The following is a 57,192-nucleotide window of genomic DNA, read 5'->3' as shown; positions in this document are numbered from 1 at the left end:
GGCCGCGCCCGGAAGTTCTCCTCGCCGCCGGCGATCGCATAGAGCATTTCCAGCGCCGGCTTGACGTTCTCGCGCACCGTGAACGAGGTGCCGACATGCTTGGACGTCCCCATCACGCAGGCGTAGAGCGTGTTGAAGTCCATCTCGAGCGGATCGGGGATGTCGCGCGGCACCATGGTGCGCTGGAAGAAATGGATGTTGTCGAGCCCGTCGACGAGGCGGGCGGCGTCGTAGATGTCCTGCAGTTGCGATTCGCGATATTCGCGCTTCTCGACGTCGACGAGATGCACGGCCGCACCGGCCGTGCCGTAATGCACGCGCTTGCCCTGGATCACCATGTCATGCTTGGGGTCTTGGCCATGCAGCGTGAAGTGGCGCGCCGCCTTTTTGATCGTGTCGAGCACCAACGCGCGCGGCAGGCGGACGCGGCCGTCATCGCCATAGGTCGCGCCGACCCGGATCAGCGCCTCGATGCAGGAGGGGATGGCGTTGGCAAAGCCCACCGTCTCCAGAAGCGTCAGCACCGCCTCGTGGATGCGCTCCTGGTCGTTCCGGCTCAATGGTCCGTAGCTGCCGCCTTCGAGGCCGGGCCGCACCGGACGGATGTCGTCCGCGAGCGGCGCCGCCCGCATCGCCCGGCGCGCTTCGCGCCCGCCGGACCGCCGCGAACGCTGGTCCGACGACGCTTCCTGCTTCTCGAGAGCCACTGACATGAAAAGCACTCCACCTTTGGTTTTTCAGGAGCAGGGTGCGTGGCGGTTGGTCCACCATCGGCCTGCCTCGTCCCCTTTGTGCCTCGACTATGCCGCCGGCATTGGTACAGCCTATGAGCCAGCCAATCCCGTCGAATATGCCAGATTGCTAAAGCGATGAGGCGTGCCAAAACAAAAAGAGCCGGCGAAGCGCCGGCTCTCTCTTGGACGTCGATGGCGATCAGGCCGCAGCGGGCCGGCGGCCGGCTGCCGTGGCGAGCTCGCGGATACCCGGCTCGATATGCTGCAGCGAGATCGAGGAGATGCCCAAGCGCATGAAACGCGAGGGCTTTTCGCTGCGGTCGAAGAAGCGGTCGCCAGGTTCGATGATGACGCTGCGCGAGGCGGCCGCCTCGGCGAGGCCGCGTGAATCCGTGCCACGCGGCCCCTCCAGCCAGAGCGATGTGCCGCCTGCCGAGTCGGTCGAACGCCACTCTGGCAGGAAAGCGGAAATCGCATGGACCAGACGCTTGCGCCGCTCGTCGAAGGCGGCGGAGAGCCTGCGCACCAGCGCCTCGTGATGGCCGAGCGACAAAAACAGCGCGACGGCGCGCTGGTTGTTCGCCGGCGGGTGCCTGAGCATGAAGCGGCGCAGCGCGCGAAGCTCGGCGATCAGCCCGGCCGATGCGACGATGTAGCCAAGCCTCAAGCCCGGAGCCAGCGTCTTCGACATCGAGCCGACATAGATGACGCGGCCGGAGCGGTCGAGGCTCTTCAGCGCCTGCTGCGGCGCCTCGTCGAGAAGCTGGCTGTCATAGCCGTCCTCGATGATGATCTGGTTGTTGCGGTTGGCCCGCGCCAACAGATCCTGCCGCCGCTCGGCCGACAGCGGCACCATTGTCGGGCAATGGTGGCTGGGGGTGACGAAGACGAAGCCGGAATCGCTGGGGATCGCCGAGGTGACGATGCCGGACTGGTCGACAGGAACCGGCTGGATATCGGCGCCCGCCAGCCGGAAGATCGAGCGGGCGTCCGGATAGCCCGGATCTTCCATCGCCACCTTCGAGCCCTTGGTCATCAGCAGCGAGGCGAGCATATAGAGTGCGTTCTGCGCGCCCAGCGTCACGATGATCTCGTCCGGATTGGCGAAGATGCCGCGGCGCGGCAAAAGCCGGGCCTGGATCTGCTCGATCAGCAGCGGATCGTCGCGGTCGACCATGTCGGACGCCCAGTTGCGGATCTCCAGAACGGCCAGCGCCATGCGGTTGCATTCGCGCCATTCGGCGGTCGGGAACAGCGCCGGATCGAACTGGCCGTAGACGAACGGGTAGGAGGACTTGATCCAGTTGTCGTGCTTGGCCGGCGGCGGCATGTCGCTGGCCGCGATCTGCCGGCGCGCCTTCCAGTCGATCTCGTTCTGCTGGTCAGGCGCTTTCTGGTGCGGCTTGGCGGGTGTGGCCAGCACGTCCGGGTTGACGAAATGGCCGCGCCGCTCGCGCGCCACCAGGAAGCCCTGGTCGACCAGCTGCTGGAACGCAAGCACCACAGTGCCGCGGGCAACCCCAAGTTTTTCCGCCAGAATCCGGCAGGACGGCAGCGGCATCGAAGCGGCGATCTGTCGGTCGAGGATGGCTGCGACGATCGCCTGGCGGATCTGTGCCTGGAGGGTTTGTCCGGATTCGGCCGAAATCCGGAACAGGCCGGACCATATGGCCGTGTCATTGCGCTGTGGCATGGGAGATCTTCCTCGGATGGCCAGCTGTTTTCACTTGGCTGGACCAGTCGAGTGTAGGGGTGGCACAAGGGGTTGCGCCAATCAATTTTTCTGATCGCTGGGATTTATGCCAGTGATCTATAGGCGCGACGCGCAGCGTCGTCGCCGCGCGATACGCAGCACCCAGGCGCGATGCGCAGCATCGTCGCGGCACCATCCCAAGCGCGACGCGCAGCGTCGTCGCCGCGCGATACGCACCACCCCAAGCGCGATGCGCAGCATCGTCGCCCATACCGCGCAGCATCGTCGCGGTGAAATTCTCGGATACTCACCGTCCAATACCGCGCATCATAAAAGCGTGACGCACTTGCGTCATCGCCGCGCTTGAATGAAATGGAAATAGGCTAAATAGAATGACGCGCCGACATGCGCCGGAAACAACCGGCTTGTTAAAATGGTCTAAAAACCCGCCAGGAGCCCGCCATTGGATCAGTCAGCCTTCGACAAGCAGGTCACCGCTCTGCGCGATCAGCGCGCGGCAGCCAAGGGCACCATGCGCCAGGCGTTCGCTGCCGATCCCAAGCGCTTCGAGAAGTTCTCTGCCACCGATGGCGACCTTCTGCTCGACTGGTCGAAATGCGCGGTCGACGCCGACACGATGGCGATGCTGGAGAAGCTCGCCGGCGCCGCCGATCTCGCGGGACGCCGCGCCGCCATGTTCGAAGGCAAGAAGATCAACATCACCGAGAACCGCGCCGTGCTGCACACGGCGTTGCGCAACCTCACTGGTAAGGGCGTCGTGGTCGATGGCCAGGACACGAAGGCCGATGTGATTGCCGTGCTCGACGCCATGGGCGCCTTCGCCGACGCCATCCGCTCCGGCAAAGCCGCCGGCGCCACCGGCAAGAAGATCACAGACATCGTCAATATCGGCATCGGCGGCTCGGATCTCGGTCCGGCCATGGTCACGCTGGCGCTGGCGCCCTATCATGACGGCCCGCGCGCGCACTATGTCTCCAATGTCGACGGCGCGCATATCCACGACACGCTGAAAGGCCTGTCCCCCGAAACGACACTGTTCATCGTCGCCTCAAAGACCTTCACCACGGTCGAGACGATGACCAACGCCGAGACGGCGCGCAAATGGGTGGAGAAGGCGCTGGGCAAGGAAGCGATCGGCAAGCATTTCGCCGCCGTCTCGACCGCGCTCGATCTGGTGGCGAAGTTCGGCATCGCCTCGGACCGCGTCTTCGGCTTCTGGGATTGGGTCGGCGGCCGCTACTCGGTCTGGAGCGCCATCGGCCTGCCGGTGATGATCGCCGTCGGTCCGCGCAACTTCCGCGCCTTCCTCGACGGCGCGCACGAGATGGACGAGCATTTCCGCTCGGCACCGCTGCAAAGGAACCTGCCTGCTTTGCTGGGACTGATCGGCTGGTGGCACCGGGTCGTCTGCAAATATCCGGCCCGCGCCGTCATTCCCTATGACCAGCGCCTGTCGCGCCTGCCGGCCTATCTGCAGCAACTCGATATGGAGTCGAACGGCAAGAGCGTCACGCTGGACGGCGGTGCGGTCACCACGCCGACCGGCCCGCTGGTCTGGGGCGAGCCCGGCACCAATGGCCAGCATGCTTTCTTCCAGCTCTTGCACCAGGGCACCGATTTCATCCCGGTCGAGTTCCTCGCCGCGGCGATAGGCCATGAGCCGGAGCTGAAGCACCAGCACGATCTGCTGCTCGCCAACTGCCTGGCGCAGTCGGAAGCCTTCATGAAGGGCCGCACGCTTGAGGAAGCGCGCGCGCAGATGCTGGCCAAGGGCATGAAGCCCGCCGATGTCGACCGCATCGCGCCGCACCGCGTGTTCTCGGGCAACCGCCCGTCGCTGACGATCCTCTACAGGAAGCTCGATCCGCGCACGCTCGGCCGGCTGATCGCGCTCTACGAGCACCGCGTCTTCGTCGAGGGCACGCTGTTCAACATCAACTCGTTCGACCAGTGGGGTGTCGAACTGGGCAAGGAATTGGCGACGGGCCTGCTGCCTGTCGTGGAAGGCAAGGAGACTGCCGCAAAACGCGACGCCTCGACTGCCGGACTGGTGGCTCATATCCACCAATTGCGCGGCGCGGAGTGACAGGTTTGGCGGACATCAAGGGCATTCTCTTCGACAAGGACGGCACGCTTGTCGATTTCAACGCAACCTGGCTCGGCATTGCCGATTTCATGGCCATGGACGCCGCCGAGGGCGATCGCTGGAAGGCCGACCGGCTGCTCGCCGCGGCCGGCTTCGATTTCGTCAGCAAGCGCTTCAAGCCCGATTCGATCTTCGCCTCCGGCTCGAACATGGATGTCGTCGAGCTGTGGTTCCCACGTCTGTCCGACGAGGACCAGATGCTGGCCGTCTCCCGCTTCAACGAGATCACCTCGGTGCAGGGCTCGTCGATGGCGGTAGCACTTCCCGGTATCATCGAATCGCTGCGGATGCTGCACAAGCGGTCCTACCGCATGGGCGTCGCCACCAACGATTCCACCAGTGGCGCCGAGAAGACGCTCGCCACGCTGGGTGTCGCGCAGCTCTTCGACGCCGCCTTCGGCTATGATGCCGTGGCCAACCCCAAGCCTGCGCCCGATACGGTCGTCGCCTTCTGCGATCTGACCGGACTGAAGCCCAGTGAGATCGCCATGGTCGGCGACAACCGTCACGATCTCGAAATGGCGCGCGCCGGCGGCTGCGGGCTGGCGGTGGGCGTTCTTTCCGGCACCGGCACGCGCGACTCGCTGTCGCCGATGGCTGACGTCATCTTGGATTCGGTCGCCGACCTGCCGGATTTCCTTTCGGCGCGGGTAAGCGTAGCGGCGAGTTAATCAGCGTCTGCCACGACGAAAGCAAACACTCCGCTCGGCTTCGGCGCGCCGCCGCCGTTTCCGCCGACATCGGGCACCTGATACTCAGCCAACGGACAAAGCCGCCGCCTGGGCAGCCAGGCGCGGCCCGGATCGCCGACCAGCACCTCGATGCCGGCGGCAAGGCACCGGTCGAGGAACGGCACCATGCGCTGCCCTACCTCCTGCGCGTAGAAGACGTCGCCGGCGAGCACCAGATCGACGCCGGGCGGCGGACCGGCAGTGATGTCCTCGCCGAATATGGTCATGGCGACGCCGTTGGCCGCGGCGTTGAGGCCAAGCGCGACAATGCCGTTGCGGTCGATTTCCGCCGCGACCACCTCGCTCGCCCCGGCCTTCGCCGCGGCGATGCCGACAAGGCCGGAGCCGGCGCCAAGGTCGAGCACGCGGCGGCCCGCGACGGTCGAGGGCCGGTCGAGAATATAGCGCGCCAGCACCGTGCCGCCCGCCCAGGCATAGGCCCAGTAGGGCGGTTGCGGCTCGACAACGCTTTCATCGGCGTCACCATCCGGCTCTAGCAGCCGCCGCAGCCCGCTGCCGGGATGGGCCATGTAGAGGCGGATTTCGTGAAGCGACGGCACCGGCAAAAGCCGCATGTTCGCCGTGATGAATTCCGCCGGATCGAGCCTTTCGATTGGTTCGCGCGATGCGCTGGCAGCGTGGTCGGCCAAGTCTACTCCCGCAATGCGCGCCGCAGGATCTTGCCGACCGGCGTCTTCGGCAGCTCGGTGCGGAATTCGATGTATCTCGGCCGCTTGTAGCCGGTCAGGTTCTCGCGGCAATAGGCGGTCAGCGCCTCGATGGTCAGCGCAGCGTCCTTCCTGACCACGAACAGCTTCGGCACCTCGCCGGAATGCTCGTCCGGCACGCCGATCGCCGCCACCTCGAGCACGCCGGGATGCTGCGCCACGACCTCTTCCAGCTCGTTCGGATAGACGTTGAAGCCGGAGACCAGGATCATGTCCTTCTTGCGGTCGACGATCTTGGTGTAGCCGCGCTCGTCCATGAAGCCCATGTCGCCCGACTTGAAGAAGCCGTCCTTGGTCATCACCTTGGCGGTCTCGTCCGGCCGGTTCCAGTAGCCGGCCATCACCTGCGGCCCGCGGATGCAGATTTCGCCGACTTCGCCGAGCGGCACGTTGTTGCCGTCGTCGTCGCGGATGGCGATCTCGGTCGAAGGGAGCGGCAGGCCGATCGTGCCGGTGAACTCGCTGGAACTGAACTTGTTGGAGGTGGCCACCGGCGAGGTTTCGGAAAGCCCGTAGCCTTCGCTCACCGGACAGCCGGTCAGCGCCTTCCAGCGTTCGGCCACGCCCTTCTGGACCGCCATGCCGCCGCCAAGCGTCAGGATCAGCGGCCTGAAGTCGAGCTTGCGGAAATCCTCATTGTTGAGCAGCGCGTTGAACAGCGTGTTGAGGCCGGGGAAGATGTGGACCGGGTATTTCTGCAGTTCCTTGACGAAGCCCGGAATGTCGCGCGGGTTCGGAATGAGCACGTTCTGCGCGCCCTGCTGCATGCCCATCAGCGCGTTCACCGTCAGCGCGAAGATGTGGTAGAGCGGCAGCGCGCAGACGAAGTTGAGATGCGCGGGCTTCGGCTTGACCGTATAGGCATCCTCCACCCAGAGCGAATTCTGCGCCACGTTGGACAAGACGTTCCGGTGCAGCAGCGTCGCGCCCTTCGAAATGCCGGTCGTGCCGCCCGTATATTGCAGGAAGGCGATATCGTCGGCCCAGACGGCCGTCGACTTGAAGGCGCTTGCCGAGCCGGCCTTGAGCGCGGCATTGAACTTGACATGGCTGGGCAGCGACCAGGCGGGAACCATCTTCTTCACCCGCCGCACGACGAGATTGACGATCATGCCTTTGAGGCCGCCCAGCATGTCGCCCATCGCCGCGACCACCACATGCTTGACCGGCGTCCGCGCGATCACCGCCTGCAGCGTGTTGGCGAAGTTTTCCAGGATGACGATGGCCTGCGCGCCGGAATCCTTGAGCTGATGCTCCAGCTCGCGCGGCGTGTAGAGCGGGTTGATATTCACCACCGTGAAGCCGGCGCGAAGCACCGCCATCATCGCCACCGGATACTGCAGCACGTTCGGCATCATCAGCGCCACGCGCGCGCCCTTCTCCAGCCCCTTCGACTGCAGATAGGCGGCGAAGGCGGCCGAAAGCCGCTCTAGCTCCGCATAGGAAATCGACTTGCCCATGCACACGAATGCCGGCCGGTTGGCGAACTGCCTGCAGGCGCCGACGAGGAAGTCGCCGATCGAGTTGTGAGGCAGGGGGCCGATCTCGGCCGGCATGTTCTTCGGATAGTTTTTGAGCCACGGCTTTTCCGGCAGCCCGGCGGTGAGTTCCGTGATCGCCTTCGGCAGATGCTTGGCCGGAGCGGATGCCGGCTTTGCGGCGCCCGCTGCCTTTGTGGCGGCGGGCTTGCCGGCAGGCTTGTCGGTTTTTGCGGTTGCAGCCTTGGTGGCGGACTTGGAGCTCGTCTTCGCGTGAGCAGCAGCTGGCTTGGCCTTCGGCTTGGCGGCGGCCTTGGCCGGTGGCGCGGTCTTGGCAGGTGAAGCTGTCTTGGAAGGTGAAGCCTTGGGCGCGCCGGCATCGCCAGTCGCGGCCTTGGCTTTTGCCTTCGCCGGGGGCGTCGTCTTTGCTGCTTTTGCCACCAAATCCCTCCCTGGTGTCCTGGTCGTGCTGCCGCGCGCCGCATTCGCTTCCGATACCGGAAACGTCCTCCGCCGCCGCCGATCGCGGATTCCCCAAGAAATCCCGCATGGCGTCTATGTATTGCCTCTATCGGCGGCCGTGCAAGTCTTGCCCCAGCGGCAGCGGCGGAAAGATTTGCCGCCGAAATCTCTTCGCCCGACCGTTCCGCGAAAGGTGTGCCGACAAGGAGCAGGGTCGCAAGCGGTGAGCTTCCGGGCTGATTTCGGGAGGCAGCCAATCAATAAAAAAATGCAGTCGTTAACAATGTCGTGAGCGAAAAATTCTGCTCATATTTTCCATCATTTGAGGAAAATATGGATTCTTTTCCTGCTTACCGTGGGGTACGCAAACGGGGTGTTCCAAAGCCCCAAAAACGGTGCTTATATGCGCGCTTCGCGAGCCTGATAGAGGGGCTTGGAAGAACATCAGGGAGTGCTCAATGAAAAAGACAATGACTTTTGCAGCCGCGTTGCTGGCTGCAAGCGTCCTCGGCGGGATGGCCAATGCAAAGACGCTTGTCTATTGCTCGGAAGCGTCGCCGGCCAATTTCGATCCGGGTACGACGACGGGCGGCAACGACTTCGACGCCTCGTCGCGCACCGTCTATTCGCGCCTGGTCGAATTCAAGCATGGCGGCACCGAGATCGAGCCCGGCCTCGCCAACAAATGGGAGATCTCCGACGACGGCCTGGTCTATACCTTCCACCTCCATCCGGGCGTGAAGTTCCAGACCACCGACTATTTCAAGCCGACGCGCGACCTCAATGCCGACGACGTGGTCTTCTCCTTCGACCGTCAGTTCAACAAGCAGAATCCGTGGAACGGCGAAAAATATCTGCCGAACCTGACCTGGGACTACTACACCGGCATGGACATGCCGAAATACGTCGCCAAGTGGGAGAAGGTCGACGACCTCACCGTCAAGCTGACGCTGACCGAGCCGAACGCGCCGATGCTGGCCAATCTCGGCATGGACTTCGCCTCGATCGTCTCGAAGGAATATGCCGACCAGCTCGAGAAGGACGGCAAGATGGCCGACTTCTCGACCAAGCCGATCGGCACCGGGCCGTTCCAGTTCGTCGACTACCAGCTGGACTCGGTCATCCGCTATGCGGCGAATCCCGACTACTTCAAGGGCAAGGAGAAGATTGACGATCTGGTCTTCGCCATCACGCCCGACGCCACCGCCCGCATCCAGAAGGTGCTGGCCGGCGAATGCGACGTCGCGCCCTATCCGAACCCAGCCGACATCGGCACGATCAAGGCCAACCAGGACGTCAACCTGCTCGACCAGGCCGGCCTGAACATCGGCTATATGAGCTACAACACGACGATCCCGCCGCTGGACAAGCCCGAGGTTCGTCATGCGCTCAACCAGGCGATCGACCGGGAAGCGTTGATCAAGTCGCTGTTCCAGGACGCCGGCGCGACGCCGGCTCAGAACCTGATCCCGCCGACCATGTGGTCGTGGAACAAGGATGTGAAGTTCGATTCCTACGATCCGGAAGCGGCCAAGAAGGTGCTGGCCGATGCCGGTCTGAAGGAAATCCAGCTCTGGGCTTCCGACCGCGTTCGTCCTTATAACCCGAACTTCCAGCGCGCGGCCGAGCTGATCCAGGCCGACTGGGCCAAGGTCGGCGTCAAGGCTGAGATCGTCAACTACGAGTGGACGAAGTACCGCGAGGAAGGCAAGAAGAAGGAGCGTCCCGGCGCCTTCCAGATCGGCTGGACCGGCGACAATGGCGATCCGGACAACTTCTTCGCAACCCTCTTCGCCTGCTCGGCCATCGGTGTGTCGAACTACTCCAGCTGGTGCGACAAGGACTTCGAGGACCTGATCCAGAAGGCCAAGAAGACCAGCGACCAGGGCGAGCGCACCAAGCTCTATGAGCAGGCGCAGGAAATCTTCGCCAAGCAAGCGCCCGCCTTCCTGCTGGCGCACAGCCAGGTCTATGCCGTCGTTCGCAAGAACGTCAGCGGCTTCATGATGGATCCGCTCGGCATTCATCGCTTCGACGGCGTCGACAAGGCCGAATAAAACCTCTAGGGCGGGCGGCGCGATGATGCGCCGCCCCCTTGTTCAAGATGCTCCGATATCTCCTCAACAAAATCGCCCTGGTCATCCCGACGCTCGTCGGCATCACCATCTGTGCCTTCGCCTTTGTTCGGCTGCTGCCCGGCGATCCGATCCTGGCCATGGCCGGCGAGCATGGCGTCACCCCCGCGCGCTACGAAGAGCTCAAGGAACAGTTCGGCTACAACCTGCCGATCTGGGAGCAGTATGCGCGCTATGTCGGCGAAGTCGCCACCGGCGACTTCGGCGTCTCGATTTCATCCAAGCGCCCGGTTCTCCAGGAGTTCAAGACGCTCTTCCCGGCGACGCTGGAGCTCTCCTTCTTCGCCATGATCTTCGCCATGGTGATCGGCATCCCTGCCGGCATATTCGCGGCCGTCAAGCGCGGCTCATGGTTCGACCAGTCGTTGATGGGCACCGCGCTCGTCGGCTATTCCATGCCGATCTTCTGGTGGGGCCTTTTGCTCATCATCTTCTTCTCCGGCTATCTCGGCTGGACGCCGGTTTCCGGCCGCATGGGCCTGCAGTTCTTCCTGAAGCCGATCACCGGCTTCATGACCATCGACAGCATCCTCTACGGCAAGTGGGACGCGCTGCGCTCAGCGTTCAGCCATCTCGTCCTGCCCGCGATCGTGCTCGGCACCATTCCGCTGGCAGTCATCGCGCGCCAGACGCGCTCGGCCATGCTCGAGGTGCTGGGCGAGGATTATGTCCGCACCGCGCGCGCCAAGGGCCTGTCATCGGCGCGTGTCATCGGTGTGCATGCCTTGCGCAACGCGCTGATCCCGGTGGTCACCACTATCGGCCTGCAGGTCGGCACGCTGCTTGCCGGCGCCATTCTCACTGAAACCATCTTCGCCTGGCCGGGCATCGGCAAGTGGATGGTCGATTCCATCTTCAAGCGCGACTATGTCGTCGTGCAGTCAGGTCTGCTTTTGATCGCGCTCATCGTCATGGCCGTGAACCTCATCGTCGACGTGCTCTATGCCGTCATCAACCCGCGCATCAGGGCGGCATGATGAGCCAGTCGACCGAAATCGCTCCCATGGCCGCCGGCAGCCCGGATCGGCTGACCGGCTTCAAGACCTTCTGGCATTATTTCGCGGTCAACCGCGGCGCCGTCATCGGCCTCGTCGTCTTCATCCTTTTGGTGCTGGCGGCACTCTTTGCCCCGCTGCTCGCGCCCTATGCGCCCGACATCCAGGACAAGACCGCGTTCCTCAGGCCGCCGGCCTGGCAGACGGGTGGCAGCACCCAATATCTGCTTGGCACCGATGCGGTCGGCCGCGATATCCTTTCGCGCCTGCTCTACGGCGCGCGCTTCTCGCTGCTGATCGGCGCGGTCGTGGTCACGCTGGCTCTCACCGGCGGCATCACGCTCGGCCTGCTTGCCGGCTATTTCCGCGGCTGGGTCGACGTCGCGATCATGCGCATCATGGATCTGATCCTCGCTTTCCCGTCGCTGCTTTTGGCGCTGGTTCTGGTCACCATCCTTGGCCCCGGCCTGTTCAATGCGATGCTGGCGATTTCGCTGGTGCTGCAGCCGCATTTCGCCCGCCTCGTGCGCGCCGCGGTCATGGCCGAGAAGAGCCGCGAATATGTCGTGGCGGCGAAAGTTGCGGGTGCCGGGCATCTGCGTCTGATGCTTCGCACCATCCTGCCGAACTGCCTGGCGCCGCTGATCGTCCAGGGCACGCTGTCCTTCTCGAACGCCATCCTCGAGGCGGCAGCACTTGGCTTCCTCGGCCTTGGCGCGCAGCCGCCGACGCCGGAATGGGGCACCATGCTCGCCTCGGCGCGCGAGTTCATCCTGCGCGCCTGGTGGGTGGTGACCTTCCCCGGCCTCGCCATCCTGATCACCGTGCTCGCCATCAACCTTATCGGCGACGGCCTGCGCGACGCGCTCGATCCGAAGCTCAGGAGGTCGTGATGGCATTGCTCGACATCCACAATCTCGTCGTCGAGTTCCAGACCGCGTCCGGTCCGTTCCGCGCCGTCGACGGCGTATCGCTCCATGTCGACGAGCGCGAGGTGCTGGCCATCGTCGGCGAGTCCGGTTCCGGCAAGTCGGTGTCGATGCTGGCGGTGATGGGCCTCTTGCCCTGGACAGCGACCGTCAGCGCCGACCGCATGACCTTCAACGGCCGCGATCTCCTCAAGATGAGTCCTGCCGAGCGCCGCAAGATCATCGGCAAGGACATGTCGATGATCTTCCAGGAGCCGATGGCCAGCCTCAATCCCTGCTTCACCATCGGCTTCCAGATCGAGGAGGTGCTGCGCTTTCATATGGGCATGGACAAAGCCCAGCGCCGGGCGCGCGCCATCGAGCTTTTGAAGCAGGTCGGCATTCCCGAGCCCGAAGAGCGGCTCAACTCCTTCCCGCACCAGATGTCGGGCGGCCAGTGCCAGCGCGTCATGATCGCGATCGCCATTGCCTGCAATCCAAAGCTTCTGATCGCCGACGAGCCGACCACGGCGCTCGACGTCACCATCCAGAAGCAGATCCTCGATTTGCTGGTCTCGCTGCAGGCCAAATACGGCATGGGCCTGATCATGATCACCCACAATATGGGCGTGGTGGCTGAGACCGCCGACCGCGTCATCGTCCAGTACAAGGGCCGCAAGATGGAAGAGGCCGACGTGCTGTCGCTGTTCGAGAGCCCGAAGAGCAATTACACGCGCGCGCTGCTGTCGGCGCTGCCCGAGAACGCCGTCGGCGACCGGCTGCCGACCGTCTCCGACATGCTGTTCGAGCCGGCGCCCTCGGGAGCCGCCTCATGAGCACCAGGGTCGTCGAAGGCAAGGACATCAAACGCGACTACCATGTCGGCGGCGGCCTGTTCCGCGGCGCGCGCACGGTGCATGCGGTGAAGGGCGTTTCCTTCAGTGTCGAGAAAGGCAAGACGCTGGCGATCGTCGGCGAATCCGGCTGCGGCAAGTCAACGCTCGCCCGCATCATCACGCTGATCGATCCGGCAACGGCCGGCGAGCTGTTCATCGACGGCAACAAGGTCGACATTGCGAAGGACGGGCTGAGCAAGGAGATGCGCCGCAAGGTGCAGATCGTCTTCCAGAACCCGTATGGCTCGCTCAACCCGCGCCAGAAGATCGGCGACGTGCTCGGCGAGCCGCTCTTGATCAACACCGACAAGCCGGCCGAGGAACGGCGCGACCTTGCCATGAAGATGCTGAAGAAGGTCGGCCTCGGATCCGAGCACTACAACCGCTATCCGCACATGTTCTCGGGCGGCCAGCGGCAGCGCATCGCCATCGCCCGGGCGCTGATGCTGAACCCGAGCCTGCTTGTGCTTGACGAGCCGGTCTCCGCGCTCGACCTCTCGGTGCAGGCGCAGGTGCTCAACCTGCTCGCCGACCTGCAGGACGAGTTCAAGCTGACCTATGTCTTCATCAGCCACGACCTGTCGGTGGTGCGCTACATCGCCGACGACGTGATGGTGATGTATTTCGGCGAAGCGGTCGAATACGGTCCGCGCGATGAGGTCTTTTCCGACCCCAAGCACGCCTACACAAAGACGCTGTTCGCCGCGACGCCGCGCGCCGACATCGCCTCGATCAAGGCGAGGCTGGCGAAGAGGGCTGCCTGACGCCTGCTTCGCAAGGAGCGAAGCGACATCGGGGAGACCGCCACGCCGTGATCTCAGCCGTCACCGGCCAGACCGGGAAGCCTTGGCGTTCCTTCACACCCCCCTCTGGCCTGCCGGCCATCTCCCCTGCAAGGGGGAGATTGGCAGCTTCGTCGTCGTCGCTTTTCCTCCGACGTAGGCGATTGGCGAAAAGCGTGGTGACATCCGATCTCCCCCCTTGTGGGGGAGATGTCCGGCAGGACAGAGGGGGGCGCTGTCCCGCCAGCATCTCGAAGGCTATCCAGAGCCGCGGCACTCGGAAGTTATGGCAGTATGCCCGGGCGCTGTCTCACCGACACCTCGCGAAGAACTCACGCCAGCTTGGCGATAATCACGCGCAGCGCTTCGCCGAAGCGGCGCACCTCTTCCACCGTGTTGTAGTGCACCAGCGAGGCGCGGATGGCGCCACTGTCCATCGACAGGTTGAGCCGCTTCATCAGCCGCGGCGCATACATGTGGCCGTCGCGGATGCCGATCTGCATGGCGGACATCTCCTCGACGATTCTTTGCGGCGAGAGCTTGCCGATGTTGAAGCAGAAGGTCGGCACGCGCTCATGGATGCGTGCCTCGTCGGCAACGCCATAGATCGTCGCGCCACAATCTTTCAGCACCTTGAGCATCTCTCGCGCCAGCATCAGTTCGTAGTCGCGGATCGCGTTCATGCCGGCAACGATGTTGTCGCGGCGCGAGCGGTTGTTCTCGGGGAGCAGATTGCGGCCGACCGATTCCAGGTAGCGCACCGCGGCGTCCATGCCGGAGACGTTCTCGTAGATGAAGGTGCCGGCCTCGACCTTGTAAGGCGGCTCGTCGGGAATGAAATCCTCTCGGAAGGTCGGCAGCCGCTTCAGCGTTTCGAAGCGGCCCCACAGGAACCCCATATGCGGCGAGAAATTCTTGTAGCCGGAACAGACGAGGTAGTCGCTGTCCCAGGCCTGCACGTCGATCAGCCCGTGCGGCCCGTAGTGCACGCAGTCGAGGAAGACTTCCGCGCCGGCCGCATGCGCGATCTTTGCAACCGAAGCGACATCGACAATCGAGCCGATCGAATGCGCCGTCACCGTGCAGGCGACGAGCCGGGTGCGGTCCGAGAGAAGCGGCTCGAGGTCGTCGACATGGAGGTTGCCGTCCTCGCGCATGCGCCACCATTTGAACTTGGCGCCGGCCTGTTCCAGCGCCAGCCAGGTGGCGATGTTGGCGTCATGGTCCATATCGGTGATGACGATCTCGTCGCGTCCCCCATCTATGCCTTTGGCAAGCATCTGGCCGATGCCGAGGCTGACCAGGCGGATGAACGAGGTGGCGTTCATGCCGAAGCAGATTTCGGACGGGCTGTAGGCGTTGATCAAAAGCGCCACGCTTGTCCGCGCCTCGGCGACCGATTGGTCGACGGTGACGCTGCGGCCATAGCGGCCGCCGCGCTGGACGTTGTGTCCCACCAGATGATTGGTCACGGCCTCGAGCACGCTTTGCGGGATCTGCGCCCCTGCGGCATTGTCCATGAAGATGAAGTCGCCCGCCTGTTGCAGCGCCGGGAACATGGCGCGGATTTTTTCGACCGGGAACGAAGCGGCGCTCTCCGGCGCTTTCGAAACATGGTGCTGGTTCACGGGAGTCTCCTTCAGGTCATCACTGTCGTTCGAGGGGGGATCAGTGCGCGCCGGACTTGGCCTTGCCGCGCTCTTCGAGGTAGCCGACCAGCCGCACCAGCGGCCACAGGAAGGCGAGATAGATGATTGCGGCGCCGATCAGCGGCGTGGGATTGGCCATCAGCGCCTGCGCGTCGGTCGCCTGCTTCAGAAGGTCGGGCATCGCCACGACCGAGGCGAGCGCGGTGTCCTTGAATACCGAGACGCAGTTGCTGGTGAGCGGCGGGATGACGATGCGGATCGCCTGCGGCAGGACCACCTTGCGCATGGCGACCCAGAAGGGCAGGCCGAGCGCGGCAGCAGCCTCGAACTGGCCCTTCGGGATATTCTCGATGCCGGCGCGGCAGACTTCCGCCGTGAAGGCGGCGAGCACCAGCGACAGTGCCAGTGCGGCCGACACGAAGGACGACAGGCGGATGCCGATGAAGGGCAGGGCGTAATAGATCAGGATCAGGACCACCAGGATCGGCAGCGCGCGGAACATGTCGATGTAGAGCGTCGCCAGCCGCCTCAGCGGCTTCGGCGCGTAGAGCCGCACCAGGCAGATCGCCAGTCCGGCGATGGTGCCGAAGACGATCGCGGCGCAGCCGAGCAGGATGGTGTTGCCGAGCCCGCGGATCAGGATCGGAAACGATCGGACCAGGATGCCCCAGTTGAAGAAGGTGTCGATCAGTTCCATCGCCGCTCACCGTGAGACAAGGCCCGCCTGTTTGGCGAAAACCGGAATGGTCGAAGGGAGAGCGCCGGCCTTTGCCGCCGCCCTCGTCAAATTTTTGATTAGCCGGCTTATTGCGGGATCGGTCCCGGCGTCACCGTGCTGGTGCCCGATTCCGGATCGACGCCGAACCACTTCTTGTGGATCGCGGCCATCGTGCCGTCCTTCTTCATCTCGCTGATGGCGTCGTTGACCTTCTCCAGCAGCGGATGACCCTTCTTGGTCATCATCGCGAAGCGCTCGCCGGTCGGAATGCGCACCAGGATCTTCAGCGCCGGCATCTGCTTGATGGCGAACAGGAAGCCGGCAAGCTCGCCTGCGCCGCCGTCGATGCGGCCGTTCTGCACGTCGAGCAAAAGGTCCTGCTGGGCGTTGTAGCTCTTGGTCTCGGCGACGCCGAGCTTGGCGGCGTTTTCCTTCATGTAGGCTTCGCCGGTGGAGCCGGCGATGACGCCGATGGTCTTGCCCTTCAGATCGTCGAGCGACTTTATGGCGGAATCCGCCTTGCCGACGATGGTGCCGTCGCTGTCGTAATAGGCTTGCGTGAACCCCTGGTTCTGCAGTCGCTCCTTGGTTACCGAGATCGACGACACGGCGAAGTCGATGCGGCCCGAAGCTGTGGCCGCGAACAGCGCCTGGAAGCCGAGATCCTGGAACTCGACCTCGGCGCCGATGCGCTTGGCGACATCGTTGGCGACGTCGATCTCAAAGCCCTCGAAGCCGCCGGAATCGGTCTTGTATTCCCATGGCGGGTTGGCCGGATAGGCGCCCACCATGATCTTGTCGGCGAAGGCCGGCGCCGCGAAGGCGACGCCGGCGGCGACGATCACCCCAATCAGTCCTAGACGTTTCAACATCTTGCTTCCCTCTGGTTCGGTTCCTCATCCGCCCCTTCCGGCGCCCAGCTCCAGGGCGCCGCAGGCGAGGCGGTGCCTGCAATCAGGAGGCGCGGCGCTGCCGCGAACCGATATGCTCCCTGAGCTGCGCGATCAGCGCATCGACCGCAGCTTCCGTGGTGACCATGCCCGGCGACAGCCGCAGCGTGGTGGCGCGCGCATCGCAATAAAGCCGCTCCTTGCGCAGCGAAGCGATGATCTTCGCCGGCTCGGCGCCTTGCGGCAGGCCGAGCATCACGCTGCCGCCGCGCTCTTTCGCGTCGAGGGGCGAACGGACCACCCAGCCATTATCCTGTGCGGCGCCGATGATGCGTTCGACCAGCGTGGCATTCTGCGCGCGGATCGTGTCGATGCCGCTCTGTTCCACCCACTCCAGCCCGGGCAGCGAGGCGACGCTGGCCAGGATCGCCGGCGTGCCGTGGTCGAAGCGCCGCGCATCGTCAGCGTAGGTGAAGGCATCTAGATCCCAGGAGAACGGGTTCGGCTGGCTGAACCAGCCGCGCAACTCCGGCTGGCATGTCGCCAGCAGATCCGGTGCGACCTGCAGGATGCCTGCGCCGGACGACCCGCACAGCCATTTGAGCGAGGTCGAGACGACGAAATCGACCGGCGTCGCGGCAACCGAAAACGGCGCTACGCCGATACCCTGGGTGATGTCGACGCCGACGATGCTGCCCATGGCGCCGCCATGTGCGGCGAGCCGCTCGACATTGCAGCGGTGCGAGGCCGTCGAGGTGACGAAGGTGATGAGCGCCAGCCCGACATCCGATTGCCAGCGGGCGATGAAATCGTCGTCGCGCACCCAGCTCTCGCCGGGCCTGAGCGGCACGGTGTCGAGTGTGAAGCCGAAACGCGCGGCGAGCCCCGCGAGCAGGAAATGCAGGCTCGGAAAACAGTCGCCGGCAACCAGCAGCCGCTTTCCCACCAAGCGCTCGGCCGGCAGCCCGCCAATCAGGCTGTAGAGCGCGGTGGTGACATTCTCGGCGGTGGTGAGCGTGCCCTGCGGCGCCTCGATCAGGCGTGTCCAGCCATCGATGAAGCGCTGCCGCGCCGCAAGCGCGGCGGGCCACTGACCGTCGTCCTCCGCCGACCAGATGTTGGAGAAATTCGTCAGCGCGGCGGCCATCCGCTCGGCTTTGCCGGGGAAAGTGCCGATCGAATGATAGAGAAAATAGCCGGACATTTTTGCAGTCTCGCTCCCTGTGATCATGTGATCACAAAACCGGATAGGGATCAATCGGCAGCAGGGAAGAAATGCGGATGGCGACCAAGAAGTGCGCGATATCTTTGGTCCACGAGCCGCCGCTAGAGCGCTGTGGAGATGGCCGAAGCGCCTGTCGGTTCGTCATCCACGGGCGAAGCAAGGAGCGAAGCGACGCGGCGCAGACCCGAGGATCCATTCCGTGACCTTGAGGCGCCGCCGCGCAGCAGAATTCCGCACCGCTGCAACGCTCATATGTAACGGAATGGATCCTTGGGTCTACGCGGTACGCTTCGCCCAAGGATGACGACGGAATAGGCGTTCCGGCCAATCGCCAAAGCATGGGACCTGCCAACGCAAACGTAGAGAATTAGGTGTCAGGGCGCCCTGCCGAAGGCGGCGAAATCGACCGGCCGGGGTTCCGGCACGTCGGGGCAGATCGTGCGCAGGGTTTGTTGCGTCGCCGTGATGTCTGCCACCACCTCGTCGCGGGCGCGCACGAAATCCTTGTCCTTCAGCGCTGCGATGATCTCGGCATGGCGCCCCGAGGGCTCCATCGTCCCGGCGCGCATCAGCGGCGCGACATGGTTGGACAAGAGCCGCATGTAAGGGCCGAAGCGCAGCCACAGCGTCTCGATGAGCTGGAACAGCACGTCGGAGCCGGAGGCGCGATAGATGGTAAAGTGGAACTGCTGGTTCTTGGCGATCAGCTCGTAGATGCTGCCGTCGCGGCCGATCGCCTGCTGGTCGTCAGTGACCCTCTGCAGCGAGGCGATCTCGGCCGCGGTCAGGCGCGGCGCGCCGAGCTCGGCCGCCAGCCCTTCGACCGCGAGGCGGGCTCGGCAGAGGTCGTCGAGCCGCGCCCGAGTCACCACCGGGACGCAGGCGGAACCGTTCGGCGAGATTTCCAGCGCATTCTCCGCCGCCAGCCGTCGCAGCGCCTCGCGCACCGGCATGTTCGACGTGCCGAAAGCCTCGGCCAGCGAGGCGATGGTCAGCACTTGCCCGGGATCGAAGCTGCCGACCATCAAGGCATGGCGAAGCTGCTGGTAGACGCCATCCTGGACGGTGATGCGTCCCGATACCGGTTCGAACCCCAGAGCCACGCTTTTGCTTTCCTCCGACAAAGCCTATGTGCGAAGACACACAAGCGGCCCGCCGAAGCAGGCGTGATCATCTGATCACAAATTGTGGCGGGAGCCAAGCGGTTGCGAGAGTCGCCGGTCTGACCAGCGTCGGCGCCGCCCCTCATCCGCCTGCCGGCACCTTCTCCCCGTATAGTGACGGGGAGAAGGGGCTGGCCGCAACGCTGGCTCCCTTCTTGCGACGCTTGAGATTGGCGAAACCGGTGATGACAGCGCCCCTCTCCCCGTCACTATACGGGGAGAGGATGCCGGCAGGCAGGTGAGGGGCAGCGCCGGCATCGAAAATTTGCCGCCTAAGCTGAGCGCATTCGAATCCCTTGCGATGGGACCAAAGCTCCGCAGCTCACCTCACTCCGGAATGACCGCCATGGCCTGGATCTCGACCTTGGCGCGGTTCTCGACCAGTGCCACCACCTGCATGGCGGCCATCGCCGGAAAGTGCCGGCCGATCACCGCGCGGTAGGCCTCGCCGATCCCCTTGAGGTTGGCGAGATACTCGGCCTTGTCGGTGAAATACCAGGTCATCGAGGTGATGTGCTGCGGTTCGCCGCCGGCTTCGGCGAGCACCGTGACGACATTGGCGAGCGTCTGCCGCACCTGGCCGACGAAGTCGTCGGTCTCGAACTTGCATTCGGCGTTCCAGCCGACCTGGCCGCCGACGAACACCAGTCGCCCTCGCGCGGCCACGCCATTGGCGTAGCCGACCGGTTTGGCCCAGCCTTCCGGCTGCAGGATGGTGTGCATGTCTAGCTCCCCCTAGTTCGAATACGGTTCGCAAGGCATGATCTCATGCCGCCCCCATGACCTGCCTGGCGATCACCACCTTCTGCACATCCGAGGCTCCCTCGTAGATGCGCAGCGCCCGGATCTCGCGATAGAGGCTCTCGACGATGTTGCCCTTGCGCACGCCGTCGCCGCCATGCAGCTGCACGGCCTTGTCGATCACTTCCTGTGCACGGTCGGTGGCGAAGAGCTTCGCCATCGCCGCCTCGCGCGTCACCCGCGCGGCCCCCATGTCCTTGGTCCAGGCGGCGCGATAGATGAGGAGCGCCGCGGCGTCGACATCGAGCGCCATGTCGGCGATGTGGCCCTGCACCATCTGCAGCTCCGCCATCGGCGCGCCGAACAGTTTTCGCTCGGCCACCCGCTTGACGCTTTCATCCAGCGCGCGCCGCGCGAAACCGAGTGCCGCGGCGCCCACCGTCGAGCGGAAGACGTCGAGCACCGACATGGCGATGCGGAAACCGTCGCCGGGCTTGCCGATCAGGGCGGAAGCCGGAACGCGGACATTGTCGAAGGAAAGCCGCGCCAGCGGATGCGGAGCGATCACCTCCAGCCGCTCGGCAACGCCAAGACCCTTGGCGTCGGCGGGCACGATGAAAGCCGAAATACCCCTGGCGCCAGGCGCCTCGCCGGTGCGGGCGAAGACGACATAGAGGTCGGCGATGCCGCCATTGGATATCCAGGTTTTTTCGCCGGAGAGCACGTAGTCGTCGCCGTCACGGACCGCCGTCATCTCCATATTGGCGACGTCCGATCCCGAGCGTGGTTCCGAGAGCGCAAATGCGGAAATCGCCTGACCGGTCCGCGTCTTTTCCAGCCAGCGCTGCTGGTCCGGCGTGCCGAACAGCGAGATCGCGCCGGTGCCCAGCCCCTGCATGGCGAAGGCGAAGTCGGCGAGCCCGTCATGGCGCGCCAGCGTCTCGCGCGTAACGCACAAAGTACGCACATCGAGCGGCCCCGGCTTGTCCGGGTCGAGCGCCGTCGGCTTCAGCCAGCCGTCACGGCCGAGCTTCGCCACCAGATCGCGGCAGGCGGTGTCGACATCGTGGTGATCGACGGGGAGGTTTTTCGCGCACCAGGCGTCGAGTTGCTCGGCCAGTTGGCGATGGCGGTCTTCGAAGAACGGCCAGTCGAGGAAGGAGCGGTCAGGCATTTGCGCCCCCGCTGTGCTTCGAACGTTGCGCTCTACGGCGCCCCCCTCTATCCTGCCGGACATCTCCCCCTCTAGGGGGGAGATTGGCAGCTCCGCCGCCGGCACTTTTCCTGCGACGCTGGAGATTGGCGAAAGCGGACGCGACATCCAATCTCCCCCCTTGAGGGGGAGATGTCCGGCAGGACAGAGGGGGGTGCTGCCGCGCCAACGTCTCTAACAACCCGTCCATCCTCAATTCCCCTCGAACACCGGCTTTTCTTTCGCCACGAACGCCTTGTACGCCCGCTCGAAATCGCCGGTTTGCATGCAGATCGCCTGCGCCTGCGCTTCGGCCTCGATCGCCTGGTCGAGGCCCATCGACCATTCCTGATTGAGCTGCGTCTTGGTGATGCCGTGCGCGAAGGTCGGCCCGGAGACGATGCGCGCCGCCATGTCGAGCGCGTCGGCCTCGAGCGCCGCCGCATCGACCAGGCGGTTGTAAAAACCCCAGCGCTCGCCTTCGGCGGCGCTCATCGTGCGGCCGGTGTAAAGCAGCTCGGCGGCGCGGCCCTGGCCGATGATGCGCGGCAGGATCGCGCAGGCGCCCATGTCGCAGCCGGCAAGCCCGACGCGGGTGAACAGGAACGCCGTCTTTGCCTGCGGCGTCGCGATGCGGATGTCGGAGGCCATGGCGATGATGGCGCCGGCGCCGACCGCAACCCCGTCGACCGCCGAAATGATCGGCTTGCCGCAATTGAGCATCGCCTTGACGAAGTCGCCGGTCATGCGCGTGAAGGCAAGCAGCGCCTTCACGTCCATCTTGACCAGCGGCCCGATGATGTCGTGGACATCGCCGCCCGAGCAGAAATTGCCGCCATTGGGCAGGAACACCACGGCGTCGACATCCTCGGCATAGACGAGATCGCGAAACGTGTCGCGAAGCTCGCCATAGCTGTCGAAGGTCAGCGGGTTCTTGCGTTCGGGACGGTCGAGCCGGACCCTGGCGATCCTGCCTTCCACCTGCCATAGGAAGTGCTTCGGCTTGAGGTTGGCCATCTTGCTCATTCGCGTCCTTCCCAATTGCTGCGGAACGATTTCAGCATGCCGGTCAGCCGGCGCGCCTCGTCCTCGCTGACAGTGCCGAGCAGTTCGCCAACCCAGCTCTCATGCGCGGCGGCGATTGCCGCGAAGGACTTCGAGCCTTGCTCGGTCAGCCGCACCATCGAGGTGCGGCGGTCGCCGTTGCGGCGCGCCCGCGTCACAAGGCCTTCCGAAACCAGCCGGTCGACGATGCCCGTCACATTGCCGTTCGACACCAAAAGGAAGCGAGACAAGTCGCTCATCAGCATGCCTTCCGGCGAGCGATAGAGCGCCGCCATCACGTCGAAGCGCGGCAGCGTGGTGTCGAACTCCTTCTTCAGCCGCTCGCGTAGCTCGGCCTCGATGGTGCGCGAGGCGCGCAGCAGGCGTATCCACAGGCGCAGCCTGTCCTTGCCCGGTCCGGCGGATGTCGGTCCCGCTACCATGTCTCGCCTCCCGAGACCGAGATCGCCTGTCCGGTGATCGATCGCGCGGCGTCGCTGCACAGCCAGAGCACCGCCGCCGCAATTTCCTCCGGTTGGATGAAACGCCCTTGCGGGTTGATCGCTGAAAGGCTCGCGCGGGCGTCATCGGCGGAACGCCCGGTCTTCTCGACGATGCGCCGGACGGATTCTTCCAGCATGTCGGTCTCCACGAAACCCGGGCAGACTGCGTTCACCGTCACGCCTGACTTGGCGGTCTCGGCGGCTAAAGCCCGCATCAGCCCGACGACGCCGTGCTTGGCCGCGACGTAAGGCGCGACATAGGCGTAGCCTTTCAGGCCGGCGGTCGAGGCGACGAAGACGATGCGCCCCTGCTTGCGCGCCAGCATGCCTGCCAGCGCCGGCTTCACCGTCAGGAACGCGCCGGTCAGGTTGACGTCGAGTGTCCGCCGCCAGTCGACCAGCGCGGTCTTGTGCGCCGGCGCGCTGCCGGCCATGCCGGCATTGGCGACGACGATATCGAACGGTCCGCGCGCCGCCTCGGCCTTCTCGTAGAGGGTCGCCATCTCTGCCTCATCGGTGACATCGGCGGCGATGGCGAAGATGCGGTCGTTTTCCTTCGCGACCTCGGCAAGGGCAGCCTCGCGCCGCCCGCAGATGGTGACGGTAACGCCGGCTTCCGCCAGCACCAGCGCAATGGCTTTGCCGACACCGGAACCGCCGCCGGTGACCAGCGCATGTCGACCGGCGATCATGAGTCCATCCTCGAACGCAGACGCTGCCCCTCACCCTTACCCTCTCCCCGTGAAGAACGGGGAGAGGGGGTCACCAGCGCTGGAGCGCGTCCCTTCTCCCCGTCCTTCACGGGGAGAAGGTGCCGGTCCACCCTCCGCAGCTGCAGCGCAGCTGCTGCGGAGGACGGGCAGGCGGATGAGGGGCAGCGCCGACGTGAAAACATAAAAGCGCTCATACCTTCAGCCCCGCCGCCGCTTCGCGTTCGGCCAGACGATAGATCTGGTCGCGCCCGCGCAGATAGGGATCCGGCCATTTGACGCCGCGGTCGCCGAGGGTCACCGCCGCGTGCAGCGTCCAGTAGGGATCGGTGAGATGCGGCCTGGCCAGCGCCACCAGATCGGCGCGCCCGGCCATCAGGATCGAGTTGGCATGGTCTGGCTCATAGATGTTGCCGACCGCCATCGTCGCCATGCCGACCTCATTGCGGATGCGGTCGGAGAACGGCGTCTGGAACATGCGGCCATAGACCGGCTTGGCGGCGATGGTGGTCTGGCCGGCCGAGACGTCGCAGAGGTCGACGCCGGCCTCATGCAGCAGCCTGGCGATCTCGACCGCGTCGGCGGGCGTCACGCCTTCGATGCCCACCCAGTCATTGGCCGAGATGCGCACCGAGATCGGCTTCTCGGCCGGCCACACTGCGCGCACGGCATGGAATATCTCCAGCGGATAGCGCATGCGGTTCTCCAGCGAGCCGCCATAGTCGTCGGTGCGCCTGTTGGTCAGCGGCGTGATGAAGGCGGAAAGCAGATAGCCGTGCGCGGCATGGATCTCCAGCATGTCGAAGCCGCAGCGCTCGGCCATTTCTGCCGACGCGACGAACTGGTCGCGAACAACGTCCATGTCGGCGCGGTCCATCGCCTTCGGCACCTGGTTTTGCGGCGACCACGGCACGGCCGACGGCGCCATCACCGGCCAGTTGCCGGAGGAGAGCGGCTCGTCCGTTCCTTCCCAGCCGAGGCGGGTCGACCCCTTGGCGCCGGAATGGCCGATCTGGGCGCAGATTTTCGCTTCGGTCTCGGCATGGACGAAATCGACCAGGCGCTTCCAGGCGACCTCATGTTCGGGCTTGTAGAAGCCGGGGCATCCGGGCGTGATGCGGCCTTCGGGGCTGACGCAGGTCATCTCGATATAGAGGAGCCCCGCGCCGCCCTTGGCGCGTTCTGCATAGTGGGCGAAATGCCAGTCGGTCGGGCAGCCGTCGACCGCCTTGTACTGCGCCATCGGCGAGACGACGATGCGGTTGTTGAGCGTCATGTCGCGCAACTTGAAGGGCGCGAACATCGGCGCGCGGCGCAGCATATTGCCGCCCGCGCCGGCCTTGCGCTGGAACCATTCCTCGGCGCCCGTCAGCCATTCGGCGTCGCGCAGCCGAAGGTTCTCGTGGCTGATGCGCTGCGAGCGGGTAAGCAGCGAATAGTTGAACTGCACCGGATCTAACCCGAGATATCGTTCGACTTCCTCGAACCATTCGAGCGAATTGCGTGCCGCCGACTGCAGCTTGAGCACCTCGGTGCGCCGCGCATCCTCGTATTTGCGGAAGGCGGCCTCTAGGTCGGGCTCGGACTCGACATAGTCGGCGAGCGCCACCGCGCTTTCCAGCGCGAGCTTGGTGCCGGAGCCGATCGAGAAATGCGCCGAAGCCGCGGCATCGCCCATCAGCGCCAGGTTCTTGTACGACCAGCGCTCGCACAGCACGCGCGGGAAGTTGATCCAGGCCGAACCTCGAATGTGATTGGCGTTGGTCATCAGCGGATGGCCGCCGAGATGCTTTTTGAAGATGCGCTCGCAGACCGCGATCGATTCCTGCTGCGTCATTTGCCCGAAGCCGAAGGCAGCCCAAGTCTGCTCGCTGCATTCGACGATGAACGTCGCGGTCTCGCTGTCGAACTGGTAGGCATGCGCCCACACCCAGCCATGCTCCGTCTTCTCGAAGATGAAGGTGAAGGCGTCGTCGAATTTCTGCGTGGTGCCGAGCCAGACGAACTTGCATTTGCGGGTGTCGATGTCGGGCTTGAAGACATCGGCGAAGGCCGCGCGCGACTTCGAGTTCAGCCCGTCGGACGCAACCACCAAATCATGCGTTTCCATGAAGGGCTTGGGGTCCGAGATATCGGTCTCGAATATCATCTTGATGCCGAGCTCGCGCGCCCGCCGCTGTAAAAGGATCAGGAGCCGCTTGCGGCCGATGCCGCAGAAGCCATGGCCGGAGGACACCGTGCGCACGCCGTCATGGATGACAGCGATGTCGTCCCAATAGGCAAAATGCTTCTTGATCCAGACGGCGCTGACCGGGTCGTTCCTGGTCAGGTTCTCCAGCGTTTCGGCCGACAGCACCACGCCCCAGCCGAACGTGTCGTCCGGGCGGTTGCGCTCGTAGACCGTCACCTCATGCGCGGCATCGCGCAGCTTCAGCGAGATGGCAAAGTAGAGTCCGGCCGGTCCGCCGCCGAGAACCGCAACCTTCATGTCTTGCGATCTCCTCTTCGCATCCGGAACCGCCGGCAAGGCCGATGGTTCCGGATGTCAGTATCGCGCCAGCGGGCAATTATTTCAAGCTTGAAGTTTTATAATTGAACAATCGCCAGCGCGCACCGCGGCTCAGCTCACTTGGCAGGATCCTTCGGGCTCCACAGCACCGTCTCGGCGCCCTTCTCATAGGCCATGCCGTCGGGATAGCTGATTGCTTCGAGCTGCAGGCCCCAAGGCGCCTGGAAATAGAGGATGGTCTGGCCGGCGGCCGGGCCTTCCTTGACCGGCAGCGGGCCCAGTCTGGTCTTGACGCCCTTGGCCTCGAGATAGGCCTTGGCCGCAGCGACATCGTCGACATAGAAGGCGATGTGATAGCCGCCGATGTCGCTGTTCTTGGGTGTCGCGTCCTTCTGGTCGGGCGCGGTGTATTTGAACAGTTCGATGTTCGATCCATAGCCGCAGCGGATTTGGGTGATCTCCTCGATGACCGCCTTGGGATCGACGCCGAGCAAGTCCTGCATGAAGGTGCCCTTGTCGTCGGCGAACGGGCCGAACGACATCGCCTTCTTGCAGCCGACGACATTGGTGAAGAAATCGACGGCCTGCTTCATGTCGGGCACGGTAACGCCGGTATGGTCGTGCCCGCGCATGCCGGGGATCGAGTCGGCCGAGGCCGCTCCCATTGAGCCGAACAAAGTGGCTGCGAAGATCGCCGCCTGGATTGCGTATTTCATGTCACCCTCCATTGGCGGGCTGACTTGTCATCGCGCATGTCCGGGCCCGCTGGTCGGCATGCGGATATCGAAACTCACTTCATGCCGGCGCCTTGGGCCGCAACCAGTCCGCGTCGATCTCGGGCAGCGGAATGGCGGCGAGCAGGTCGCGCGTGTAGGCCTCCTTCGGGTTGTCGAACAGCGCGTCGGTGGCGCTCGCCTCGACGATCCTGCCCTCGCGCATGACGATGACCTGCCGGCAGAGCCGCCGGATCACCGACAGGTCGTGGCTGATGAAGGCGACTGTCAGCCCCATCTCGGCCGCGAGCTTTTCCAGCAGCGTCAGGATCTGCGCCTGCGTCGAGACGTCGAGGCCGGAGACGATCTCGTCGGCCAGCACGAATTTCGGCGACAGCGCCAGTGCCCGTGCGATGCCGACACGCTGGCGTTGCCCGCCGGACAGCTCGTGTCGGTAGCGGCTGGCGAAATTCTGCGGCAGGCCGACGCGCTGCAAGGCTTCCGTCACGCGTTCCTTGAGCCTGTCGCCAAGTCCGTTCTGCCTGAGCGGCGCGGCGATGATGTTGAAGATCGTATGGCGCGGATTGAGCGACGACATCGGATCCTGGAAGATCATCTGCAGGTCGCGGCGCAGCGGTCTGAGCTCGGCTTCCGAAAGATGGCTGATGTCGCGACCCTCGAAGTTGATCGAGCCGGCGCTCGGCTCGATCAGCCTGACCAGCGCGCGGCCGAGCGTCGACTTGCCCGAGCCGGATTCGCCGACGATGCCGGTCACCGATCCCTTAGGCAGGTCGAAATCCAATCCCTTGAGGATTTCGGCCAGCGGCGCGCGGCCGACCAGCGGCTTGCGCGTCATGTCGGGCAGCGCCACTTTCAGCCCGCGCACGGAAAACAACGGCTCAGCCATGGGCCGGCCTCCATGCCTTGTCGGCGGCGGCGATCTCAGCCGTGAGCCCGGCGAGCACGGTCTCGTCCACCGGCCTCAGCGATGCGTATGGATCGGTGTAGCGCGGCGTGGCTAGCATCAGCGCCCGCGTGTAGGGATGCTGCGGTAATGCGAAGAGCGCCGCGGTCTCGGCTTCCTCGACCACCTTGCCGGCATAAAGCACCGACACTTTTTGGCTGATCTTGGCGACGACGCCGAGATCGTGGGTGACGAACAGGATCGCCGTGCCGTGGTCGCGCTGCAATTGCGCGATCAGCCGCAGGATCTGCTTCTGCACGGTCACGTCCAGCGCCGTCGTCGGCTCATCCGCAATGATCAGCCGTGGCTCCGCCGCGAACGCCGCCGCGATCAGCACGCGCTGCCGCATGCCTCCGGAAAGCTCGTGCGGATAGCTTTTCAGCACACGCTCGGGATCGCGGATCTGCACCTCGTCGAGCAGTTGGCGGATGCGTTGACCGGCCCTCTCGCCGCTCCAGCCGAGAATGCGCACCAAGCGGTCGGTCGTCTGCGGGCCGATGCGGCGCGATGGGTTGAGCGCGGTGAGCGGGTCCTGCGGGATCAGCGCCGTGCGCGCGCCGATCAATGTTCGCCGCGCCTTTGCGTCGAGGCGGCCGAGATCCTCGCCCTCGATCAGCATCTCGCCTTCGACGATGCGCACGCTTTTCGGCAAAACGCCGAGCACCGCCTTGCCGATCATCGTCTTGCCGGCGCCGCTCTCGCCGACCAGCGCGCGGACCTCGCCCGGCTGTACGGCAAGCGAGACCGAGCGCAGCACACGCTGGCCGTTGGGCAGCACGGCGCTCAAGCAGCGGATTTCGAGGCACGCGCTCATCGCAGCACCGGATCGAAGCGCGTCTTCAACCCTTCGCCGAACTGGCTGAAGGAGAGCACGGTGAGGATCAGCGTGACCAGCGGAAACACCAGCACCCACCAGGCCTGGTGGATCGACAGCCGGCCCTCGGCGATGATGCCGCCCCAGGTCGGGTCGTCGGTCGAGATCGACAGATTGACGAAGGAGAGGATCGCCTCGACGATGACGGCAATGCCCATCTCGAGCGACAGCAGCGCCACGACGGAAGGCAGCACGTTGGGCAGCACTTCGCGCAGCATGATGCCGGTGCGGCCATAGCCGGCGATGCGCGCGCTTTCGACATAATCCATGCGCGCCTGGCTCATTGCCTCGGCGCGGATCACCCGGCAGAAGCGCGTCCAGTCTATGACGGCGATCGCGATGATGACCGAACTCAGGCCCGTTCCCAGCACGGCGACCAAAAGGATCGCGAACAGCACCGGCGGGAACGCCATCCAGACATCGACGATGCGCGAGACGATGCGATCGGCCCAGCCGCCGAAATAGCCGGCGATCAACCCGAGGGTAGTGCCGATGAGGCACGCGGATATCGCTGCAGCGAAGGCGACGATGAAGGCGATGCGGCCGCCGAAGATCAGCCGCGACAACAGATCCCGGCCGAGGCTGTCGGTGCCCAGCCAGTAGCCGGGCTCGGCGCCGTCCAGCCAGAAGGGCGGCAGGCGCTCCAGCATCAGGTCCTGCGCCAGCGGGTCCTGCGGCGCGATCAGCGGTGCGAAGATCGCCGCGGCGAGCGCGACGAGCAGCCAGCCGCCGGCCAGCCACAGCCGCGGGCTAAGGCCACGTCGTGAGCTGCGGGCCTCATCCATGGCGCAGCCTCGGATTGAGCACCGCATACATCATGTCGACGGCAAGGTTGATCAGCACGAAAAGCAGCGCGAAGACCAGAACGATGCCCTGGATCAGCGGCAGGTCGCGATTGATGACGGCGTCGATCGCCATGTTGCCGAGCCCTTCATAGGAGAACAGCCGCTCGACGATGACGGTGCCGCCGATCAGGAAGGTGAACTGCACGCCGACCAGCGTCAGTGTCGGCAGCGCCGCGTTCTTCAACGCCTCGCGCAGGATCACTTGCGTCTCGGAAAAGCCCTTCACCCGCGCGAGCACGACATAGTCGAGGTCGAGCACTTCCTTCAGCGACTGTTTCAGGAGCTGCGCGATGATCGCCGCCAACGGCAGCGCCAAGGCCACGGCCGGCATCAGCATGTGCTTGAGCAGATCCCAGGTCAGGTCGAAGCGCAGCCGAAGCAAGCTCTCGACGAGGTAGAACTGGCTGACGAAGGGCAGGTCGAGCTGCGGCGACACACGACCGGAAATGTCGAACACGGGGACAAGCACGCCGAACAGCAGGATCAGCACCAGACCCCAGAGGAAATCGGGAATGGAGAGCGTCGCGCCGCTCGCGATGTCGATGCCGGCCTCGATCGCCGTGCCGCGCGAGCGCGCGCCGAAGATTGCCGCAGGCACCCCGATCGCAATCGCTATCAGCAGCGCGACGGTCGCCAATTCCAGCGTCGCCGGCAGCCGGTTGAAGACCAAACCGAGCACATCCTGGCGCAGCGAGATCGAGGTGCCGAAATCGCCGTGCAGCACGCCGGCGAGCCAGATGAAGAACTGCTGCACGAGTGTCTTGTCCAGCCCGTAGAGCGCGCGCAGCCGCGCGATGTCGGCATCGCCGGCGCCGGGCGGCAGCATCATGGCGATCGGATCGCCGGGCGCCACGCGAATGACGACGAAGACGACGACGGCCACGCCGAACAGCGTGACCAGCATCGTCACCAGACGAACGAGGAATCTCTGCAGCAGCATGCGTGGCTGGCCTAGCGTATTTCAATCACCCGTTAAGCGAGGCGCCCCCTCATCCGGCCCTTCGGGCCACCTTCTCCCCGAGGGGAGAAGAGGTCGCAGACGGCTGAGCCTGTCTCTTCTCCCCACCGGGGAGAAGGTGGCCGCGAAGCGGCCGGATGAGGGGGCCTGCGACGTTAGAGAAGGTGCGCGCTTTGTGTCGGCGCACCCCTCAGCCAATCATCAGGCCGGGGTCATCAGCGCCGGCAGCAAGGCGCCGGACACGTGCTGCACGACATTGACCTTCTTCGAGTGAACGATCGGCTGCGCGTACTGCATCAGCGGCAGCACATAGGCCTGCTCGGCGATGTATTTGTCGACAGCCTTCCAGCCGGCGATGCGCTTGGCCTCGTCCTTCTCGCCCCACAGCGGGTTGATCATGTCGACCAGCTCCTTGCTGTCCCACACCGAATGCGGGCTCGGGCCGTACATGGCAAAGCCGGTCGAGGTGGTCGGATCGCCGATCGCGTTGCCCCAATTGTAGAAGGCAGCCGGCGCCAGCTTGTCGGCGGCGCGCAATTCGTAATGCTTGGCGATCTCGTAGACCTCGATATTCGCCTCTATGCCGACCTTGCGCCACATGCCGACGATCGCCTGGATCATCTCATAGTCCTTGGGCTTGAAGCCCTTGGTCGTCTGTATCGTGAACTTGACTGGTTTCTTGGGCGAATAGCCGGAAGCGGCAAGCAGCTCCTTGGCCTTTTCCGGATTGTGCTCGACCTTGATCGACGGATCGAAGGCCGTGTATTCCGGCGTCTCCAGCGTCGCGATCGGCTGGCCGTAGCCGCGCAGCAGCCGCTTGACCAAGAGCTCCTTGTCCACCGCCATCACGGCTGCCTGACGGACATTCTTGTCCAGCATCGCCTCGATGTCGTTGAAGAAGATCATGCCGATGTCGGAAACATTCTTGATCGAGCCCGCGAGCCCGTCCTTGGCGATCAGCCGGTCATATTCCTCATAGGGGATTTCGAGCGTCACCTGCGAGGAGCCGGATTCGATCTCGGCGACGCGGCTTGCCGCGTCGGTGACGAATTTGATCGTCACATTCTCGAAGGCCGGCTTGGTGCCCCAGTAATTCGGGTTGGCCTTGAGCCGCAGGAAAGCGTTGCGCTCGAACTTGTCGACCATATAGGGGCCGGTGCCGATCGGCGCCTTCTCGAAGCCGTCAGGCCCGACCTTCTCGTAATAGGCCTTCGGCATGATGTAGCCGGTCAGGAACGACATCCACTTGAAGTAGACCGGGTCGAACTGCACGACGTCGCCGGTGATCTTGTTGCCGTCGATCTTGAAGTTGGCGACGTTCTTCCAGACGAACTGGATCGGATTGCCGGTCTTCTCGTCGCCCGCCCGCTGCAGCGACCAGACCACGTCCTCGGCGGTGAAGGGCGAGCCGTCATGCCATTTCACCCCGTCGCGCACGGTCATCGTCACCTTGGTGCGGTCATCGTTCCAGCCCCATTCGGTGAGCAGGCCGGGCGTGAAGGAGAGGTCCGGCTTCTGCGGGATGAACTGGTCGAACACCGACTGGTAGAGGCCCTGGATGGTCGGATTGACAGCCGAGGGCCCGGTCGTCGGATCCCAGGAGGGCAGGTTGACGTTGTAGGCGATGGTGAGCTCGTCCGCCGCCTTCGCCGTTCTCGGCAGACCGAGCGTTGCCGCGCCAAGCGCTGCGGCGCCATATCCGAGCAAATCGCGTCTGTTGATGGTCATGGTCGTTCCCCTTGTTGGTTGTCCCATTTTTGGCTGTCATTGTCCGCGCGGCGTATTTCAGTCGGTAGTTCAGGTTTGGTGGGCAACCGCGCCGTGTCCATCCTGGAATTCTTCGGCTCAACGTCCTCCCAGTTGCTGCGCGAGCATGAAGCCCGATCCGGCACCCGTGCCGGCGCCGGGCCATGTCGCGGCGCCGGTGAGGTAGAGGTTAGAGACCGGCGTGTTCCAGCGCGCGAAGGAACGCGCCGGACGGAAGAGGAAATTCTGCGCCAGGTGGTGGCTGCCGCAGATCTGGTCGCCGCCGACGAGGTTCGGATTCTCGCGCTCGAGATCGATCGGCGAGAAGATCGCGCGGCCCAGAATCTTGCTGCGCAGGCCCGGCGCGTGGCTTTCGATGATGTCGAGCACGCGCTCGGCATAGGCGTCCTTGATCGCATCCCAGGGACCGGGCGCGATCTTGCCCGCGGCGTCGCCAACGATCTCCGCAGGCAGCATGCGCACCTGCACCCACAGCACATGCTTGCCTTCGGGCGCTCGCGACGGGTCGACGGCCGTCGGCTGGCCGACGACCAGCACTGGCTGGTCGGGCAGCAGCCCGGCGATCGCCTGCTGATAGGTGCGCGACATGGCGTCGAGCGAGGGCGCGAGATGCACATAGGCGAACCGGCGAAGATCGGCGCCGGCGCTCCAGTCCGGCAAATCGTCAAGCGCCAGGTGGATCATCATCGTACCCGGCGCATGGCGGAATTTCTTCATCGCGGCGTCGAAACCGGCGTCGCCGGAGCCGTCAGGCAGCAGCTTGTCCGGAAGCGCCTTCGGCGCGACGCCGGCAATGACGGCCTTGCTGGCGACATGAGTTTCGCCGGATGCCAGACGCACGCCGGTCGCCCGGCCACCGGCAACCATTATCTCCGACACTTCCGCGCCGGTCGTGATCTTGCCGCCGGCCGTTTTGACCATGCCGGCGAGCGCGCGGATGATGGTGTCGGCGCCGCCCTTGCCGAGCACCATGCCGAAACTCTGGTTGGCCAACGATTCCAGATAAGGGAAGACGGCGCCGCCGGCGATGTCGGGCGCGAAGTCGAGATGCATGCCCCAGGCGGCGAGCGTGGTCCTGACATGCGGCGTCTCGAAATTTTCCTCCAGCCACGCGCGAGGTGACGAGAGCAACAGCCGCCCGGTATCGAGCGCGCCGGCAATGCCCTTCTTGCGCCACAGGTTCCAGGCCGTGCCGGCCAGCGCCCGTGCGCTCATCGGCGAACCCAGCAGGCGAAATAGGTGCTCGGCCTCACCCGGGAAGGCGCCGACCAGCCGGCGCCATGTGGCGGCATCGGCGGTGGAGAAGGCGGCCAGCCGAGACGCGGTCCTTTCGAGATCGTTGCTGACGCCGAACCATTTGCCATCCGGGAAGGCGCTGGCGAAACAGTCGGCGACCGGCGCGAATTCCAGCCCGTGGCTTTTCAATTCATTTGCATATTTCCGATGGAAGGCCGAGCCGGCGAACAGGCTCAGATTCATCGCGCCGAAATCGTGCCGGAAGCCGGGAAGCGTGTATTCTGCGGTCCGGACCGCGCCGCCGATCGTCTGGGCGCGTTCGAAAATCGCTATTTTCCAGCCTTTGAGCGCCAGATGCGCGGCGCAGGCCAGACTGTTGTGGCCCGCTCCGACAAAGATGGCGTCGAACTCGCTCACGCCCTGCCCCAAAATGCTTTATGCTTAAAGATAATTGCAGATGCATATGTTTTCGTCTAGTAGGATATTAAGGGCCGCAACGAGCCTTGATCGTCACGAACAAGAGGGAACGAAGACAATGGATACGCAAAAACTCCTAGGCGAGGTCGCCGGCCAGCTGCTTTCGGGCGCCATCAAGGTGGTCGACCTGACGGCGCCGCTTGGGCCCAACACGCCGCTGATCAAGCTGCCGCCGGAACTCGCCGTCGACACGCCGAAGATCGAGATCCACGCCATTTCCAAGTTTGACAAGAACGGTCCGTGGTGGGCCTGGAACTGGCTGAAGCTCGGCGAGCATTCGGGCACGCACTTCGACGCGCCGCAGCACTGGATCACCGGCAAGGACTATCCGGACGGCGCCACCGACACCATTCCGGCGCAGAATTTCGTCGGCCCGGTCAATGTCATCGATTGCTCCAAGGAAGCTGCCGCCGATCACGATTTTCTGCTCACCGTCGACCACATCAAGGCCTGGGAAGCCAAGCACGGCGCGATCAATCCCGGCGAGTGGGTGGTGATGCGCACCGATTGGTACAAGCGCAACGGCTCGGAAGCCGAGTTCCTCAACGCCAACGAGACCGGTCCGCATACACCGGGACCGACGGCCGAGGCCATCCAGTTCCTGATCAGCAAGGACATCAAGGGCTGGGGTTCAGAGACGATCGGCACCGACGCCGGCAAGGCCGGCGGCATGGAGCCGCCATTCCCGGCGCATACGCTGATGCACAAGGCCAACCGCTATGGGCTTGCCAGCCTCTGCAACCTCGACCAGCTGCCGCCGAAAGGCGCGATCCTGATCGCTGCCCCGCTTAAGATCGAGCACGGCACCGGCAGCCCGATCCGGGCGCTGGCGCTGGTGCCGGGCAAATAGGCGAGGCGGCGGTCTTCGGGAGAAGATCATGCTCGTGGGCGAAGGAGTGATGACGAAGTCGAGGCGGCCGTCCTGGAGCGTCAGCGCTCTACGGCGCCCCCCTCTGTCCTGCCGGACATCTCCCCCTCAAGGGGGGAGATTGGCAGCTTTGACGCCCCGCCCATTCTTACGGCGTTGGCGATTGGCGAAATCCATCGTGACGTCCGATCTCCCCCCTAGAGGGGGAGATGTCCGGCAGGACAGAGGGGGGCGCGAAGGAACGCTGTCCAGCGTAATTGAATTTCACTTCACGACTGCGAGCGCACAATGACCGCCCCCGATCACATCATCGTCGGCAGCGGCATCAACGCGCTGGTCTGCGCGGCCATCCTCGGGGCCAAGGGCGCTAAGGTGCTCGTGCTCGAGCGCAACGACCGCATCGGCGGCTGCATGCGCACCGAGGAGATCACGGCGCCGGGCTTCGTCCATGACGTGATGGCGACGACCTTCGTGCTGTTCATCACCTCGCCGGCCTTTGCAGCACTTGGCAAGGACCTTGCGCGGCACGGGCTGGAGTTCTGCCACACCGCGACGCCCACCGGCGTGCTCAGGCCCGACGGCAGCCATGCCGTGCTCACCACCGACCGCGCCGCCAACATCGCGGCGCTGAACCGGATCGCCTCCGGCGACGGCGACCGCCACGGCGGCGATGTCGGGGGCATCGAACGCAATGCCGGGCTGCTGTTCGGCCTGCTGGGCGGCGCGCTCTGGTCCTATCCGACGACGAAGCTCATGGCCGGCGAGGCCTGGCGGCGCGGCCCGCGCAACCTTGCCGCCTTCCTCGGCGAGGCGCTGGTGCCCGCGCGCGGTTGGTTGGAGACCGCTTATAAGTCGGAAACTGTCCGCGCGCTGTGGGCCCCTTGGGTGCTGCATGCCGGGCTCGGGCCGGAAGACGCCTTTTCCGGCCAGATCGCCAAGGTCATCGCCTTCGCGCTGGAGGCGGCCGGCGCGCCGATCGTCAAGGGCGGCGCGAAGAACCTGCTCGCTGCCTTCGAAGCGCTGATCAAGGAGCGCGGCGGCGAAATCCGCGTCAACGCCGATGTCGCCTCGATCATTCAGAAGAGTGACCGCGCCGCTGGCGTCCGGCTCGCTTCCGGCGAGACGCTGACGGCGGCAAAGAGTGTCATCTGCTCGGTCACCCCGACGCAGCTTTACGGTCGCCTGCTCGGCGACGCGGCCCCGAAGCGCGACGTCGACGCGACGCGCGACTACCGCTATGGCAAGGGCAACTTCCAGATCCATTACGCGCTCAACAGGCCGCCGGCCTGGCGCGGCGAGGGGCTCGACAAGGTGGCGCTGCTGCATCTGACGCCAGGGCTCGACGGCGTATCGAAAGCCTGCAACGAGGCGGTGCGCGGCCTGCTGCCGGCGGTGCCGACCATCTGCGTCGGCCAGCCGCACGCGCTCGACCCGTCGCGCTGTCCGCAGGGCAAGGCGATCCTGTGGCTGCAACTGCCCGAGGCGCCGCGCGTTGTCAAAGGCGATGCGGCGGGCCAATTGGAAACACCGGCTGACGGACAATGGAGCGACGCATTGCGCGAAGCCTATGCCGACAGGATCGAGGCGATCCTTGCCAACCATATCGACGGCTTCCGGGACACGGTGATCGCGCGCCGCGCCTACTCGCCGGCCGATCTCGAAGCCATGAACATCAACCTTGTCGGCGGTGATCCCTATGGCGGCTCGTCGACCATCGACCAGTCCTTCCTGTGGCGGCCGTTCAAGGCAAGTCGCAACAACGAGACCGGCATCCAAGGCCTCTACCATATCGGCGCCTCGACCCATCCGGGCGCCGGTCTCGGCGGCGGCTCCGGCTTCCTTTTGGCAGGGAGGCTCTGATGGAACAGAAGCTTCCCGAAAAGCGCCAGCGCATCTCGACCCTCGGCCAGATCGGCCTGCAGCAATTCGCGCCTTATCTGATGAACCGCATCATGGGCCGCTACAACGCCACCTTGCGCGAGGATTTCCGCAAGCAGGGGCTGACCATTCCGCAGGTGCGCACGCTGGCCGTGCTCTCGGTCACCGATGGCGTCACCGTCAACGACCTGTCAGTCTACACGGTGATCGAGCAATCGACGCTGAGCCGCACGCTCGACACGCTGGAAGGCCAGGGGCTGGTGCGGCGCGAGCAGGGCGTCACCGACAGCCGCATCCGCCATGTGTTCCTGACCGACGACGGCCGCGCCCTTTTCACCCGCGCGTGGCCGGCCATGCACGACGCCTTCGAGGCCATGTTCGACGGCGTCGACGATGCCGAATATGCGGCGCTGATCGCTATACTGCAGAAGATGCTGAAGAACATCCGCAAGCACGACATTTGAGTTTGACGTACGCGCCGCCAGGTCACAGCGGCAACGGAAGGAGGCAGAGATGGCCGAACGGTCTTTTGCCAAGGAAGTCGAGAAGCTGAGGTTAGGGGCCGGCGAGGAATTCGCCGGCGAGGGCATCCTCGCCATCACCAAGGCGCTGCTGCAATGCGGCGTCGGCTATGTCGGCGGCTACCAGGGCGCGCCGATCAGCCACCTGATGGACGTGCTGGCCGACGCGCAGGATATTCTGGGCGAGCTCGGCGTGCATTTCGAGGCGAGCGCCTCGGAGGCGACCGCCACTGCCATGCTCGCGGCATCCGTGCATTACCCGATCCGCGGCGCTGCCACCTTCAAGTCGACGGTCGGCACCAATGTCGCTTCCGATGCGCTTGCCAACCTGGCCTCCGGCGGCGTCACCGGCGGGGCGCTGATCATCGTCGGCGAGGACTATGGCGAGGGCTCCTCGATCATGCAGGAGCGCAGCCATGCCTTCGCCATGAAGAGCCAGGTCTGGCTGCTCGATCCGCGCCCCAACCTGCCCTCGATCGTCAAGGCGGTCGAGGATGGCTTCGAGCTGTCGGAGGCCTCCAACACGCCGGTCATGCTGCAGGTGCGCATCCGCTGCTGCCACGTCCACGGCCGCTTCATCGCCAAGGACAACAAGCGCCCGCCAATGTCGGTCGCCGATGCGCTTGCCGCGCCGCGCCGCGACACCGGCCGCATCGTGCTGCCGCCGGCCTCCTTCCTGCATGAGAAGGAGAAGGTCGCCAAGCGTTGGCCGGCCGCCGTCGACTTTATTCGCGAGCGCAAGATCAACGAGATCTTCGGCTCCGATCACGGGTCGGTCGGCATCGTCATGCAGGGCGGCATGTACAACTCGATCATCCGCGCGCTGCAGCGGCTTGGCCTCGCCGACACCTATGGCGACACCGACGTGTCGCTTTATGTGCTGAACGCCGTCTACCCGCTGGTCGACGACGAGTTCCTCGCCTTCTGCGAAGGCAAGCAGGCGGTGCTGGTGGTTGAGGAAGGTCAGCCCAACTATATCGAGCAGGCTTTTGCCGCCATGCTGCACAAAGCCGGGCGCGGCACCAAGCTGGTCGGCAAGGAGCATCTGCCGATGGCCGGCGAATATACCGGTCAGGTCATGCTCGACGGCATCGGCTCCTTCCTGCATGCCTATGCCCCCCATCTCTTGCCGGGCGAGGTTCGCGCGCCGAACAAGCTGGGCGAGGGCGTCGATACCGCCGACCTCGTCAATGTCGTTCCCGGCCGCCCGCCCGGCTTCTGCGTCGGCTGCCCCGAGCGGCCCATCTTCGCCGCGACAAAACTGGTCGAGCAGGAGCTCGGCAAGCACCACATCGCTTCCGACATCGGCTGCCATCTGTTCTCGATCATGCCGCCCTTCGAGCTTGGCGCCACGACCATGGGCTATGGGCTGGGTCCAGCCTCGGCATCGGCGTTCAATTCGCCGGAAGCGAAGCGCCGCTCGATCTCCTTCGTCGGCGATGGCGGCTTCTGGCACAACGGCCTGACTTCCTCGATCGGCAACGCGGTGTTCAACAAGAATGACGGCGTCATCGTCATCGTCGACAATTTTTACTCCGCCGCGACCGGCGGGCAGGACATCCTGTCGTCGCGCGCCAACAACAAAACGAAGTCGACCAAACATCCGATCGATGAAGCCGTGAAGGGCATGGGCGTCAAATGGCTGCGCCACATCGACCGCACCTACGATGTCGGCAAGATGCAAGCGACGCTGCGCGAGGCGCTGACGACCGAGGAGAAGGGCCCGAAAGTCATCGTCGCCTCTTCCGAATGCATGCTCAACCGCCAGCGCCGCGAGAGGCCGGGGATCGACAAGGCGATCAAGGCCGGCGAGCGGGTGGTGAAGCCGAAATTCGGCGTCGACGAGGATATCTGCACCGGCGACCATGCCTGCATGCGGCTTTCCGGCTGCCCGTCGCTGTCGGTGAAGACGCTCGACGATCCGCTGCGCGACGATCCTGTCGCCTCGATCGACCAGAACTGCGTCGGCTGCGGCAATTGCGGCGAGGTGGCGGATGCGGCCGTGCTCTGCCCATCCTTCTACCGCGCCGATGTCGTCCACAATCCTGGCCGCTGGGATCGTTTCCTGGAAAGTGCGCGCCGCGCCGCAATCGGCCTTTTGCAGCGCCGCCGCGAGAGTCGCCGTTTGATGTTCGCCGATGCTTGACCACAGCGCCGCGCTGCGCCCGAAGGCGGGTCCCTCTGATGACGAGCGGGTGATAAAACTCGCCGTGCTCGCCGTCGGCGGCCAGGGCGGCGGCGTGCTCGCCGACTGGATCACCGACGTTGCCGAGCGCAACGGCTACATCGCGCAATCGACTTCGGTCGCCGGCGTCGCCCAGCGCACCGGCGCGACGATCTACTATATCGAGATGGCTCGCGACACCGGCCGGCTGCCGGTCTTCGCGCTGTCGCCCTCGCAGGGCGATGTCGACATATTGATCGCCGCGGAGCTGATGGAGGCCGGCCGCGCCATCATCCGCGGTTTCGTCACGCCCGAGCGCACGACGCTGATCGCGTCCTCGCACCGCATCGCCGCCGTCTCGGAAAAGATCGAGCCGGGCGACGGCCGTGCGTCGTCGGAGAAGGTGCACGCAACGGCTGAGGCGGCGGCAAAACGCTTCATTGCCTTCGACATGGAAAAGATCGCCGCCGAGAACGGCACGATGATCTCGGCGAGCCTGCTTGGCGCGCTGGCTGGTTCCGACACGCTGCCCTTCACTCGCGAAAGCTACGAGCAGGCGATCGGCGCCGGTGGTCGTGGCGTCAAGCCGAGCCTTGCCGCCTTCGGCGCCGCCTATGATCGGGCGCGCGGCATCGCGACCGCGCCGGTTGGCGAAAAAGCAGCCACGAAACCTGCCGCCTTCGAAACCAAGTCAACGGCGAACGTCAGCGGGCCGGAAACGCTGCTAAAGGGCTGGCAGGAGCTTGCCGCTCGCGTAGCGGCGCTGCCGGAACCGGTGCGCGATATGGCCGAACGCGGCCTGAAAAAGGTCGTCGACTTCCAGGACATCGCCTATGGCGGCGAATATCTCGACAGGATGGACAGGGCAGTCGCATTGGACAATGCGGAACATGGCTATGCGCTGTCGATCGCGGCGGCAAAGCATCTCGCCAATGCCATGTGCTATGACGACATGATCCGCGTCGCCGATCTGAAGACGCGCTCGACCCGCGACAAGCGCGTGCGCAAGGAGGTCGGCGCCAAGGAAGGCTCGGTCCTGCAGGTCACCGAATATTTCCATCCGCGCATCGAGGAATTCTGCGGCACGCTGCCGGCGGGGCTTGGCAGCTATATCGAGAGCCGGCCGAAACTCGCCGCCTTTCTCGACCGCCGCATCAATCGCGGCCGCCACATACGCACCGACGGTTTTTCCGGCTTCGCCATGCTCTGGTTCATCGGCGGTCTGCGCCGCTGGCGCCGCCGCCTGCTGCGCCACAGGATAGAGGTCGAGCATCTGGAGCGCTGGTACGAACTGGCGCTCGCCCACGCGCGCGAAAACTATGCGCTCGGGGTCGAGATTCTGAACTGTCGCCGGCTGATCAAGGGCTACAGCGATACCCACGCCCGCGCCCAGTCGAAATTCGACCGCGTGCTCTCGGCGCTTGCCATGCTCGAGGGCCGCGAAGACGCCGCCGACTGGATCCGCCGCCTGCGCGAAGCCGCGCTGAAGGACGAAAAGGGCGACATGCTCGACGGCGCGCTGAAGACCGTGGCGACGTTTGGCGATAGCCCGGCCTGATAAACCTTCGAGTGGAGTCGTTTGCCGGGGCGTTCGGATAGCTTGCTGATGACACGGGTGCACGCATCGAACGGGTGGAATAGAGCCTATTCGCTTGCTTCCCGACCCGAGACCTTTTCGACAAGGATCCGGAAAAAGACGTGCGGCAGGCTATCCGACGTCGGAGGAGTGACAGGCTTGAGCGCACCAGGCTCCCACCACTGCGCTTGCTTGCTCAACACCGCCCATGCGCGGTCGCGCTCAACCTTGTGGCCGACCCGGTCCGTCAGTTCCTCATAGCGGCCGTCGACGATCACGCTTCTCCACCCGCGCCCCTCGGTATGCTCTTCTACCTGGGTACTCACCAGGGGATTGGCCCGCATCCAGTCGATCTTCTTACCGACCAGGGAGAACGCATAGAGGTGACTGTCGGCGTAGGCGTAGTTGAAGGGCACGACATAGGGTTGTCCGTCCTTCGCGCATGCCAGATGGCCGGTTCGATTGGCCGCCAGCAATTTCGTGCATTCCAAAGTAGAGAGCGTGCGGATCATCATGGGCATGATCTCCCATCCGGCCTTCGGCCTGAACAATCTCCGTTCATCCAAACTTAGTGCGAGGCACATCATGGCTCATTGATATGGATCAATTTGTCATGGGCAAAGGCTTGCCATCTCACTGGCGCCCGCGCCCGGAAACGGCGCGAGCTTACTTCTGACTTCCTACACGAGGGATTCATGTCGATGGGCTTCCCGAAAACGGTCCTGATTGGCCGAAGCCCCTTAGCTTCGTCATCCACGGGCGGAGCGGGAGCGAAGCGGACGCGGAGACCCGAGGATCCATTCCGTTACCTTAATCGTAGAATCCAGCGGAGCAGAATTCTGCATCGTTGCAATGCCTCGACGTCACGGAATGGATCCTACGGTCTGCGCCGCGTCGCTTCGCTCCTTGCTCCGCCACAGGATGACGAATGACAGGCGCTGGCGCCTGTCGCTGATGGGCAAACGCAGAACTCACACCACCAAATCCCGCATCGGCTTGACCGCTGCCGAGTCCGGAAACACCTTGTCGCCGAGCACGCTGGGAGACAGCCCGAACTGGTCGGCAAGCAACCCCTTCAGCACCGCGCGCACATCGCTGGTCGGCGCGAGGTCTCGGCTTTCGTAAAGCTGGGTAGGCTTCAGCCCCGGCCAGTCGGCGATGACGCGGCCGCCCTTGATCGCGCCGCCGGCGAGCAGCACCACCGTACCGGTGCCGTGATCGGTGCCGACCGAGCCGTTGATGCGGGCGGTGCGGCCGAATTCGGTGATCGCGACGATCGCCGTATCCTTCCAGCGCTCGCCGAGCCCCTGCTCGAATTCCTCGAAGGCGCCGTCGAGGCCGCCGAGCAGATTGGCGAGACGTCCCGTGGCGCCGCCTTCGTTGACATGCGTGTCCCAGCCGTCGAAGGCAAGTGCTGCGATGCGCGGTCCGTCGTCGGCCGCCATCAGCTTCGCTGCGCCTTGCGCGGACTGCCGCATGCCGGCGGCATTGTCGAGGCCGCCTCTCGGCTTCATCGTCTTGCCATCGAGCTCGTCGCTCATCGCCATCCGGTCGGCGTCGAGACCCTTCTGTAGCGCCGCGGCCAGCGCTGGGTCGCGATGGTTGTAGAGGTCGAGCACGCGCTCGGCCAGCGCATCGCCCGGCGTCGGCAGCGCCTGCGGCGCCCAGCCGAGCACTGGCGCGGCGCCGCGGATCACCAGAGGCGTCGATGGCCCGACCGCCAGCCCGCCGGCCTTCGCCACATGGTCGCCGGTCGGCAAGCTGGTCAGCGCCCGGTTGAGCCAGCCGGTGGCGGAATTGCCGGGACCGGGCAAGCCGCTTTCCAGCACGTCCTGGCCGTCGAAATGCGAGCGGTCGCGATAGCCGGTCGCGGCCGCGTGCACCACCGCCGCCTGGCCTGCCTTGAACAGGCGCGCAAACACCGGCATCGCTGGATTGACCGCGAAGAAACCGTCGAGCGGCAGCGCAGGATTGGCGCCTGAGAGCGAGAGCGCGATGTCGCCATGCAGGCCGGCATAGTCGGGATCGCCGACCGGACCGACAGTCGATAGCCCATCCAGCGCGCCGCGCAGCACGATCACGATCAGGCGCGGATCGCGATTGTCTGCGGCGCGCGCGAAGCGCGGCAGATACGCCCAGGCAAACAGCGCGCCGCCGGTCATCAGCACGGCGCGGCGTGTCGGGTTGGGGGTTTCGCAAAGAAGGCTCATGGCGATTTCTCCATAGCTGTTCACCGGCGCTGGAATTCCGGGGCCATCAAAAGCAGCGCCAGGCCCTGTTGCTTGGATTCGGCGCGCGTGATCGCTTCGCGCGTTTCGGCCGAGGCGGAGGCGCCGACCAGGGCGTCGAGCAATTGGTCAGGATTGCCGATCTCGTCCGCCTGCTTCGCGGCCTGCCAGGCGATGTCGAGGCGCGTCTTCATCCCTTCGGCCGAAGCCCAATTGTCGGTCCGGTCGGGAAAGCCGTTCGGTCCGGGCGGCTGCCAAAGCGGCTCGCCCAATGCCCTTAGCCAGCCAAGCGTCCGTTGCGGTTCTTTGCCAGCGGAGGGGCCGACCGCCCGCCGCAAGGCCATGACATAGTCGAAGGGCGAGCGCAGCTTGGCCAGCGGCATCGACCAGGCTTCGGGTATATCCACAAGCGCGAGCGCCAGTGCACGGAGGTCGCCATCGGTCTTCGTAAAAACCGCGGCCAGATGTGCGACGGACTGTGGTGGCGGATCGTCGGCGATGAAATGGCGGGCGAGCTTGCCGGCGATGTGCCGCGCCGTAGCCGGGTGCTGGGCGATGTCGTTCAGCGCGGCCTCGGCCTGCCCCATGCCGCCGGCCGGGTAGGTCTTGCCAAGCAGGATGGCCTCGCCCGGCTGGTGCGCATTGGCGTTGAAGACGAAGCTGCCCGGCTCGCCGAGCCGCCCTTTCCGTCCCGCCATCGTCCAGCCGGTCAGCATGCCGGCAAAGCTGGTGACGTCGGCCTGGCTATAGCCGCTGCCGACACCCAGCGTGTGAAGCTCCAGGATCTCGCGGGCAAGGTTCTCGTTGAGACCGCGGCCGCGTCTTCTGCCGGCGCGAGATTCGGGGCCGATCGACTGCCGGTTGTCTAGGTAGGACAGCATCGCCGGATGATGCTCGACCGCCAGCAGCATGTCGACGAAGCGGCCGAGCACGAAAGGTCGGATCGCCTCGCGTTCGAAAGCGCCGGCGCTGGCCCGCACGATCTGACCCTTGGCGATCGAGACGCAGAAATGATTCGACCAGAAGCCGACCAGCCGCTCGACAAAGCCGGGACTGGCGTTGAGCGCCTTGTCGAGGCGGGCTTGCGCCTCGTCCCGATAGATGTCGGCCTCGACCGGCGGCACGGCCGGCTTGGCTTTTGCGTCAGTTGAGCTGTCCGCGGTGTCTGCGGCGGGCTGCATGGCGGACGCCGCCTCCCGCGCTGCCTTGCGTTCCGCGGCGGCGGCCATGCTGGCCTGAATCGCGGCGGTGCTGTCCAGCAGCCCGGCATTCCGTGAATCGCCGGCCGAGACAAGCGCGATGTCCTGCTGCTCGAGCTCCGCCTTGAGATAGCCGCGGGCGTCGGCCACGATCTTGAGGAGGTCGTCACCGCGCCTCGCGCCGAGCCCGAAACGGTTGAGCGCGATCAGGGCCGGATCGGTCTGAGCGGCATCTGAAACGGATTGAGCCAATGCAGCCTCCGTCGCGAAGCCGACGCAGATCGCGTCGGCGGCATGTCCTAATGGTCGAAAGATCTCACGATGCCGGCCTCGGCATCATGTGGCTGGCCAGCGCCTCACCAGCGGCGCCAGTGGTGCCAGCGGTGGTACGGATGCCAGGCCGGGCCGATATAGACCCTCGGTCCGCCCCAATAGTAATAGCCCGGATAGATCGCGCGGCGGTTGGGAACGCAGCGCCCCCAGCGGTTGGGGTGCCAGCCGGGACCGCAGCCCCAAGCCACATGCTCGACGAGCGCCGGTGCCGCGACCGGCGCGATCGGCATTGCCGAGGCAGCGCTTGCCGCGACTGCCCCGCCGACCGCGAGGACGGCAGCGAGCGAATATTTCGTCAGACCGTTCATGGGATACTCCCGAAGTTTATCGAGGTTGAAGAGAGCCCGTCCGCATTCGCGTGGCAGGCCTGTCCCTCTTTCCCTTGAACGGAAGTTGCCGGCGGTTTCCGTCGCTTGTCAGGGCGTATTTTTTGCAGGCGGCGGCCGCTGCCGGCCCACATGGCGCAGCAAGGCGTCGGCCAGCAGCTTACGGTCTTCCGGCGAGCTCGACGCCGCGAATTCGACGATGCGCTGCTCGAGCCGCGTGCGGATCGTGGCGTCGGCATTGCGCGCCCGCTCCAGGGCGGCGGCCAGAGCGTTGGCGTCGAGCGTCGGCTGCTGCAAAAGGTTGGCCGCGTCGCGCCGCGCCTGCTGCCCGTCGAGGATGACCGCGCGGGATTCGCGACGAACCTCGTGCAGTGCCTGGCGAAATGCCTTGCGGTCGTTGGCGGGAAGCTGCCCGCCTGCCGATTCCAGCGAATAACCCACGCCGGAACGGCCGATAAGCCAGCCCGCGCCGCCTGCCACGGCGCCGATCAGAAAGACGTTGAGCACCAGCGATGCCACGAAAAGACGGGTATTCATAGGTCCTCCGTGTCGGCATCGGGACCGGCATCGCCGAACGACGTTGCGTTGGCATCCATCGCATAATGGTCGGACGGGACGTCTGGCGTGACGACGGTGACCAGCGCCAGCCCGGCGACGGCGCCGGCGAGGCCGACACCGGCGAGCCCGAAGCCCAGCCACCAGAACCGGCGATGCCGGCCCCGCCTGACCTGCGTCATGGCACGTGCGACGATCTCGCCATGCAGCACCCGGCTTGGGGCTTCGATGTGATGACGGTCGAGGACGGCGTCGAGCCTGCCGGCGGTCGCTAAGATCGCGCGGCCCTCTTCGCTATTGGCAAACAGCGTGGCGGCAGCCTGCTCGGCCTGCGGCCAGCGATGCAGCGCGCTGCCATAGGCATCCGCCAGCGCGGCGAAGCGCCGGGCATCCATCCGCCCGTCGCCGGTCTTTTTCTCGTCAGCCATTTCGTTCCCCCTTCCACTCTTTCGGCATGGCCCCCCACGCTGCATCCCGCCGAACCGGCAAGTCCTTCCCTGTCTCAATCATCGCCATCGTCTCCGACGAGCAAGGCCTGCAGCGCGCGACGACCCCGCGCGAGCAGGCTTTCCAGCGCATCGACGCTGACCTGCATGGCGCCGGCGGCCTCGATGTTGGACATCTCCTGATAATAGACGAGCACGATCGCCTCGCGCTGGCGCGGCGCGATGCGCAGCAAGGCCTGCTGGACGCGCCGGCCTTCGTCTCCCGGAAGGGCGTCGGGAAGCGGTGCCTCATCGGCCACCTCCGGCAGTTCGTCCGTCGTCCATTCGCGGCGCCGCCGCAGCCGGTCGTAGCAGAGGTTGAGCGCCACCCGGTGGATCCAGGTGTCGAAACGCGCATGGCCCTGGCGCCAGCCGGAGGCATGGCGCCAGATGCGCACGAAGGTCTCCTGGGCGACGTCCTCGGCCTCGGCGGCGTCGCCGAGCATCCGTGTGGCGAGCGAGAGCACGCGCGGCAGCTTGCGCGCCACCATCGCCTGCACGGCGGCTTGGTCGCCGGCACCGATGCGCCGTACCAGTTCCTCGTCCGGATCGGCGCCCATCAGCCTGGGCGCTCCCAATGATCATCGTGCCGCATAACCTCTCGGTCATTGCTCCTGATTGGGAGCGGTTTTGTGGCCCGGCCTTTCGTCGGCGCCGAGCATGCCGTCGCCGTTCTTGTCGAGCCTGGCGAAGCGCTTGGCGAGGAAGGCGTCGAGCTCCGACTTGTCGACGAACCCGTCCTTGTTGGCATCCATGCGCGCGAAGGCTTTGGCCGGGTCGCCCTTGGCCTTGCGCTTTTCCTGGAATGCCGTCCATTCGGCGAGGCTGACCTTGCCGTCGCCGTCCGTGTCGGCGGCCATGAAGGCCTTCTCCCGGCGCGCTTCGAACTTTTCCAGCGTAACGCCGGGCTTGGCGGTCGCGGTCGTGCTTGGCGCCGGTTGGGCCGGTGCGGTGGCAGGGGTAGGCGTCGTTGTCTGGGCGGCCGCCGCGGCGGCCTGCAGGCCAAGGGCAACGACCAGGATAGTACGGCGGATCATGCTCTCATCTCCGGTTCGGCATGGCCGTTGGCGACCATGCTTCAGCCGTTAAACGCGGTTACGAGAGAAATCCGTCGGTCGCTTCCGACGAGACGATGAGAGGTCCGGCAAAAAGCCGGACCGGAGCCGACCCGAACGAGGGTGGGCCAAACTATTTCCGTTCTTCGACCACCACCAGCTGGTCCGGCTTGAAGCCGGCATGTTGCGGGGTCCAGACGTCGCCCTCGCGGTTGAACCAGTGGCACAGATAGGTGCCCGACGCCGCGCCGTCGCTGATGGTCATTTCGGGGCCTCCGGATTTCAGCCTGACGACGTCTCCGGTCTTGAAACTATTGGGCATTTCGACCTCCCATGCTGGGGCAATGAGTTTTCCACCAAACCTCAATCGCGACAATGGTCGATGTGCCTCGGACCGCCTGGCGCAGAAGCCCCGAATGATCATATCGACCCGCTTCGTGCTGTACGCAAAAAAGAGGTCGCCCACAGGCGACCTCAAAAAACCGTGCTGTAACAGGTAGGCAAAACTTACTTGGTAGCGCAGCCGCTCGCAGTTGGGTTGCTGACGCAACCTGCGATCGTCTCGAACTTGCTGTTGAGTGCCTTGCCGAGCGAATTTGCACCGACCATGATCGCCAGAGCGATCAGCGCCGCGATCAGGCCGTACTCGATTGCCGTTGCACCGGATTCGTTATTCTTGAAACGCTTGATGAGCTTGAACATTGGAAGGTTCCCTTGTTGCCCGTTGGTGACCTGCTCTAGCTATCAAGAAACGATTTTGAAGACCTTAATCGAATAAGTTAAGAATCTGTTACTTCGGCAAACGTTAACGTATAGATAAAATGGTGCATGAGTTGAACATCGAGAGCGAACTAGATAATTACAGAAATTACTAATATATAATGTAAGATGGTGCTAAAGAAAGGAATCGTGAATGTGCTCTCGATCCGACCTATATTCGCAGAGCCTGTCACCGAAAATGCTCGCGGAGTACGACAGGCGTTTCCCCGGTTGCTTCTTAAAATGTATCCGAAATATCGAAAGCGGTGGGCCATATACCCGTTAGAAAACAGGGAAACATCGCAACCTCGACGATCACTCCGGCACGCCGGCGATGCCCAGCGCCTCGACGTAACGCTCGGCGAACCCCTTGTCCTGCCACGGGTTGATCTGTCTCTGCAGGGTGAGCGTGAAGGTCGGGAACGCCTCCATCAGCCGCCGCGCCGCCGCCTGCGCCTCGTCCAGCCGGTTGAGTTTGACCAGCGCCATGATCACCACGCGGTGCGAGGAGCCGTAGTTCGGCATCTCGTGCAGCGCGCGTCCTCCCCATGCCAGCGCTTCCTCGTAGCGCTCGAGCATCAGGTAGCTCATCCCGATGCCGGAGAGCGCTATGCCCTTCTCGGGGTCGACCGGGCTCAGCCGCATTGCCCTGTGAAAATGCTCGATCGCGACGAGCGGGCGGCTGGCATGCGCGTTCACCCAGCCGCAGCCGGTATGGCCCTGCGCCGAATTGGGGTTGAGCAGCAGCGATCGTTCGATCGTGCCCAGCGCCATCTCGTACTCTTTCGCGCTGTAGGCGATCACCTGCGCGGCGAAGCGTAGGCTCGTGGGGTCGTCGCGCGCTTCCGCCAGGACCTCGCGCGCCATGCGCGCGGCGACCCTGGTATCGTCGGGCTCGTGCCAGCACTGGCTCACGGATAGGCTGCGGATATAGGCGCCGAGTGCCTTCGCCAGGTTGAAGCAGGGGTCGATGCTGAGCGCCTCGTTGGTGAGCCGCCGCACGTCGGCAAAGCCTTCGCGCGTCATGCTGTAGAAGCGCGGCAGCGCGCGAAGGTAGAGGTCGTAGGCGCTGATGTAGTCGGTCGGCTTCATGCGCGCCTGCTTGATCTCCTCCAGCCGGATGCTCGGCTCGACAGCGCCGACGACGCTCTCGGTCACCTTGTCCTGCAGGTCGAAGATGTCGCTCACGTCGCCCTCGAAGCGGTCGGTCCAGACATGGTGTCCGCTGATCGCGTCCACCAACTGCCCACTGATGCGCACCCGCGATCCGGCTCTGCGGATGCTGCCTTCGAGCACGTAGCGGACGCCCAACTCGCGCCCGACCTGGCGCAGGTCCACCGCCCGGCCCTTGTAGGTGAAGGACGAGTTGCGGGCGATCACGAAGAAGGAGTTCACCCGGCTCAATCCCGTGATGATGTCCTCCACCAGCCCGTCGGCGAAGTATTCCTGGTCGGGGTCGCCGCTCATGTTGGTGAAAGGCAGAACCGCGATCGAGGGTTTCTCGGGCAAGGGAGGCGGTGCAGCCGCCGAGGCGTCGGGCTCGACGCGGTAGGCGCGCACAGGCCGCTCGATGTTCTTGAGGCGCAGGTTGCCGAGCGGCGTGAAGCCGCAGTCGAGCTTGCCTTGCAGGTGGTCGTAGGCGGTGCCCGAGACGACCACGGTGCCGGGATCGGCGATGCCTTCGAGGCGGGCGGCGATGTTGACCCCGTCGCCGTAGAGGTCGCCGTCCTCCTCGCAGACGACGTCGCCGAGATTGACGCCGATGCGCAAGCGAATCCGTTCTTCCTCTGGCGTCTCCGCCTCGTGTTCTGCCAGGGCCTGCTGGATCGCCATCGCCGAGGTCACCGCGTTGACGACGCTCGCGAATTCGCAGAGCATGCCGTCGCCGGTAAGTTTGACGATCCGACCCTGGTTCTCGGAGACCAGCGGTTCGAGGAGGTCCCTGCGGTAGGTCTTCAGCCGCTCGAGCGTGCCGCGCTCGTCGCGCTCCGTCAGGCGCGAATAGCCGACCACGTCGCAAGCCAGGATCGCTGCGAGGTGGCGCTGCGTGGCCATTGCACTGCTCAGCCAAGCGCCTGCGCGCGGGCCGCCCCGTGTCCACGTCCTGCCAGCTTCCATACGCCCCACCTGCATGGTGTCCATCTTTCCCAGTCTCCGCTCGTCGCTGGAACGGAGAACGCGGCTTGACCTTGCCTTCACGAGCTTTCGCTATCCCGCTTGCCAGGCGTGGAGCGTTCCAGTGGCGCGCTGACAGCCAGCCGACGACACGCCCACGCAGCCTCTGGGGACGCCGACGCGCCACTTCCAGAAGGCCGGGGATGTTGCCTGCCCTGTGTAACCGGTTGACGCCACCGTGGCCGTGCTTTTGTTTCGGGCATCACACCAAATGTTGGCGCTTGGTCTACATCCATGTCACGCCTGAGTGGGAAGGCGAGGCCCGGCATGGCGCACCCATCGATACCGACTGCAACGATTGCCCGCGCCCTTTGTTTCAGGACGCGCCTATAACGCAACCATGAAAATGACAGCGACTTACGACGTCGGCGGCGAGTATCCTCACGCTCGTCAAAGCGATGGCGAGCGACGTTTCCATCGCCGATCTGCCGCCCGCCAACAAATGCCGGCGGGCTTCAACGACTTCAAGCGATTAAATCAAAAGCGGTAGTTCAGGCTCAGAGAAACCGTATGGGTGCTGGGCTTCACGAATGTCGGGCCGACGCCTTGTTCTCCCTCGAAATTGTGATCCGAGAAATGCGCGTATGCGTAATCCGCGCCGATGACCCACTTATCATTGAGCGCGTAATCGGCGCCGACGCCGATCGTCCAGCCGGTATAAGTCCGGTCAAACTTGGCATCTCCAAAACCGAGAACGCTGTATCCGGTATCGTGCAGGTGCAGGAAGGCCACGCCACCCTTAACATAGGGGAGGATATTGCCCATCGCATATCCAGCCTTCGCAACGATGTCGCCTTGCCAATCGGCAGCGGTCTCGAACGTTTCAGTGTCGATCGTCGGCACCGTCTTCTTGTTGAACACCGCAACCAGCCGCGCTTCCGCTCCGAGCACGAAATTGTTGTCGAACTGGTACTGATAGCCCACTTGGCCGCCAATCGAAGCCGACGTGCTATCGCCATCATATCCGGGGGGATCATAATTGGGGATCGTCACATCGCCCTTGAGAAAATTGACGCCGGCCACAGCGCCGATATAGGCGCCTGTCCAATTGTAGGACGTGGGCTCGACTGACAATGCATCCGCAGCAAAGGCTGACGAACAAGCCCCAAAAAGAATTGCCGCGGTGAGTAGAACCTTCCTCATAACTCGCTATCGCCCCCGATCCGCCATTGCATCTAAGGGTTGATAGCATGGCTTTCAAGGTTGCGCTGTAACACAGCGGCAACAGTGGCGGTGGAGGATGCGTGGCGAGAGATTGCATTCCGACACCGTGAGCAAGGCAGCATGGTGCTGGTCATCCTGCTCACCGTCCGCGGTAGGTAGTTTCTGTGCGGTTTCTGTACAAAACCGTCGAGCGGATCAGCTTAGTCGTTGAATTTTTGGTGCCGCTTGCGTGACTCGAACACGCGACCCCATCATTACGAATGATGTGCTCTACCAACTGAGCTAAAGCGGCCCTGGAAGCAGCTCAGCTTCCAAGATGCGCTGCGTGATAGACTCAACCGCCAGCTAATTCAAGATGGCTGGCGGCGAAATCCTGTGTCGATGCGCGGCAATTCCGGTCGGCTGCCGCCGCACGACGGCCTCCGTCGTCCGCCGCGGCGGCTCGCCAGTTCACCGGCGGCTGGCGTCCGGTCCGCTGAAGCCGATCCGGTGACGGTGACAAAAAATGTTGATTCTTCAACAAAAAACGCCGAAATGGGCTTTGGATGCGTCGGCAAGGCTGCCGCTCGCCCGTTGATTGATTGGTCGCCTGCGGCTAACGATCGATGAACTGTGAGCGAACGCGCAGAGGGAGCTCGCTTGGACGCCATCGAGAAAGCGATCCGCAACGCCTTCGAGAAAGGCAATGCCGAGGACCGGGCGTTTCGCGAGAAGGTCTATCGCTCGGCCTTTGCCGCGCTGGATCGCGTCCTGCAGGCCAATCCGAATGTGACGGTGGAGGCCGCCATCAACCGCCGCAAGGCGGTGCAGGCCAAGATCGCCGAGATCGAATCCGAATTCCTGCCGGCCGTCCAGGCAATCCCGGACGTCATGCTCCCGTCCGAGAGCGGTGCGCCCGCTGGTAATGCCGCGCCGGCCCCGTCGGTGGACACGCCGGCCCGGTCTCCGGCGCCGTCAGTGGACGAGCCGCGACAGGCGCCGAACCAGGCGTCGTCGTCGCCGTCGATCACCGTCGATGGTCCGGTGCAGCCCGAAGCTTCGGACGCGCCGCGCTCGCGCGTGCTGCCCCGCGTGCCCGACATCATGCCGGACGAGGCGCTTCCCGATGCGCCCACCCTCGACGATTCTCCTGGATCCTCCGTCGGCAACGGCGCCGAAGTGGCGCCGGACCGCGATGAACGGCGGATCAGGGGCCGGCGCCTGCCGCTGACGGCGATCTTCGTCGTCGCGACGCTTGCCGCCGCTGCCGGTATCGGTCTCTATTTCGCGAAGCAGACCGGCGTCTTCAAGACGGCGGCTGAGCTCAACACCGGTCCGCCGGAAGCGCCGCCGACGCTGGAAGGGGAGGATTCCTCGCAGCCCGCCGACGCCGGCTCGCCGGAAAAGCCGGGCGAGGCGGATCAATCGAAGAACTGGATCAACGTGTTCCTGCCCAGCGATCCGACCCATGTCAGCACGCCGTCCGACGCCAGCGCCGACGTGATGAAGGACGACACCGGCCAGTTCCTGCGCATCCGTTCCGGCGCGTCCGGCTCGGCGATCGCCTTCGACGTTGGACAGGGCGTCTTGGAAAAGCTCGCCGGCAAGCATGCCATGTTCGACATCATCGCCCGCTCGGAGGAGGGCAAGGAGACGCAGATCTCGGTCGACTGTAATTTCGGCGAGTTCGGCGATTGCGGCCGCAAGCGCTACGCTGTCGGCCACGAGCGCAACGAATACCTGTTCGACGTGCAGTTTCCGGACAAGCATCCGGGCGCCGCCGGTACCATTGCCGTCAATTCCGACTTCGACAAGCAGGGCAAGTCCGTCGACATCTACGAGATCCGCGTCTCGATCGCGGAATAGCCTCCGCACTGCCGTCGTTCCTGCTGTAGGAGCCGCGATGGAGGAGACAATGAATGCTTCTAGTCCCCAGACAGGAGACGCCGGACAGATTCGCGCGCTGATCGAGCAATGGGCCGAGGCGGTGCGCCGCAAGGACATGGATGGCATTCTGCGGCACCACGCCCCGGATTTCATCATGTTCGACGTGCCGCCTCCGCTGCAGTCAAAAGGTATCGAGGCTTATCGCGACACTTGGCCCTTGTTCTTCGGAGCTTCACCAAACCCGCCTGTGTTCGATATCGTCGATCTGAAGATCAGGGCAGGCGCCGAAGTGGCGTTCGCTGTCGCGCTGATGCGGTGCGTACTCGTCACGCAAACCGAGTCCAGTGATCTCGATTTCCGGCTGACCATCTGTTTCGAGAAAATCGCAGGACAGTGGACCTTCATGCACGAGCACCACTCCGTCCCGGCGATCGACTGACCTTAAAGCGCGTCGCGTCGAAACGGATTCAGGCGACGCGCTTTAGGTCTTTGTTTTGATGCATGTCGTTCCCCCAAAACCGCTGCGCACTTTTGGGCGACATGCATTAATCGAGCAGCGCCTGCAGCGTCTCGATGCGGTCGGCCTCGGCTGCCGGCTTGTCCCAGCGCAGCCGCGAAATGCGGGGAAAGCGCATGGCGACGCCCGATTTGTGCCGGGTGGAGCGGTTGAGGCCCTCGAACGCCACTTCCAGCACCAGCCCGTTCTGGCGGTCGGCGCGCACCGAGCGCACCGGCCCGAACCGCTCGATGGTGTTGTCACGGACATATTTGTCGATCTGACGCAGCTCCTCGTCGGTGAAGCCGAAATAGGCCTTGCCGACCGGCACCAGCTCTTCCGACCCCTCCGGGCCTGCCCAGACGCCGAAAGTATAATCGGAGTAAAAGCTCGAGCGCTTGCCGTGGCCGCGCTGCGCATACATCAGCACCGCGTCCACCGTGTGCGGATCGCGCTTCCACTTGAACCACGGGCCTTTCGGCCGGCCGGCGAGATAGGGCGAATCCCAGCGCTTCAGCATCACCCCTTCGATGATCGGATGCGGCGGCGCCTGGCGCAGCCGCTCCAGCGTTTCCCAGTCCGCAAATGCGACCAGCGGCGACAGATCGAAGCGGCTAGGGTCGAGGGTGCCGACGAAGGCTTCGAGCCGTGTCCGGCGCTCGGCGAAGGGGAGGCCGCGCAAATCCTCGCCGTTGATCTGCAGCGCGTCGTAGCAGCGCATGAAGGCCGGGTATTGCTCCTGGATTTTTGGCGACACGCTCTTGCGGTTCAGCCGCTGCTGCAGGTCGGAGAAGGTTCCGGTCGCCTCGCGCGGGTCGCCGACCAAGAGCTCGCCGTCGAGCGCCGCCTCGAAATCCATGGCCGCGGCAAGGTCCGGGAAAGCGCCGGAAACATCGTCGCCGGTGCGCGAATAGAGCCGGCGGATGCCGCCTTCGCAGGCAGCCTGCACGCGGATGCCGTCCCACTTCCACTCCGCCGCATAGTCGGCCGGATCGAGCTTTTCGAGATCGCCGTCATCGACGGCATTGGAAAGCATCACTGGCCGGAACAGCGCGAGCGCGGCGCTCCTCGGCTTTTCCGCGCGGCCCTCCAGCCAGGCGAACAGCTCGGTGTAAGGCGGCGTCAGCCCGTGCCAGAGCTCCTCGATCTCGACGACCTCGACTTGGCCGAGATCGGCCAGCGCCTGCTTGGCGAGCCGCGCCGAAACGCCGATGCGCAGGCCGCCGGTGACCAGCTTGATGATGGCGAAGCGGGCCGAAATGCTGGCGCTGTCGAGCAGCCGCGCCAGCACTTGCGGCCCGTCGGAGCGGCTCGCCGCCTGCAGCTTGCCGACCACCTCGGCCAGCGTCGGCGCATGGTTCGGGAGATGGCCGGCCGGTTGCGGCCAGACCAGCGACACGGTCTCGGCGAGGTCGCCGACATAGTCGTAGGAATAGCCGAACAGCACCGGGTCCATGCGCTCGGTGACCAGCGCGCGCAGCATCGCCGGCTTCACCGCCGCGATCGAGAGGTCGCCGGTGATCGCCGCCAGCGCCAGTCCCCGGTCGGGATCCTCGACGCCGCGAAAATAGTCGGTAAGCAGCGTCAGCTTGCCGTTGCGCGACGGCGTCAGCACAAGCCGGTCGAGGAGCTCGGCGAAGCGGTTCATGGCTGGATGCACCACGCCAATAGCGAAAGCCGGCGCGCGGCACCCCCCTCTGGCCTGCCGGCCATCTCCCCCTCAAGGGGGGAGATCAGATGTCGCGCCGGCTTTCGCCAATCTCCGGCGTTGCGGGTGATGCGCCGGCGCCGAAGCTGCCAATCTCCCCCCTTGAGGGGGAGATGTCCGGCAGGACAGAGGGGGGTCTCGTAGAACTCGGCGGCGACGATTGGCGATCCCTGGTGCATCAATCGCCCTCGTCCTCGTACCCCACCAGATGCAGCGGCCTCGCCGCGATGCCCTCCAGCTCGCACCAGCGCACCAGCGCCTCCTCGCGGCCATGCGTCACCCAGATTTCCTCCGCGCCTGTTTCCTTGATCGTGGCGGTCAGTTCGTCCCAGTCGCCATGGTCGGAAATGATCAGCGGCAGCTCGACGCCGCCTTGCTTGGCGCGCTGGCGGATACGCATCCAGCCCGAGGCGAAGCACGAGATCGGATCGGGGAAGCGCCGCGCCCAGCGGTCGGCGAAGGCAGCCGGCGGACCGACGACGATGGCGCCTGCGAAATCGGCCTTGCCGCCGCTCTCGACCGTCGCCGGCTCCAGCCTGCCGAGATCGATGCCCTGGCTTTGGTAATACTCGCTGAGCTTGGCCAACGCGCCGTGGATGAAGATCGGCCGGTCGTAGCCGGCGTCGCGCAACAGGCGCATGACACGCTGCGCCTTGCCGAGCGCATAGGCGCCGATCAGATGCGAACGCTCGGGAAACTGCGCCGCCGATTTGAGCACGCGCGCGATCTCCTCGTGGTCCGGCGGATGCCGGAACACCGGCAGGCCGAAGGTAGCCTCGGTGATGAAGACGTCGCACGCGACCGGCTCGAACGGCCGGCATGTGGCGTCCTTCTGGCGCTTGTAGTCGCCGGAGGCGACGATGCGCATGCCTTGGTGCTCGACGGCGATCTGCGCCGAACCAAGCACATGGCCGGCCGGATGGAAAGTGACGGAGACGCCGTTGATATCAGTCGTCTCGCCGAGGATGGCCGCCTGCGTCGTCCCGGCAAAATCCTCGCCGTAGCGCAATCCCATGATGTCGAGCGTCTCTTGAGTGGCGAGCACCGAACGGTGGCCGGAGCGGGCATGGTCGGAATGGCCGTGCGTGATCAGCGCACGACCCACCGGCCGCACCGGGTCGATGAAGAAATCGCCTGGCGGGCAGTAGAGCCCTTCCGGCCGTGGCTTGAGCAGGTCGCTGGCGCGCATGGCTTGAAGATAATGGCAAAATTTGCCGCGGGAAGCCTGTTGCAAGAGACTGCTGACTCGTCATACACGCTGCCGTCGGCTCGGTCGCCGGTCTGTCGTGACCGGGAAGGGCCATGCGGTATAAAGGATCATCAAGGGAGCGTTCCTTCACACCCCCTCTGTCCCGCCGACCTTGTATTAATCCTCTGCTCGCGAAAAAGCCCGAATCGCATGTCGGGGTTACGCGTGGGGCGGATACCGCACGGAGGGATACCATGCGCTGGACCATGGTTGTGTTGGCGTCTTGCCTGATGACGGCCGGCTGCGTCGGCGGCTCGTCGATGGCCGAACGCCAGGACGAGAATATCCAGTCCTCGCTGCAATATGACGGCGTGCCATGCGACCAATTGTTGGCGCAGCGCAATCAGGTGGCGCAGCAAAACAATCTGCCGATCACCGCCAAGCCGACCTTCTCGAACCCAGCTATGGGTTTCGGCCCGTTCACGCCGGACATGCGCTCCAAGGCGCGGCGCGACGCCGACAAGGCGAGCGGCGAGATCGACGCCATGAGCCGCTCGATCGAGCGCCGCGACTGCGGCAAGCCGAAGAAGAAGGACAAGTTCGCGCTGCCGGGCTCGAAGCCGGCTTCGCCAGCTCAGTAACCCGCTTCGCGGTCGACCAGATTTTCGAGTTTTTCGCCGCGCTCGAACGCGTCCATCTGCCGAAGCATGATCGGCACCAGATGTGTCGGGTCCGAGGTCGCCGCCGCATGCGGCGTCAC

At 64.8% G+C, this 57,192-nt stretch carries 52 protein-coding genes and 1 tRNA gene (2 of these 53 cut by a window edge); 15 read left to right on the top strand and 38 right to left on the bottom strand.

The annotated features are described in order from the left end of the window. Both ABID26_RS14200 and pdxR read right to left on the bottom strand, forming a co-directional pair. Window positions 1-713: the beginning of a trimethylamine methyltransferase family protein gene (locus ABID26_RS14200; RefSeq protein WP_354415882.1), read on the bottom strand. It extends 877 nt beyond the left edge of the window; only the first 713 of its 1,590 coding nucleotides appear in the window; it begins with the start codon at window positions 711-713; the stop codon falls past the left edge of the window. A gap of 220 nt (window positions 714-933) precedes the next feature. Further along, entirely contained in the window at window positions 934-2,427 is a 1,494-nt protein-coding gene (gene pdxR, locus ABID26_RS14195) for a MocR-like pyridoxine biosynthesis transcription factor PdxR (RefSeq protein WP_040993852.1), read from the bottom strand. A 463-nt stretch (window positions 2,428-2,890) separates the two neighbouring features. On the opposite strand from pdxR, the gene pgi reads away from it, so the two are divergent. Then, entirely contained in the window at window positions 2,891-4,534 is a 1,644-nt protein-coding gene (pgi, locus tag ABID26_RS14190; RefSeq protein ID WP_292345210.1) for a glucose-6-phosphate isomerase, read from the top strand. Window positions 4,535-4,539: 5 nt separating this feature from the next. Next, the gene (locus ABID26_RS14185) at window positions 4,540-5,265 is read left to right on the top strand and encodes an HAD family hydrolase (RefSeq protein WP_126096419.1); all 726 of its coding nucleotides are present in this window, start codon (window positions 4,540-4,542) and stop codon (window positions 5,263-5,265) included. Here ABID26_RS14185 and ABID26_RS14180 read toward each other — a convergent pair. Both ABID26_RS14180 and ABID26_RS14175 read right to left on the bottom strand, forming a co-directional pair. Beyond that, window positions 5,262-5,900 (bottom strand): class I SAM-dependent methyltransferase, encoded by a 639-nt coding sequence (locus ABID26_RS14180; RefSeq protein ID WP_126102438.1) that lies wholly within the window; start codon window positions 5,898-5,900, stop codon window positions 5,262-5,264. The two genes, ABID26_RS14185 and ABID26_RS14180, sit on opposite strands and share 4 nt — an antisense overlap. A gap of 77 nt (window positions 5,901-5,977) precedes the next feature. After that, the gene (locus ABID26_RS14175; RefSeq protein ID WP_292345208.1) at window positions 5,978-7,972 is read right to left on the bottom strand and encodes a long-chain fatty acid--CoA ligase; all 1,995 of its coding nucleotides are present in this window, start codon (window positions 7,970-7,972) and stop codon (window positions 5,978-5,980) included. 479 nt (window positions 7,973-8,451) lie between these two features. Here ABID26_RS14175 and ABID26_RS14170 point away from each other — a divergent pair, with 479 nt between their 5' ends. From ABID26_RS14170 to ABID26_RS14150, 5 genes are read left to right on the top strand one after another with little or no spacing between them, the layout of a single operon-like run. Continuing rightward, window positions 8,452-10,050 carry an ABC transporter substrate-binding protein gene (locus ABID26_RS14170; protein ID WP_354415880.1) on the top strand — a complete coding sequence of 533 codons (1,599 nt, stop codon included), beginning with the start codon at window positions 8,452-8,454 and terminating at the stop codon, window positions 10,048-10,050. A 47-nt stretch (window positions 10,051-10,097) separates the two neighbouring features. Then, window positions 10,098-11,105, top strand: coding sequence for an ABC transporter permease subunit (locus ABID26_RS14165; RefSeq protein ID WP_126102437.1), 1,008 nt, complete (start codon window positions 10,098-10,100; stop codon window positions 11,103-11,105). A gap of 26 nt (window positions 11,106-11,131) precedes the next feature. After that, a complete protein-coding gene (locus ABID26_RS14160) occupies window positions 11,132-12,016 on the top strand; it encodes an ABC transporter permease subunit (RefSeq protein ID WP_354415905.1) in 885 nt (294 codons plus the stop codon). After that, a complete protein-coding gene (locus ABID26_RS14155) occupies window positions 12,016-12,867 on the top strand; it encodes an ABC transporter ATP-binding protein (protein WP_292301611.1) in 852 nt (283 codons plus the stop codon). Before ABID26_RS14160 ends, ABID26_RS14155 begins: the two co-directional genes overlap by 1 nt. Continuing rightward, on the top strand, window positions 12,864-13,691 hold the full coding sequence (locus ABID26_RS14150) for a dipeptide ABC transporter ATP-binding protein (protein WP_292301613.1): 828 nt from the start codon (window positions 12,864-12,866) through the stop codon (window positions 13,689-13,691). Before ABID26_RS14155 ends, ABID26_RS14150 begins: the two co-directional genes overlap by 4 nt. A gap of 350 nt (window positions 13,692-14,041) precedes the next feature. On the opposite strand, the gene ABID26_RS14145 is transcribed toward ABID26_RS14150, so the two are convergent. From ABID26_RS14145 to ABID26_RS14060, 18 genes are all read right to left on the bottom strand, one after another. Then, window positions 14,042-15,337: a cysteine desulfurase-like protein gene (locus ABID26_RS14145; RefSeq protein ID WP_354415879.1), complete on the bottom strand. Its 1,296-nt coding sequence runs from the start codon at window positions 15,335-15,337 to the stop codon at window positions 14,042-14,044. A gap of 40 nt (window positions 15,338-15,377) precedes the next feature. Then, window positions 15,378-16,055 (bottom strand): amino acid ABC transporter permease, encoded by a 678-nt coding sequence (locus tag ABID26_RS14140; RefSeq protein ID WP_354415878.1) that lies wholly within the window; start codon window positions 16,053-16,055, stop codon window positions 15,378-15,380. Between the two features lie 107 nt (window positions 16,056-16,162). Beyond that, the gene (locus tag ABID26_RS14135) at window positions 16,163-16,948 is read right to left on the bottom strand and encodes an ABC transporter substrate-binding protein (protein ID WP_292301618.1); all 786 of its coding nucleotides are present in this window, start codon (window positions 16,946-16,948) and stop codon (window positions 16,163-16,165) included. Between the two features lie 82 nt (window positions 16,949-17,030). Beyond that, window positions 17,031-18,170, bottom strand: coding sequence for an aminotransferase class V-fold PLP-dependent enzyme (locus tag ABID26_RS14130; RefSeq protein ID WP_354415877.1), 1,140 nt, complete (start codon window positions 18,168-18,170; stop codon window positions 17,031-17,033). Window positions 18,171-18,565: 395 nt separating this feature from the next. After that, entirely contained in the window at window positions 18,566-19,294 is a 729-nt protein-coding gene (locus ABID26_RS14125; RefSeq protein WP_292345201.1) for a GntR family transcriptional regulator, read from the bottom strand. Between the two features lie 387 nt (window positions 19,295-19,681). Beyond that, window positions 19,682-20,077, bottom strand: a complete 396-nt coding sequence (locus ABID26_RS14120; protein WP_354415876.1) for a RidA family protein — start codon at window positions 20,075-20,077, stop codon at window positions 19,682-19,684. A gap of 43 nt (window positions 20,078-20,120) precedes the next feature. Continuing rightward, a complete protein-coding gene (locus tag ABID26_RS14115) occupies window positions 20,121-21,269 on the bottom strand; it encodes an acyl-CoA dehydrogenase family protein (protein WP_354415875.1) in 1,149 nt (382 codons plus the stop codon). Window positions 21,270-21,500: 231 nt separating this feature from the next. Then, a complete protein-coding gene (locus tag ABID26_RS14110) occupies window positions 21,501-22,313 on the bottom strand; it encodes an enoyl-CoA hydratase family protein (protein WP_354415874.1) in 813 nt (270 codons plus the stop codon). Next, window positions 22,310-22,774 carry a MarR family winged helix-turn-helix transcriptional regulator gene (locus ABID26_RS14105; RefSeq protein ID WP_354415873.1) on the bottom strand — a complete coding sequence of 155 codons (465 nt, stop codon included), beginning with the start codon at window positions 22,772-22,774 and terminating at the stop codon, window positions 22,310-22,312. The genes ABID26_RS14110 and ABID26_RS14105 overlap by 4 nt, the downstream gene beginning before the upstream one ends. Then, entirely contained in the window at window positions 22,768-23,526 is a 759-nt protein-coding gene (locus ABID26_RS14100) for an SDR family NAD(P)-dependent oxidoreductase (RefSeq protein WP_126096403.1), read from the bottom strand. The genes ABID26_RS14105 and ABID26_RS14100 overlap by 7 nt, the downstream gene beginning before the upstream one ends. Window positions 23,527-23,737: 211 nt before the next feature. Further along, complete coding sequence (locus tag ABID26_RS14095) at window positions 23,738-26,032, bottom strand: bifunctional salicylyl-CoA 5-hydroxylase/oxidoreductase (RefSeq protein ID WP_354415872.1); 2,295 nt, start codon at window positions 26,030-26,032, stop codon at window positions 23,738-23,740. Window positions 26,033-26,169: 137 nt separating this feature from the next. Beyond that, window positions 26,170-26,769 (bottom strand): VOC family protein, encoded by a 600-nt coding sequence (locus tag ABID26_RS14090; protein WP_126096401.1) that lies wholly within the window; start codon window positions 26,767-26,769, stop codon window positions 26,170-26,172. Window positions 26,770-26,848: 79 nt separating this feature from the next. Beyond that, window positions 26,849-27,673: an ATP-binding cassette domain-containing protein gene (locus ABID26_RS14085; RefSeq protein WP_126096400.1), complete on the bottom strand. Its 825-nt coding sequence runs from the start codon at window positions 27,671-27,673 to the stop codon at window positions 26,849-26,851. Continuing rightward, window positions 27,666-28,544, bottom strand: coding sequence for an ABC transporter ATP-binding protein (locus tag ABID26_RS14080; protein WP_126096399.1), 879 nt, complete (start codon window positions 28,542-28,544; stop codon window positions 27,666-27,668). The genes ABID26_RS14085 and ABID26_RS14080 overlap by 8 nt, the downstream gene beginning before the upstream one ends. Beyond that, window positions 28,541-29,389: an ABC transporter permease gene (locus ABID26_RS14075; protein WP_292367609.1), complete on the bottom strand. Its 849-nt coding sequence runs from the start codon at window positions 29,387-29,389 to the stop codon at window positions 28,541-28,543. The genes ABID26_RS14080 and ABID26_RS14075 overlap by 4 nt, the downstream gene beginning before the upstream one ends. Beyond that, window positions 29,382-30,389 carry an ABC transporter permease gene (locus ABID26_RS14070; RefSeq protein WP_354415871.1) on the bottom strand — a complete coding sequence of 336 codons (1,008 nt, stop codon included), beginning with the start codon at window positions 30,387-30,389 and terminating at the stop codon, window positions 29,382-29,384. The genes ABID26_RS14075 and ABID26_RS14070 overlap by 8 nt, the downstream gene beginning before the upstream one ends. A 219-nt stretch (window positions 30,390-30,608) precedes the next feature. Next, window positions 30,609-32,135, bottom strand: a complete 1,527-nt coding sequence (locus tag ABID26_RS14065; RefSeq protein ID WP_354415870.1) for an ABC transporter substrate-binding protein — start codon at window positions 32,133-32,135, stop codon at window positions 30,609-30,611. 117 nt (window positions 32,136-32,252) lie between these two features. After that, window positions 32,253-33,827, bottom strand: coding sequence for a phytoene desaturase family protein (locus tag ABID26_RS14060; RefSeq protein WP_292367602.1), 1,575 nt, complete (start codon window positions 33,825-33,827; stop codon window positions 32,253-32,255). A gap of 118 nt (window positions 33,828-33,945) precedes the next feature. Between ABID26_RS14060 and ABID26_RS14055 the strand changes: the two genes are divergently transcribed. From ABID26_RS14055 to ABID26_RS14035, 5 genes are all read left to right on the top strand, one after another. Further along, entirely contained in the window at window positions 33,946-34,737 is a 792-nt protein-coding gene (locus ABID26_RS14055) for a cyclase family protein (RefSeq protein ID WP_126096394.1), read from the top strand. A gap of 306 nt (window positions 34,738-35,043) precedes the next feature. Further along, window positions 35,044-36,615 (top strand): phytoene desaturase family protein, encoded by a 1,572-nt coding sequence (locus ABID26_RS14050; RefSeq protein ID WP_292339731.1) that lies wholly within the window; start codon window positions 35,044-35,046, stop codon window positions 36,613-36,615. Beyond that, window positions 36,615-37,097 (top strand): MarR family winged helix-turn-helix transcriptional regulator, encoded by a 483-nt coding sequence (locus tag ABID26_RS14045; RefSeq protein ID WP_126096391.1) that lies wholly within the window; start codon window positions 36,615-36,617, stop codon window positions 37,095-37,097. Before ABID26_RS14050 ends, ABID26_RS14045 begins: the two co-directional genes overlap by 1 nt. A gap of 49 nt (window positions 37,098-37,146) precedes the next feature. Further along, window positions 37,147-39,300 carry an indolepyruvate ferredoxin oxidoreductase subunit alpha gene (locus tag ABID26_RS14040; protein ID WP_354415869.1) on the top strand — a complete coding sequence of 718 codons (2,154 nt, stop codon included), beginning with the start codon at window positions 37,147-37,149 and terminating at the stop codon, window positions 39,298-39,300. Then, window positions 39,293-40,876 carry an indolepyruvate oxidoreductase subunit beta family protein gene (locus ABID26_RS14035; protein WP_292303669.1) on the top strand — a complete coding sequence of 528 codons (1,584 nt, stop codon included), beginning with the start codon at window positions 39,293-39,295 and terminating at the stop codon, window positions 40,874-40,876. Before ABID26_RS14040 ends, ABID26_RS14035 begins: the two co-directional genes overlap by 8 nt. Before the next feature lie 86 nt (window positions 40,877-40,962). Here the strand turns inward: ABID26_RS14035 and ABID26_RS14030 are convergent, their stop codons facing one another. From ABID26_RS14030 to ABID26_RS13970, 13 genes are all read right to left on the bottom strand, one after another. Further along, window positions 40,963-41,409, bottom strand: coding sequence for a pyridoxamine 5'-phosphate oxidase family protein (locus ABID26_RS14030; RefSeq protein ID WP_126096388.1), 447 nt, complete (start codon window positions 41,407-41,409; stop codon window positions 40,963-40,965). A gap of 456 nt (window positions 41,410-41,865) precedes the next feature. Continuing rightward, a complete protein-coding gene (locus tag ABID26_RS14025; protein ID WP_354415868.1) occupies window positions 41,866-43,104 on the bottom strand; it encodes a DUF1501 domain-containing protein in 1,239 nt (412 codons plus the stop codon). Window positions 43,105-43,124: 20 nt separating this feature from the next. Beyond that, complete coding sequence (locus tag ABID26_RS14020) at window positions 43,125-44,573, bottom strand: DUF1800 domain-containing protein (RefSeq protein ID WP_292367598.1); 1,449 nt, start codon at window positions 44,571-44,573, stop codon at window positions 43,125-43,127. A 104-nt stretch (window positions 44,574-44,677) separates the two neighbouring features. After that, window positions 44,678-44,962, bottom strand: coding sequence for a GCG_CRPN prefix-to-repeats domain-containing protein (locus tag ABID26_RS14015; RefSeq protein ID WP_292303677.1), 285 nt, complete (start codon window positions 44,960-44,962; stop codon window positions 44,678-44,680). Between the two features lie 108 nt (window positions 44,963-45,070). Further along, window positions 45,071-45,499: a periplasmic heavy metal sensor gene (locus tag ABID26_RS14010; RefSeq protein WP_354415867.1), complete on the bottom strand. Its 429-nt coding sequence runs from the start codon at window positions 45,497-45,499 to the stop codon at window positions 45,071-45,073. Between the two features lie 14 nt (window positions 45,500-45,513). After that, entirely contained in the window at window positions 45,514-45,963 is a 450-nt protein-coding gene (locus tag ABID26_RS14005; RefSeq protein ID WP_292303681.1) for a hypothetical protein, read from the bottom strand. Window positions 45,964-46,037: 74 nt separating this feature from the next. Continuing rightward, window positions 46,038-46,580 carry an RNA polymerase sigma factor gene (locus ABID26_RS14000; RefSeq protein WP_292303683.1) on the bottom strand — a complete coding sequence of 181 codons (543 nt, stop codon included), beginning with the start codon at window positions 46,578-46,580 and terminating at the stop codon, window positions 46,038-46,040. Window positions 46,581-46,625: 45 nt separating this feature from the next. Next, a complete protein-coding gene (locus ABID26_RS13995) occupies window positions 46,626-47,057 on the bottom strand; it encodes an EF-hand domain-containing protein (RefSeq protein ID WP_354415866.1) in 432 nt (143 codons plus the stop codon). A gap of 151 nt (window positions 47,058-47,208) precedes the next feature. Further along, window positions 47,209-47,397: a YodC family protein gene (locus ABID26_RS13990; RefSeq protein ID WP_126096380.1), complete on the bottom strand. Its 189-nt coding sequence runs from the start codon at window positions 47,395-47,397 to the stop codon at window positions 47,209-47,211. A 185-nt stretch (window positions 47,398-47,582) separates the two neighbouring features. Beyond that, window positions 47,583-47,777, bottom strand: coding sequence for a Flp family type IVb pilin (locus tag ABID26_RS13985; protein ID WP_126096379.1), 195 nt, complete (start codon window positions 47,775-47,777; stop codon window positions 47,583-47,585). Window positions 47,778-48,149: 372 nt separating this feature from the next. Beyond that, window positions 48,150-49,889 (bottom strand): adenylate/guanylate cyclase domain-containing protein, encoded by a 1,740-nt coding sequence (locus ABID26_RS13980; protein WP_354415865.1) that lies wholly within the window; start codon window positions 49,887-49,889, stop codon window positions 48,150-48,152. Between the two features lie 597 nt (window positions 49,890-50,486). After that, complete coding sequence (locus tag ABID26_RS13975) at window positions 50,487-51,152, bottom strand: outer membrane protein (RefSeq protein ID WP_292345931.1); 666 nt, start codon at window positions 51,150-51,152, stop codon at window positions 50,487-50,489. Window positions 51,153-51,389: 237 nt separating this feature from the next. Further along, a tRNA-Thr gene (locus ABID26_RS13970) sits at window positions 51,390-51,465 on the bottom strand. Window positions 51,466-51,812: 347 nt separating this feature from the next. On the opposite strand from ABID26_RS13970, the gene ABID26_RS13965 reads away from it, so the two are divergent. Next, on the top strand, window positions 51,813-53,018 hold the full coding sequence (locus ABID26_RS13965) for a hypothetical protein (RefSeq protein WP_126096376.1): 1,206 nt from the start codon (window positions 51,813-51,815) through the stop codon (window positions 53,016-53,018). A 37-nt stretch (window positions 53,019-53,055) separates the two neighbouring features. Further along, window positions 53,056-53,478, top strand: a complete 423-nt coding sequence (locus ABID26_RS13960; protein WP_292345934.1) for a YybH family protein — start codon at window positions 53,056-53,058, stop codon at window positions 53,476-53,478. A 106-nt stretch (window positions 53,479-53,584) separates the two neighbouring features. Here the strand turns inward: ABID26_RS13960 and ABID26_RS13955 are convergent, their stop codons facing one another. Further along, entirely contained in the window at window positions 53,585-55,183 is a 1,599-nt protein-coding gene (locus ABID26_RS13955) for a cisplatin damage response ATP-dependent DNA ligase (RefSeq protein WP_354415864.1), read from the bottom strand. Between the two features lie 238 nt (window positions 55,184-55,421). Continuing rightward, a complete protein-coding gene (locus ABID26_RS13950) occupies window positions 55,422-56,432 on the bottom strand; it encodes a ligase-associated DNA damage response exonuclease (RefSeq protein WP_354415863.1) in 1,011 nt (336 codons plus the stop codon). Window positions 56,433-56,686: 254 nt separating this feature from the next. Between ABID26_RS13950 and ABID26_RS13945 the strand changes: the two genes are divergently transcribed. Further along, complete coding sequence (locus tag ABID26_RS13945) at window positions 56,687-57,073, top strand: hypothetical protein (protein WP_292305013.1); 387 nt, start codon at window positions 56,687-56,689, stop codon at window positions 57,071-57,073. Here the strand turns inward: ABID26_RS13945 and ABID26_RS13940 are convergent. Further along, on the bottom strand, window positions 57,067-57,192 hold the 3' portion of the coding sequence (locus tag ABID26_RS13940) for a 2-hydroxyacid dehydrogenase (protein WP_354415862.1). Its footprint extends 816 nt past the window's final position; the window shows 126 of its 942 coding nt (coding positions 817-942); its start codon lies off the right edge, out of view; the stop codon is at window positions 57,067-57,069. The two genes, ABID26_RS13945 and ABID26_RS13940, sit on opposite strands and share 7 nt — an antisense overlap.

The organism is Mesorhizobium shonense (assembly GCF_040545255.1).
GTDB lineage: Bacteria > Pseudomonadota > Alphaproteobacteria > Rhizobiales > Rhizobiaceae > Mesorhizobium > Mesorhizobium shonense.
Note: the sequence above shows the minus strand (reverse complement) of the source record. Positions and strands in the feature narration are given on the sequence as shown.

Bases quoted from the DNA above. Each gene is read 5' to 3' on its own strand.
- ABID26_RS14080 (WP_126096399.1), bottom strand. From the start codon at position 28,544: ATGAGCGCGTGCCTCGAAATCCGCTGCTTGAGCGCCGTGCTGCCCAAC.
- ABID26_RS13995 (WP_354415866.1), bottom strand. From the start codon at position 47,057: ATGATCCGCCGTACTATCCTGGTCGTTGCCCTTGGCCTGCAGGCCGCC.
- ABID26_RS14150 (WP_292301613.1), top strand. From the start codon at position 12,864: ATGAGCACCAGGGTCGTCGAAGGCAAGGACATCAAACGCGACTACCAT.
- ABID26_RS14090 (WP_126096401.1), bottom strand. From the start codon at position 26,769: ATGAAATACGCAATCCAGGCGGCGATCTTCGCAGCCACTTTGTTCGGC.
- ABID26_RS14025 (WP_354415868.1), bottom strand. From the start codon at position 43,104: ATGAGCCTTCTTTGCGAAACCCCCAACCCGACACGCCGCGCCGTGCTG.
- pdxR (WP_040993852.1), bottom strand. From the start codon at position 2,427: ATGCCACAGCGCAATGACACGGCCATATGGTCCGGCCTGTTCCGGATT.
- ABID26_RS14120 (WP_354415876.1), bottom strand. From the start codon at position 20,077: ATGCACACCATCCTGCAGCCGGAAGGCTGGGCCAAACCGGTCGGCTAC.
- ABID26_RS14065 (WP_354415870.1), bottom strand. From the start codon at position 32,135: ATGACCATCAACAGACGCGATTTGCTCGGATATGGCGCCGCAGCGCTT.
- ABID26_RS13955 (WP_354415864.1), bottom strand. From the start codon at position 55,183: ATGAACCGCTTCGCCGAGCTCCTCGACCGGCTTGTGCTGACGCCGTCG.
- ABID26_RS14075 (WP_292367609.1), bottom strand. From the start codon at position 29,389: ATGGATGAGGCCCGCAGCTCACGACGTGGCCTTAGCCCGCGGCTGTGG.
- ABID26_RS14130 (WP_354415877.1), bottom strand. From the start codon at position 18,170: ATGTCCGGCTATTTTCTCTATCATTCGATCGGCACTTTCCCCGGCAAA.
- ABID26_RS14040 (WP_354415869.1), top strand. From the start codon at position 37,147: ATGGCCGAACGGTCTTTTGCCAAGGAAGTCGAGAAGCTGAGGTTAGGG.
- ABID26_RS14165 (WP_126102437.1), top strand. From the start codon at position 10,098: ATGCTCCGATATCTCCTCAACAAAATCGCCCTGGTCATCCCGACGCTC.
- ABID26_RS13975 (WP_292345931.1), bottom strand. From the start codon at position 51,152: ATGAGGAAGGTTCTACTCACCGCGGCAATTCTTTTTGGGGCTTGTTCG.
- ABID26_RS14035 (WP_292303669.1), top strand. From the start codon at position 39,293: ATGCTTGACCACAGCGCCGCGCTGCGCCCGAAGGCGGGTCCCTCTGAT.
- ABID26_RS14030 (WP_126096388.1), bottom strand. From the start codon at position 41,409: ATGATGATCCGCACGCTCTCTACTTTGGAATGCACGAAATTGCTGGCG.
- ABID26_RS14180 (WP_126102438.1), bottom strand. From the start codon at position 5,900: ATGCGGCTTTTGCCGGTGCCGTCGCTTCACGAAATCCGCCTCTACATG.
- ABID26_RS14105 (WP_354415873.1), bottom strand. From the start codon at position 22,774: ATGGTAGCGGGACCGACATCCGCCGGACCGGGCAAGGACAGGCTGCGC.
- ABID26_RS14095 (WP_354415872.1), bottom strand. From the start codon at position 26,032: ATGAAGGTTGCGGTTCTCGGCGGCGGACCGGCCGGACTCTACTTTGCC.
- ABID26_RS14135 (WP_292301618.1), bottom strand. From the start codon at position 16,948: ATGTTGAAACGTCTAGGACTGATTGGGGTGATCGTCGCCGCCGGCGTC.
- ABID26_RS14070 (WP_354415871.1), bottom strand. From the start codon at position 30,389: ATGCTGCTGCAGAGATTCCTCGTTCGTCTGGTGACGATGCTGGTCACG.
- ABID26_RS13950 (WP_354415863.1), bottom strand. From the start codon at position 56,432: ATGCGCGCCAGCGACCTGCTCAAGCCACGGCCGGAAGGGCTCTACTGC.
- ABID26_RS13985 (WP_126096379.1), bottom strand. From the start codon at position 47,777: ATGTTCAAGCTCATCAAGCGTTTCAAGAATAACGAATCCGGTGCAACG.
- ABID26_RS14015 (WP_292303677.1), bottom strand. From the start codon at position 44,962: ATGAACGGTCTGACGAAATATTCGCTCGCTGCCGTCCTCGCGGTCGGC.
- ABID26_RS14110 (WP_354415874.1), bottom strand. From the start codon at position 22,313: ATGAGCAAGATGGCCAACCTCAAGCCGAAGCACTTCCTATGGCAGGTG.
- ABID26_RS14155 (WP_292301611.1), top strand. From the start codon at position 12,016: ATGGCATTGCTCGACATCCACAATCTCGTCGTCGAGTTCCAGACCGCG.
- ABID26_RS14000 (WP_292303683.1), bottom strand. From the start codon at position 46,580: ATGGGCGCCGATCCGGACGAGGAACTGGTACGGCGCATCGGTGCCGGC.
- ABID26_RS14140 (WP_354415878.1), bottom strand. From the start codon at position 16,055: ATGGAACTGATCGACACCTTCTTCAACTGGGGCATCCTGGTCCGATCG.
- ABID26_RS14050 (WP_292339731.1), top strand. From the start codon at position 35,044: ATGACCGCCCCCGATCACATCATCGTCGGCAGCGGCATCAACGCGCTG.
- ABID26_RS14100 (WP_126096403.1), bottom strand. From the start codon at position 23,526: ATGATCGCCGGTCGACATGCGCTGGTCACCGGCGGCGGTTCCGGTGTC.
- ABID26_RS14085 (WP_126096400.1), bottom strand. From the start codon at position 27,673: ATGGCTGAGCCGTTGTTTTCCGTGCGCGGGCTGAAAGTGGCGCTGCCC.
- ABID26_RS14170 (WP_354415880.1), top strand. From the start codon at position 8,452: ATGAAAAAGACAATGACTTTTGCAGCCGCGTTGCTGGCTGCAAGCGTC.
- ABID26_RS14115 (WP_354415875.1), bottom strand. From the start codon at position 21,269: ATGCCTGACCGCTCCTTCCTCGACTGGCCGTTCTTCGAAGACCGCCAT.
- ABID26_RS14160 (WP_354415905.1), top strand. From the start codon at position 11,132: ATGGCCGCCGGCAGCCCGGATCGGCTGACCGGCTTCAAGACCTTCTGG.
- ABID26_RS13945 (WP_292305013.1), top strand. From the start codon at position 56,687: ATGCGCTGGACCATGGTTGTGTTGGCGTCTTGCCTGATGACGGCCGGC.
- ABID26_RS13980 (WP_354415865.1), bottom strand. From the start codon at position 49,889: ATGGCCACGCAGCGCCACCTCGCAGCGATCCTGGCTTGCGACGTGGTC.
- ABID26_RS13960 (WP_292345934.1), top strand. From the start codon at position 53,056: ATGGAGGAGACAATGAATGCTTCTAGTCCCCAGACAGGAGACGCCGGA.
- ABID26_RS13990 (WP_126096380.1), bottom strand. From the start codon at position 47,397: ATGCCCAATAGTTTCAAGACCGGAGACGTCGTCAGGCTGAAATCCGGA.
- ABID26_RS14055 (WP_126096394.1), top strand. From the start codon at position 33,946: ATGGATACGCAAAAACTCCTAGGCGAGGTCGCCGGCCAGCTGCTTTCG.
- ABID26_RS14045 (WP_126096391.1), top strand. From the start codon at position 36,615: ATGGAACAGAAGCTTCCCGAAAAGCGCCAGCGCATCTCGACCCTCGGC.
- ABID26_RS14005 (WP_292303681.1), bottom strand. From the start codon at position 45,963: ATGGCTGACGAGAAAAAGACCGGCGACGGGCGGATGGATGCCCGGCGC.